Below are 57,671 nucleotides of genomic sequence, written 5' to 3'. Positions count from 1 at the left end.
ACGCAAAATTGAAAACCGTGCTTGACAAGCCGCGAAGGCTCGCGCCATAAATTTTACATATGTAAGAATTTTGCTATGCATTCGTAAAGGAGGAGACGAAATGCGGACCAAGTCTTATGTTGCAGGGCTTATCGCGTCTGCCGCAGGTGTCGCGCTTATTGCTGGAGCTGCGTGGGCGGAGGAGCTCACTGTAGCAACGGTCAATAATGGCGACATGATCATCATGCAGAAACTGTCGCCGGAGTGGGAGAAAGCGACCGGTAACAAAATCAACTGGGTTGTGCTCGAGGAAAACGTGCTGCGCCAGCGCGTCACGACCGATATCGCCACCAAGAGCGGCCAGTTTGATATCCTGACCATTGGCGGTTACGAGACGCCAATCTGGGGCAAGGCCGGATGGCTTCTGCCGGTCGACGACCTTGGTGATGATTACGGTTATGACGATCTCATCAAGCCGGTTCGCGCTGGTTTGACGGTCGATGGCAAGCTTTACGCCGTTCCGTTCTACGCTGAAAGTTCGTTTACGCTTTACCGCAAGGACCTGTTCGACGCGGCAGGCCTCAAAATGCCTGATGCGCCAACCTATGCGGAAATCAAGGATTTCGCGACCAAGCTCACCGACAAGTCGAAGGAGCAATATGGTCTCTGCCTGCGCGGAAAGCCGGGCTGGGGCGAAAACATGGCCTATCTCGGCACGCTCATCAACACGTTCGGTGGCCGTTGGTTTGACGAAAACTGGAAGCCGCAGATCAATTCCGACGAATGGAAGAAGGCAATCAACTTCTATGTCGATCTGATGAAGGAAGCGGGCCCTCCCGGAATTACCTCGAATGGTTTCAATGAAAACCAGGCGCTTTTCTCGACTGGTCATTGCGCCATGTGGATTGACGCCACTTCGGCGGCGGGTCGTATTTATGATCCAAAACAGAGCCAGGTCGCGGACAAGGTTGCCTTCACCAAGGCGCCGGTAGAGGTAACGCCGAATGGTTCCTCCTGGGCTTGGTCCTGGAATCTCGCAATTCCGGCATCGAGCAAGAAGGTTGAGGCTGCAAAATCGTTCCTGAAATGGGCAACGTCCAAAGAGTATGTGGAGCTTGTAGGCAAGTCTGAGGGCTGGGTTGCGGTTCCTCCGGGTACGCGCCAGTCCACTTATGCCAATGAGGAATACAAGAAGGCAGCTCCCTTCGCTGACACGGTGCTGAAAGCCATTGAGTCAGCCGATCCGACCAAGCCTACCAAGGATCCGGTTCCTTATACAGGCATCCAGTTTGTAGCCATTCCTGAATTCCAGGCAATCGGCACATTGGTCGGTCAGGCGATTTCGTCGGCTGTTGCCGGTCAGCAGAGTGTGGACGCGGCGCTCGACGGCGCGCAGCGTCAGGTCGAACAGATCATGACGCAGGCGGGTTACATCAAGTAACTGCGCAAAGAGCGGTTTTGACCTAACCCGTCGGAACCGCTCTGACTATTTGCCTCGCGCATTTCCCGCATGCAAAAACGTTCACACTTTGCTGGAAATGCTCTGGCGGCCTGTCGTCTTCGGAGGAGGAGGGCGGCTGGCCTGATTTCGTAGACGTTCGCTGTGGCGAATCCGAAACGGGAAGGGAGGGTAGGTCCGAATGCCAGCAAACCAGGCGTTGGCCTCAGGCACAAGATCACGATTCGCCGCCAAGTCGCGTCGCAGTGTCCGCACGGGGCCGCTGCTCGCTCCGGCAGTCATACTACTTCTGCTTTGGATGATCGTTCCGCTGTCGATGACGCTGTGGTTCTCATTCCAGTACTACAATCTGATCAATCCGTTCATTACTGGCTTCGCCGGTTTCTCGAATTATTCTTTCCTCTTGTCCGATCCCACGCTTTGGTCGGCGATCGCCAAGACGCTTATTCTCGTTGTTTCTGTTCTGGTTATATCTGTGGTCTGCGGCGTACTCTTTGCCGTGCTCTTCGATCAGGAGTATTGGGGCAAAAACATCGCGCGGCTTCTGGTAATAGCGCCGTTCTTCGTTATGCCGACTGTGTCGGCGCTAATCTGGAAAAACCTTTTGATGCATCCGGTGAACGGGCTGTTCGCCTTCATCTCGCGCAGTTTCGGATTGCCGGTCATCGACTGGTTTTCACAGTTTCCAATGGCCTCCATCATCATGATCGTTTCGTGGCAATGGGTGCCGTTTGCGACGCTGATCCTGATGACAGCCATGCAGTCGCTCGACCGCGAACAGATGGAGGCTGCCCGCCTTGATGGCGCCAAAGGGCCGGTCATGTTTTTTTATATCGTGCTGCCGCACCTGCTGCGCCCGATTTCGGTCGTCATCATGATCCAGACGATTTTCCTTCTTTCCGTCTTTGCGGAAATCCTCGTTACGACTTCGGGTGGGCCGGGCATCGCAACGACGACGCTCACCTATTTCATCTATCTGAAAGCGCTCCTGCAATGGGATATTGGCGGCGCTTCCGCAGCCGGCGTTATCGCCATCATCCTGGCCAACATTGTTGCGGCGTTCCTGATCCGGACCGTCGCACGAAATCTGGATAGTTAGGAGGGCTGACCCATGACTGCAAAACGCAGGATCAACGGGGCCGCAGTCACGGCCGGGATTATCGGCTGGATCGTGGCGCTGCTGATGTTTTTCCCGATCCTCTGGATGCTGCTTGCAGCATTCAAGACGGAAATCGATGCGGTAGCGCCGCCAAAACTGTTCTTTGAGCCGACGCTGGAGAATTTTGTCGCGGTCAATCAGCGCGCCGATTATTTCCGCTATGCGATGAACAGTATCGTTGAAAGTTTGGGCGCGACCATACTCTCGCTTGTCATTGCGGTGCCCGCTGCATATGCCGCGGCGTTCTTCCCGGGCAATCGCACCAAAGACCTTCTCTTGTGGATGCTGTCTACCAAGATGCTGCCCGCCGTTGGCGTACTGGTGCCGATCTATCTTTTAGCGCGTGATAGCGGCCTCCTTGATACACGCACGGGCCTTATCATCATCTTCACCCTGTCCAATCTGCCCATTGTAGTCTGGATGCTCTATTCCTTTTTCAAGGAAGTGCCGGGCGAAATCCTAGAAGCAAGCCGTATGGATGGTGCGAAAGTCGGCCAGCAGATACGCTATCTGCTTTTGCCGCTAAGCCTTCCGGGCATCGCGTCGACCGCGCTTCTTTCCATCATCCTGTGCTGGAACGAAGCGTTCTGGAGCCTCAATCTTACAGCTTCGCAAGCGGGTCCTCTCACCGCCTTCATCGCTTCCTTCTCATCACCTGAAGGATTGTTCTGGGCAAAACTCTCGGCGGCGTCCACGCTGGCCATTGCGCCGATCCTTGTCTTCGGATGGGTCACGCAGCGCCAGCTCGTGCGCGGTCTCACCTTCGGCGCCGTGAAATAAAGGGAACGAAATGGCTACACTTTCATTGAAAAACGCCACCAAGTCCTTCGGCAACATTGATGTCATCAAAGGTGTCGATCTGGATATTGCCGACCGCGAGTTTGTGGTTTTCGTCGGTCCGTCCGGCTCCGGCAAGTCAACGCTACTGCGCATGATCGCTGGACTTGAGGAAATTACCAGCGGGGACCTCGCCATTGACGGAGAGCGTATCAACGATACGCCGCCGGATGAGCGCGGTCTTGCCATGGTTTTCCAGACCTACGCGCTCTATCCGCATATGAACGTACGCGACAATATGGGTTTTGCGCTGAAACTCGCTGGCGTCGCCAAGGCTGAACGGGACCGCAAGGTGGAAGAAGTTGCAAAAACGCTGCAACTCGATCAGCTACTCGACCGCAAGCCGAAGCAGCTTTCGGGCGGGCAGCGCCAGCGCGTTGCCATTGGGCGCGCCATGGTGCGCGAACCGAAGATTTTCCTGTTCGATGAACCGCTTTCCAATCTTGATGCCGCATTGCGTGTACAAATGCGCATCGAACTGGCACGTCTGCACGACCGCCTCAATGCGACAATGATCTATGTCACGCATGATCAGGTGGAGGCCATGACGCTTGCGCACAAGATCGTGGTTCTCCGCGATGGCAAGGTGGAGCAGGTGGGGTCGCCGCTGGAGCTTTACCATCATCCGGTCAATCGCTTTGTGGCCGGTTTTATCGGCTCGCCGACCATGAATTTCATCGAAGTCAAAGCAAGCGCCGTTGATGCCGACGGGGTGACAGTCCAACTCGCCAATGGACGTTCCGTCAAAGCACCCATCAAAGGTGAGAGCGTCAGCGCCGGTACGCCGCTGGTTTTGGGTATCCGCCCGGAACACCTTCACCCGGCCTCCAATGGCTTACTCGAAGGCGAAATCATGGTTGTCGAACGCCTTGGCGGTGAAACTTATCTCTATGTGCAAAATGAAAGCGCGTCCGGCCTGATTGTTGCGGAGGCAGGCGGCGGCAGCGCGGCGCGTGCGCATGAAACGGCCAGTCTAGGTTTTGACCCCGGCGACGTGCATTTGTTTACACCTGACGGCAGGGCTTTGGAGCGGTTTGAACGGCATCCTTTATTGCTGACGGAAAAGAAAGCGCACCTTTGAGTGCGGATTGCAACTCCCGGAGTATCCCCATGAGACTGAAAGACAAGGTCGCCCTCATCACCGGTGCGGCGCGCGGTATCGGACTTGGCTTCGCTGAAGCCTACGCGCGTGAGGGCGCGAAGGTCATTATTGCCGATATCAATATCGAGCGGGCAGAACAGGCCGCGCGTAGCATCGGCCATCCGGCCAAGGCGGTGAAACTTGACGTGACTGACCTGGCTCAGATTGACAAGGTCGTCGCGGAGATTGATGCGGAATATGGAGGTATCGACATTCTGGTTAACAATGCGGCGATCTTCGACATGGCTCCCGTAAATGAACTGACAGAACAGAGCTATGAACGTGTGTTGGGCATTAACCTGAAGGGGCCGCTCTTCATGATGAAGGCGGTTTCAAATGTGATGATCCGGCGCGGGCGCGGCGGCAAGATCATCAATATGGCGAGCCAGGCGGGTCGGCGCGGCGAGGCGCTGGTGACGCTCTATTGCGCATCGAAGGCCGCGATCATTTCTGCCACGCAGTCGGCCGCTCTTGCTCTGGTCAAATACGGCATCAACGTCAACGCAATCGCGCCCGGCGTGGTGGACGGCGAGCACTGGGATGTGGTGGATGCGAATTTCGCGAAATGGGAAGGGTTGAAGCCGGGCGAGAAAAAAGCGGCCGTGGCAAAGTCTGTGCCAATCGGTCGCTTCGCGACACCGGACGATATCACCGGCATGGCGGTGTTCCTGGCGTCATCTGATAGCGACTATATCCTGGCCCAGACCTTTGGCGTTGACGGCGGCAACTGGATGGCTTGAGACGAAGCTGGGATATTGCAATGAAAGCGATCTACTTTACCGGCCATGGCGAAGCGTGTCTGGCCGATCTGCCGGAACCGGCATTGCAGCCGGGGCACGCCCTGATCGACGTCAAGGCGTCGGGCCTTTGCCATACCGACATCGATGTCCTGCATGGTCGATATGGGGTCAGCGCATTTCCGCTGGTGCCGGGGCATGAATATGCAGGAACGGTGGTGGCCATTGCCGAAGATGTGACCAATGTGAAAGTTGGCGACCGCGTTGCGGTCGATCCGAATATTCCCTGCGGTCGTTGCCGCGCCTGCCTCAAGGGGCTGACCAACCTCTGTTCGGATTTGAAAGCCTATGGAGTGACGCACAATGGCGGCTTTGCAGGTACGAGCCTCGTTGAGGCCAGCCACCTCCATTCCATCGGAGACCTGCCATATAATGTAGCAGCCCTTGCGGAACCGCTTGCCTGTGTTCTCAACGGACTTGGTGCGGCGGAACTGAAGACTGGCGCAGGCGGAGCCGAAAATGCGCTCGTCTTCGGTGCAGGGCCGATCGGGCTGTTGCTCGCATTGTCCCTGAAAGCGCAGGGCGTAAAGCGCATTGCAGTGGCTGATATCAATGAACATCGTCTGGCCTTTGTCGAGAGCCTGGGTCTCGAGGCAGTCGTTTCGGGTTCGGAGAAGCTGGATAAGCGCAGGCGCAGCTTCGATTTTGTTGCAGATGCGACGGGGATTGCCAAGGTCGTTGAAAGCATGGTTGGCTTTGCGGCTGACGGAGGTACGGTTCTGGTGTTCGGCGTTTGCGCACCGGATGCCCGGATTTCGGTTGCACCTTTCGAAATTTTCCGTCGCCAGATCCGTATTGTCGGTTCACATTCGCTCAATCGCAACATTCCGCAGGCTTTGGAAACCCTCAAACAGGACAAGGGCGAAATGGCGCGCCTCGTTTCGCACCAATTGCCCCTCCGTGAGATGCTGCCTTACTTCACCAAGAAGGGCGGCGATCCAGCCACGATGAAAGTCCAGTTCGTACCCGATTGAATTGAAGGAAATCGTCATGACCAAGCTGTCGCGCGCCACGCTCCAGAGCTTCGACAAGGTGCATAAACCAGGTTACGACCCTTCCGGTTTGAAACCCGGAATCGTGCATTTCGGCGTCGGCAATTTTCACCGGGCTCATCAGGCTGTCTATCTGGACGATCTGTTCGGAATGGGTGATGGGCACGATTGGGCGCTGGTGGGTGCCGGCGTGCGCGACAGCGACGATGCCATGCGCGACACGCTGAAAACGCAGGACTGGCTGACCACCGTTGTGGAACAGGAGGCCGACTACGCGGAGGCCAGGATCACCGCTTCGATGGTTGATTATGTGACCATATCGACGGAGCAAGGGCGATCGGCACTGATGGCCTATCTCACATCGCCCGATACTCGCATAGTTTCCATGACCATTACGGAAGGCGGCTATTATATCGACCCGGCAAGTCAGGCCTTCGATCCCGCGCATCCGGATATCGTGGCCGACGGGACCCATCCAGATCGGCCGAAAACTGTGTTCGGCCTGATCGTGCAGGCCCTGAAGCTGCGCAAGGAGGCTGGCGTACAACCTTTCACCGTGATGTCGTGCGACAACATTCCAGGCAATGGGCATGTGACGGAAGATGCTGTCGTAGGGCTGGCAAAACTGGCTGATCCCGTCTTTGCTGACTGGATTTCAGCCAATGTCGCTTTTCCGAACTCCATGGTGGATCGCATTACTCCGGCCACTGGCGCGCGAGAACGCGAGATCGCAGCGAAGGATTTCGGGGTCGAAGATGGCTGGCCGGTTTTCTGCGAAGGTTTCAAACAGTGGGTGGTGGAAGACAATTTTCCGGCGGGACGGCCGGCGCTGGAAAAGGTTGGAGTCACGTTCACCGATCAGGTCGCTGCTTTTGAATTGATGAAAATTCGTATTCTGAATGGCGGCCATGCGGCTATCGCCTATCCGGGCGGCTTGCTCGATATTCATTTCGTGCATGAGGCAATGGAGCATCCATTGATCCGACGCTATCTGGAAAAGCTCACAAGGGAGGAGATCATCCCGGAAGTCCCGCCAGTGCCGGATACCGATCTTGAAGCCTATCGCGTGTTGATCGACAAGCGCTTCGCCAATCCAAGCATCGGGGATACTGTCCGCCGGCTGTGCCTCGATGGTTCCAACCGCCAGCCGAAATTCATTCTGCCTACCGCGTCTGACCGGGTGGCTGAAGGCAAGTCTGTGACAGGACTGGCGCTCGTTTCCGCCTTCTGGTGCCGTTATTGCTATGGCTCCACCGATAGCGGAGCGATAATCGAGCCCAATGATCCGTCATGGGATCGCCTGGCTCGACAGGCGGCTCTTGCCAGGAGCAATCCCTCGGCCTGGCTTGCAATGGAAGATATTTTCGGATCGCTTGCATCAAATCCAGCCTATGTCACGGCATTCTCATCCGCGCTCCTGCGTATCTGGCAAGATGGCACTGTAAAAACGCTTGAGCGTTATCTGGCCGGTGAGCCACTATAACGAAATTACAATGCGCCCGGATAAACCCTTACCGGGCGGTTATCCTTGACCGACTCCATAACCACAAACGTCGATGTGCTTGCCACATTGGGCAGGCTCGAAATCTTCTCGCCCAGCACCTCGCGGTAACGCCGGATATTGGGCGTTCGAACTTTTAGCAGATAGTCGAAAGAGCTTGCGATCATGTGGCATTCTTCGACTTCGCGAATTTTGCGCACCGCCGTGTTGAAGGCTTCCAGCGCGGCTTCGCGTGTATCGGACAGTTTAACTGTCGTGAAGGCGATATGATCGAGACCAAGCTTTTCGGGATCAATGGCCGCACGGAAGCCGACAATATAACCTTCGTCGACCAATCTTTTCAGTCTGGCCTGACACGGCGTCTTGGATAGACCGACTTTTTTAGAGAGTTCCGTGACCGGAATACGTCCATCTTCGCTCAAGACCTCCAGAATGCGCCGATCGAACTGATCCAGATCGTCTAAAGAATCTATCTTTCGCATTCTTTTTGCCTTTCAGAAAGCCAATAATAAGATCGATAATCCTTCATATGGAGCAAATGAAGGCAGAAGGCAATTTGGACAAATGTTAGTGTGCGCCCACATAAAGCAGAGCTAAACTGGGCAGAGACGCTCGGGGCTGTTTTCATTTGCGAGCATTGCACCATGACCGATACACTACCCGCTCCCACCAATCCGGTTTTCCAGAATTTTGCGCCGCCGATCCGCGAGCAAAACGCGCTAAGACAGGCGATCACCGCCGCTTATCGTCGTCCCGAAGCCGAATGCGTTGCCGCACTGGTCGCACAGGCAACCTTACCGGAAGAAACAGTCAAGCAAATCCGTGCTACCGCCCGCAAGCTGATCGAAGCGCTGCGCGCCAAGCATAAGGGCACCGGCGTCGAAGGTCTGGTGCATGAATATTCGCTGTCGAGCCAGGAAGGCGTGGCGCTAATGTGCCTTGCCGAAGCTCTGCTGCGCATTCCGGACATGGCGACGCGTGACGCGCTGATCCGCGACAAGATTTCGAATGGCGACTGGAAGTCCCATATTGGGGGCGGGCGTTCGCTTTTCGTCAATGCTGCGACCTGGGGTCTGGTCGTCACAGGCAAGCTGACGAACACGGTCAATGATCGTGGCCTGTCGGCAGCTCTCACTCGCCTCATCGCCCGCTGCGGTGAACCAGTAATTCGTCGCGGCGTGGATATGGCCATGCGCATGATGGGCGAACAGTTTGTCACCGGCGAAACTATCGAAGAAGCGTTGAAACGCGCCAAGCCGCTGGAAGAACGCGGTTTCCGCTATTCCTACGACATGCTGGGTGAAGCCGCGACGACTGCCGCCGACGCCGAGCGCTATTACAAGGATTACGAGACCGCAATTCACGCCATTGGCCGTGCATCGGCTGGCCGAGGCATTTATGACGGTCCCGGCATTTCCATAAAGCTGTCGGCTCTGCACCCGCGTTATGTCCGCTCCCAGAGCGAGCGCGTGATGGGCGAACTTCTGCCCAAGGTGAAGGCGCTCGCTGTCATCGCCAAGTCCTATAATATCGGCCTTAATATCGATGCCGAAGAAGCTGACCGCCTGGAGCTGTCGCTTGACCTGTTGCAGAGCCTGATCGAAGACCCGGAACTGGCAGATTGGGAAGGTATCGGCTTCGTGGTGCAGGCCTATGGCAAGCGTTGCCCGTTCGTGCTCGATTTCATCATCGATCTGGCGCGACAGAACAAGCGCCGCGTCATGGTTCGTCTGGTCAAGGGCGCTTATTGGGATGCCGAGATCAAACGCGCGCAAGTGGATGGGCTGGAAGATTTCCCGGTTTATACCCGCAAGGTGCATACCGATGTTTCCTACATCGCCTGTGCCCGCAAGCTCCTTGCCGCGACCGATGCCGTTTTCCCGCAGTTTGCAACCCACAATGCGCAGACGTTGGCTACCATCTATCATCTGGCTGGCCCGGATTTCAAAACCGGCAAGTTCGAGTTCCAGTGCCTGCACGGCATGGGTGAGCCGCTTTATGATGAAGTCGTCGGCGCCGATAAGCTTGGCCGTCCGGCTCGCATTTACGCGCCAGTCGGCACGCACGAGACGCTGCTGGCCTATCTGGTTCGCCGTCTTCTGGAAAACGGCGCGAATTCCTCCTTCGTCAACCGCATCGGTGATGCAAGTGTTTCCGTCAATGAGCTGATCGCCGATCCGGCTGAGGTCGTTCGCTCCATGGCTGTTGTCGGCGCACGCCACGACCAGATTGCCCTGCCGGAAAATCTCTATGGCGTTCGTAAGAATTCCGATGGTTTCGACCTGTCGAACGAGACCACGCTTGCCGAACTGAGCAAAATTCTGAAAGACAGCACCAATCGCGCATGGACGTCGGAGCCGCAAGTTGCTGGCGCCAAGGTGAAGGGAACCAGCCGTCCTGTTCTCAATCCAGGTGATCGTAATGATGTTGTAGGCCAGGTGACTGAGATCGCCGAAGCAGACGTAGCCAAAGCCATGAAGTCGGCAAAGAAGGCGACGGCAAGCTGGTCGGCGATTCTACCTGCTGAACGTGCGGGCTGTCTTGAACGCGCAGCCGACATTATGCAGCGTGATATGCCGGTTCTGCTCGGTCTCATCATGCGCGAAGCGGGCAAATCCATGCCAAACGCGATTGCCGAAGTGCGCGAAGCCATCGACTTCCTGCGCTATTATGCCGAACAGGCCCGCCGCACCTTGGGCGTTGCTCATAAGGCGCTGGGACCAATTGTCTGCATCAGCCCGTGGAATTTCCCGCTGGCGATCTTCACGGGCCAGATTGCCGCCGCTCTCGTCGCGGGCAATCCGGTGCTGGCGAAGCCGGCCGAAGAAACTCCGCTCATTGCAGCACAGGGCGTTCGCATTCTGCATGAGGCTGGCATTCCAGACGATGCCTTGCAGCTTTTGCCGGGCGATGGCCGCATCGGGGCAGCGTTGGTTGCTGCCGAAGAAACATGCGGTGTGATGTTCACTGGTTCGACGGAGGTGGCGCGTCTCATTCAGGCGCAGCTGGCATCGCGCCTGCTGCCAAATGGCAAGCCGATCCCGCTGATTGCCGAAACCGGCGGTCAGAACGCCATGATCGTGGATTCATCTGCCTTGGCAGAGCAGGTCGTCTTCGACGTGATTGCATCCGCCTTCGACAGCGCCGGTCAGCGTTGTTCGGCGCTGCGCGTCCTCTGCCTCCAGGAGGATGTGGCTGACCGCATCCTCACCATGCTCAAAGGCGCACTGAAGGAACTCTCCATCGGCCGAACCGACAGGCTCAAGGTCGATATAGGGCCGGTTATTACTGATGAAGCGAAGACCATCATTGAAAAGCACATTCAAGGTATGCGGGATCTCGGTCGCAAGGTGGAACAGCTTCCACTTGGCTCGGATGCGCAGCACGGCACTTTCGTTGCGCCGACCATCATCGAGATCAACTCGCTTCGCGATCTGAAGCGGGAAGTCTTCGGTCCGGTTTTGCATGTGGTGCGTTACAAGCGCGACGACATGGAACGCCTGATCGATGACATCAATGCAACCGGTTATGGGCTTACTTTCGGTCTGCATACCCGCCTTGACGAAACTATCGCCAATGTGGCGGATCGCATCCGCGTCGGTAATATTTATATCAACCGCAATGTCATCGGCGCCATTGTCGGCGTGCAGCCTTTCGGCGGACGCGGCCTGTCCGGCACCGGCCCGAAAGCGGGCGGTCCGCTCTATCTCGGACGTCTCGTGGAAACGGCCCCGATCCCGCCGCGTCATAGTTCGGTTCACACCGATCCGGCGCTCAAGGATTTCGCCAAGTGGCTTGGCCAGCGCGGCATGAACGATCTGGCGCAGGCCGCGCGCGAAACCGGAAGCAATTCGGCGCTCGGTCTCGATATCGAGTTGCCGGGTCCGGTCGGCGAGCGCAACCTATATGCGCTGCACCCGCGCGGGCGTATCCTGCTGGTGCCGCAGACCGAAACCGGCCTTTATCGCCAGCTCACAGCAGCGCTTTCCACCGGCAATACGGCAGTCATTGATGCAGCTTCCGGCCTGCAGGACAAGGTGAAGGATCTTCCGCCCAGCGTTGCCGCCCGTATCGCTTGGAGCAAGGACTGGCAGGCGGATGCACCGTTTGCCGGTGCTTTGATCGAAGGCGACAGCGCGCGCATTCTGGAGGTAAACCAGAAGATAGCTGCCCTGCCAGGGCCATTGGTGCTGACGCAGGCCGCTTCCTCGGAAGAATTGGCTTCGAAGGACGATGCCTATTGCCTTAATTGGCTTCTGGAAGAAGTCTCAACTTCTATTAATACGACCGCTGCCGGCGGAAATGCCAGCCTGATGGCAATTGGCTGATCGCATAGGCATCAGAAAAGCAGAAAGGCGGCTTCGGTCGCCTTTTTCTTTTGTCCGTAAAAATTTGCATGGCTGTGCAAATGATGGCTCAAAACAGAATGATTGAATTATTTTTTATAATTTCAGAATAAAATTTACAAAGGCATTGACAGGCTTTCATAAAAGGCAAAGACTGTGCACACGCTTGCAAAAGCGTCGGCGTGGAGGCGCCGTATAAAGGGAGGAAAACAATGCGTTCGGCATTTCTGGTTGCGGCGCTGTCCGCTGGCGTATCTTCATTTGCTTTTTCTGCGCAGGCCGCAGGCAATCTCAATCTCATTTGTTCGGCGGATGTGGTGATCTGCGAGCAGATGAAGAACATGTTTGAGAAGGATACCGGCATCAAGGTCAACATGGTGCGGCTTTCTTCTGGCGAAACCTACGCCAAGGTAAGGGCCGAAGCGCGTAATCCAAAGACCGATATCTGGTGGGCTGGCACCGGCGATCCACATCTTCAGGCCGCGGCTGAGGGACTTACGCTCGAATATAAATCGCCCATGCTCGAACAGTTGAATGATTGGGCCAAGAAGCAGGCCGAAAGCTCCGGATTCCGCACGGTTGGTGTTTATGCCGGTGCGCTCGGTTGGGGTTACAACACTGATATTCTGGCCAAGAAAAACCTGAAAGAGCCAAAATGCTGGGCTGATCTGCTCGACGCGTCCTACAAGGGCGAAATCCAGATGGCCAATCCGAATTCTTCGGGCACGGCCTATACGGCACTGGCTACGCTGGTACAGATCATGGGTGAAGATAAAGCTTATGAATATTTGAAGAAGCTCAACGAGAACGTATCGCAGTACACCAAATCCGGCTCGGCCCCGGTCAAATCCGCGGCGCGCGGCGAAACAGGCATCGGCATCGTCTTCATGCACGATGCGGTCTCGATGACGGCCGAAGGCTTTCCAGTAAAATCGGTCGCACCGTGCGAAGGTACGGGTTACGAGATCGGCTCCATGTCGATCGTCAAGGGCGCCAAGAATCTGGAGAATGCCAAGAAATGGTACGACTGGGCGCTGACCGCAGAAGTGCAGTCGCACATGAAGGATGCGAAGTCCTTCCAGTTGCCATCGAACAAGTCGGCTGAAGTTCCAAAGGAATCTCCGCGCTTTGAGGATATCAAACTCATTGATTATGACTTCAAGACCTACGGCGAACCGGCCAAGCGCAAGGAATTGCTCGAGCGCTGGGACAAGGAAATCGGCGCGCACGCCAACTGATCTTTCGCTCGCTTGAAATCCGGGTGCGCCGCTTCTGTTGTGCGACGCACCATTTCCAAATAGCGGAGCTGCCAGCGGTATTCCTGAAGAATGCAGGAGCCGAGCGCTGGTCATTCCTTGGAATCTCCATGGGGGAGGACGCGGACATTCATGAAACAGCATAATCGCAGACTGGATATTGTTCTTATGCTGGCGTTGGCAGCATTTGTCTTGCTGCCTTGGTACCGCATTGAAGATGGCTTTCTGAGTTTCGGTTGGCTGGACGGAATGTATGGCGACGGTGCAACAGCACCGGGCTTCTGGCAAATGGCCTTCTTCGGGCGTCCGTGGCTTGGCGCTATCGCCGTGTTCATGCTTCTCTGCGCCTCTGCCCGTTTCATATTGCCTGTAGAGCGTCGTAGCGGCATTCTGGTCTGGGCAAGTCTCCTTGGTGTTATATTTCTGGTGCTGCAAGGGCTGGCTATCGGCTTTTCTGGCTGGAACTGGACGATCAGCGAAAATCTGTTCGGCACGCTCGCAGACGGCCAGCCGGCCTTCGGCGCAGGAGCAATCCTGACAGGCCTGTGCTTTCTGCTTATTTTTTCGTTTGGTGTGGCGGAACGCGGCGTTATGAAAGGGGACGCTTTTGTCGTCTCTTCCATCACTCTGCTTGTCGCGTTGGTGGCTGTATTTGTCTTCTATCCCGTCATCAGCATGTTCGCAGGCGCAGTGCAGGATTTCGACGGCTCGTTCAAGCCGGAGGGGTTCATTGGCAATATTCAGGATTCCTCGATCTGGAGTCTCGCCTGTGTTGTCGGTGACGGGCGATGTGGCGTTGCGTGGCGCACATTGTGGTTGGCGCTGATGACAGCGACAGGGTCGACTGTGCTGGGGCTTGCCTTTGCCCTTGTCGCAACCCGCACAGGTTTTCCTTTCAAGAAAGGTCTCCGGCTTCTCACCATATTGCCGATCATCACGCCGCCTTTCGTTGTAGGGCTTGCGCTGACATTGCTTTTTGGCCGCGCAGGCGTCGTGACGGAGCAGTTGTCCAATATATTCGGCGTCGAACCCGGACGGTGGCTTTACGGACTCATCGGCATATGGATCGCTCAGGTCCTGTCGTTTACCCCCATTTCCTTCCTCGTGCTTATCGGCGTTGTGGAAGGGGTGTCGCCGTCAATGGAAGAGGCATCGCAAACTTTGCGCGCCGATCGCTGGCGGACTTTTCGTAGGGTTTCTCTGCCGCTGATGGCGCCAGGCCTTGCCAACGCATTTCTCATCGCCTTCATCGAAAGTATGGCGGATTTCGGCAATCCAATGGTGCTCGGGGGAAGCAATGGCGTGCTGTCGACCGAAATATTCTTTGCTGTGGTGGGCGCGCAAAACGATCCGTCGCGCGCTGCGGTTCTCGCTATCGTGCTCCTGTGTTTTACATTGACCGCGTTTCTCATCCAGCGTGTCTGGCTTTCGGGCAAGAATTTCGCAACCGTGACGGGCAAGGGCGATTCCGGCATGCATGTCGGCTTGCCCCGCGGGCTAAAGATTGGCGTTTATGCTCTTGTCATCCCGTGGATGATTTTCACTGTCGTTGTTTATGCGATGATCCTTATTGGCGGTTTCGTACGGCAGTGGGGGCTCGATAATACGCTGACTGTCGAACATTACGCGCGTGCATTCTCCGTCGATTGGACCGAAAACGGCATTGCATGGAGCGGCGTGGCGTGGAACTCGTTTTGGACCACCATGGAAATTTCAATGCTCTCGGCACCACTGACTGCGGCGGTCGGTTTGCTGACAGCCTATCTGATCGTTCGCCAGCGTTTTGTCGGACGCAATATCTTCGAATTTGCTCTTATGCTGAGCTTTGCCATTCCCGGTACGGTTATCGGCGTCAGCTACATCATGGCTTTCAATTTGCCACCGCTTGAAATGACCGGAACCGCGCTGATCCTGATCGCATGTTTCGTATTCCGCAATATGCCCGTTGGCGTGCGTGGCGGCATCGCAGCCATGAGCCAGCTTGACAAAAGCCTCGATGAAGCTTCCCTGACGTTGCGGGCAAACAGCTTCCGCACGATCCGCAAGGTCATTCTGCCGCTCCTGCGCCCGGCAATCACCGCGGCATTGGTCTATTCCTTCGTACGTGCCATCACCTCCATCAGCGCGGTCATTTTCCTTGTCTCCGCGCAATACAACATGGCGACATCCTACATCGTCGGTCTGGTCGAAAACGGCCAATTCGGTGTGGCCATCGCATATTCATCGATGCTGATTGTCGTGATGATCGTCGTCATTACAGGCTTTCAGCTTCTTGTGGGTGAACGCAAGCTCAGGCGCGAAAACCGCATTGCCGCTATCGTTCCCGTCAAATCCGTTCGACAGGAGAAAACCGCATGACTGCGATCCGTCCCGGCTCCGTTACATTTGAAAACGTCACCAAGAAGTTCGGTAATTTCACCGCCTTGCCCGATCTGTCCCTGACTGTCGAGCCGGGAACTCTGGTAACGCTTCTTGGACCATCCGGTTGCGGCAAGACGACGACTTTGCGGCTGCTGGCTGGGCTCGAACACCCAACGTCGGGTCGTATTCTGATTGGTGGGAAGGATGTGACCAACCTGCCAGCTAATGAGCGTGATGTTTCGATGGTCTTCCAGTCCTACGCGCTCTTTCCGCATATGAGTTCGCTCGACAATGTAGCCTACGGCCTGGAATCTTCAGGCATGAAGAAGGCGGAAGCGCGCGAACGTGCGGAAGAGGGGCTGAAGCTCGTCGGTCTGGCAGGAATGGGGCACCGCCTGCCTGCCGAACTCTCGGGTGGGCAGCAGCAGCGCGTTGCGGTCGCCCGCGCTCTCGTGCTGGAGCCACAGGTTCTGCTTCTGGATGAACCGCTTTCAAATCTCGATGCTCGCTTGCGTCGCCGGGTGCGTACTGAAATTCGCGAGTTGCAGCAGCGGCTCGGCTTCACTGCCGTTTATGTGACACATGATCAGGACGAGGCGCTTGCCGTTTCCGATACGATCATCGTCATGAAAGAAGGCAACATCGCCCAGAAAGGAAGCCCGCGTGATCTCTATGAAACACCAGCCTCCGCTTTCATTGCGGACTTCATGGGGGAGGCGAATGTGGTACCGTGTGAAGTAGTGACAGCCGATGGAGGCGAAGCTGTCATTCGTGTGGGAAGCCTGACCCACAGGGTCGCTGCCCGCAACGCCCGGCCAGGGCCGGCGCAGCTTGCGATCCGTCCCAATGCGGTGACCCTCCAGCCAAGGACGGGCGGCGGCTTTCCCGGACGGGTCGCGCATTCGGCCTATCTTGGCGATCATATCGAGTATGAAATTGAGACCGAGCACGGCAAGCTTTTCATTGTTGATCCGGCGGTCGAGAAGGCCCTGCCGCCACAAACCGACGTCTCGATTGAGTTCAAAATGCGCGGGCTTGCCATTATCAATCAATAGGCGCAGAAACGTCGCGCCTCTCCTTATCTCTCATCGGAAAACCATCATGACTTCCCATCCCCGACCGGAATTAGAAGCGCGGCTGGCGCTTGCCGAAAAGATCGCGCGCGAAGCGGGCGCTAAAGCTCTCGACTATTTCAAACGACGCGAAACGCTGGTTATCGAAACCAAGCGGGACCCGCAGGACGTGGTGTCGATTGCCGATAGGGACGTCGAGCAGCTCATCCGCACCCGTGTGTCGGAAATTTTTCCGCACGACGGCTTTCTCGGAGAGGAATACGGGCTGAATGAGGGTGCATCAGGCTACACCTGGGTCGTCGATCCGATTGATGGCACCAGTCCTTTCGTCAACGGCATGCCGAACTGGTGCGTTTCCATTGCCGTTCTGAAAGACGGAGAGCCTGTCATCGGCGTAATTCAGGCTCCTTGTTTCGATGAACTCTATGCCTCGGCAAACGGCTTGGGCGCAACGCTCAATGGCAAGAAGCTGGTTCTCGATCCAACCCGCACGATCCGCAATTCGGTGACAGGTATCGGTGCCAACAACTATGTGACGCCGCAACTCGTGGCCAAAATCGTGGAAGATCTGCTTGAGGCGGGCGGCACGTTTATTCGCAACGGGTCCGGTGCGCTGATGATTGCCTATGTCGCGGCTGGCAGGCTGGTGGGATATTATGAGCCCTATATGCATGCGTGGGATTGCATGGCTGGCTTTTGCCTTGTGCGCGAGGCGGGTGGTTATGCGCACCCTTTCCCTGTCGATGGAGAAAAACTTACCAAGGGTAACAGGGTTTTCGTGGCTGCACCCGGTGCGATTGACGATCTCAAGAGGGTTGCCGGTCTCTGACGGATAGTTCCAGTTTCGGAGCTTATTCCCAACCGTACTCTGAATAAGGTTCATTGCGGGCGATGCAGACAAGTGCCTGCCTCACATAGGGAATGGTATTTCCAGGAAGATTGTCCAGTTTTCTCCATTGCAGATTGTCGTGCTTGTCCGGCTCGCATAGGGTGGGGGTGCCAGTCCATTCCTCGGTGCGGAAGAAATGGCCTATCCAGGGGCTGTCGGCCGTCAGGCTATGCAAGGTGTGGACTGATTTCAGAGCTTCCGGCGCGATGACCACGCCCGTCTCTTCAAACGCTTCCCGTGCGGCTGCGGCGCGGATCGTTTCGCCCGCATCAAGCCCTCCTGCAGGGAGGCTGAACGAACCATCCATCCATCCAGTTGCTTTCCGTCGCAACATGCAGATTTCCGCTCCGCGCGCCAGAATGACAAAGACTGCGGACGAAAGCTGAAAACGGACGCGCTCGTTCAATCGAAACTCCCCAAAATGCAATCGGCAAGTCTTCCACGGACTTGCCGAAAGCTTACACGAGTCGGTCTGTTTCTTAAGGAGGATCAGGAGTTGTCCCGTTGGAAAATCCAGTCGTGATCGGGATGATTCTTGAACCGCCATTTGCGCAAGGGACCGGCCATCACATTGAGATAATACATCTCATAGCCATAGGGCGCGCCACATGGATGATGGCCTTTGGGCACAAGCACGACATCTCCATCTGCGACTGCCATGGTTTCATCAAGGCTTCCGTCCTCGGTGAAAACACGCTGGAAGCCAAACCCCTGCGCCGGATTGAGACGGTGATAATAGGTCTCTTCCAGATAGGTCATATCCGGAAAATTGTCTTCGTCATGCCTGTGCGGTGGATAGGACGACCAGTTACCCTGTGGGGTGAATACCTCGGTGACAAGAAGGCTGTCGGCAACATCGCGGCCTTCCATTGCTATATTATGGATGAAGCGGGTATTGGCGCCTGTTCCGCGTTGTTCCAGCGACAGGCCTTTCGGTCCAAGCTTCTGTGCCTTGCGGCCCGGTTTACCCGGCGCGGTACATACGGCCAGGACACAATCTGTTGTAGCAGTCGCTTGCCAGTCGCTTTCAGCAGGCACATAGAGGCAGTGCGGCGGCAGTTTCTCGAACACGTTCATACGTTCGCCCATCTCGCCGAAATCCTCGCCGGAAGCCGAAATCTCCGCTTTGCCTTCCACAAGAACGAGGATCACCTCGGTCGGCCCCGTCTTTTCTGAAGCGCTTTCACCAGCCTTTAGACGATAAAGTCCGAATCCGACATAGCCCCATCCGGCGCTTTCCGGTGTAATGTCGTGAACCTTGCCATGCGTGCCCACGGGCTTGCGCAACAGATTGTCCATGTCTCAGTCTCCTTTATCGAGTCCTGCTTCACGCGCGAATGATTTCAGCGACTTCAGCCCAAGTGACTGATATTGATATGGATTGCGAACATCTGGATCTTGCTCGGCTTCGATCACCAGCCAGCCTTGATAAGCTTTCTCGGCTGCAACTTTCAGTACAGGTACGAAGTCGACGCCGCCGTCCGGATCGCCCGGAACAGTGAAAACGCCGCGACGGACTCCCTCCAGAAAAGACAGGCCTTGGTCGCCTACTTCGGTGGCTATCGCCGGGCGTACGTTCTTGGCATGGATATGTCCGACACGGCCCATATGCTTTTTGGCAACCCGTTCGGGGTCCCCGCCGCCAAACAGGCAATGGCCGGTATCGAGAAGAAGCTTTGTATACGGTCCCGTATGTTGCATAAGAAGATCAATCTCGTCCTCGCTCTGCACTACCGTTCCCATGTGATGATGGTAGACAAGCGCGATATCTTGAGCTGCGGCATATTCGGCCAGTGCTTCCACGCCCGCGCTAAATTCTTCCCAACGCGCTTCTTCAAGGACCGGACGTTCGGATAATGGCTTGTCATTATCGCCGTGAATCGCGTTGGAGGTTTCGCAAACGATGATGACCTTGGAGCCCATCGCTTTCAGAAGATCGAGCGCCGGCTGCATTGCCTTCTTTTCTTCTTCAACCGGGTTGATCAGCAGATTGAGTGAATGCCAGCCCGATACATAGCGCAGCTTGCGGGGTTCAAGAACGGCCTTGAGCAACGCGGCTTCCTGCGGAAACTTGTGACCTTTCTCGATTCCGTCGAAGCCGATTTCGGCGGTTTCATCGAGACATTGATCCAAGCTGATGTGCGCGCCGAGGCTGCGATCATCGTCGTTCGACCAGGCAATGGGATTGGTGCCATAGAGGATCATTGGTCAGTTTCTTTCTTTGAGCTTGGCTTCATAATCTTTGCGTGCAGCACGTACCTGCTCACGTTCCGAGACTTCCGGCACAGCGACATCCCACCACCATCCGCCGGTTTCGGGCGTCGGGTAAGGATCGGTGTCGATAATGATGACAGTCGTGCGCGAACTGTTGCGGGCTTCAGCCAGGGCATCTTCCAACTCGTGGATCGACCCTGCTTTCTTTGTATCAGCGCCCATTGCTCCGGCGTGGGCAGCAAAATCTATTTTCGATGGGTTCACATGGGCAGCATGATCGAGCAGGTTGTTGAACTCGGCGCCGCCGGTCGCCATTTGCAGCCGGTTGATGCAGCCGAAACCACGATTGTCGGTAACAACGACCGTAATCTTCTGTCCCATCATGACGGCGGTGGCGAGTTCAGAATTGGCCATCATGTAGGAACCGTCGCCGACCATCACGATGACGTCCCGATCCGGTTCGGCCATCTTGATGCCGAGACCACCGGCGATTTCGTAGCCCATGCAGGAAAAGCCGTATTCCATGTGGTAGGACATGGGGCGACCGGCCTTCCAGAGTTGATGCAATTCTCCGGGCATCGTTCCGGCCGCGCACATGACGACGGTGTTCTCTCGCGCCTGGCGCTGCACCGCGCCAATCACCTGCATATCGGTCGGCAAGGCGTTGCTATCGTTGGGAGCGGCTGTGAAACGGTCTGCCGCCGCAAACCATTTCTCTTTCAATGCTGCATTGATTGGTTGGCGCTGGTAGCTGCCGATTGTTTTGGAGAGCATTTCAAGCCCGATCTTTGCATCGGCAACCAATGGAAGCGAACCATGCTTGGAACCGTCATAGGGCTGGACATTTAGCGAGAGAAGCTTGCGCCCGGGATGTCTGAAGAGCGCCCAAGATCCGGTTGTAAAGTCCTGAAAGCGCGTGCCGACGCCGACCACGAGATCAGCTTCCGCAGCGATAGCATTGGCGCTATCTGCCCCAGTTACGCCCACCGGACCGAAATTGAGCGGATGATCCCACGGCAGGGCCGATTTACCTGCCTGCGTTTCGATTACCGGAATGCCGTGCGCTTCGGCAAAATTGCGCAACGCTTCCTGTGCGCCGGAATAATGCACACCACCGCCTGCGACGATAACAGGTTTGAGCGCTGCCCGAATTGCTGCGGCTGCGCTATTCAGTTCATTTTCATCCGGCGGCGGGCGGCGCCAGTGCCAGACTTTCTGTTCAAAGAACGTTTCCGGCCAGTCATAGGCCTCCGTCTGTACGTCCTGACAAAAGGCGAGTGTCACCGGCCCGCAATCGGCTGGATCTGTCATGGTGCGGAAGGCGCGAGGCAGGGCGGTGAGAAGCTGTTCGGGTCGGGTGATCCTGTCGAAATAGCGGCTGACCGGACGAAAACAGTCATTTACGGTCATGGTGCCGTCATTGAAGTCTTCGATTTGCTGTAAAACGGGGTCAGGTCCACGATTGGCAAAGACGTCACCCGGGATGAGAAGGACAGGCAGGCGGTTTACATGGGCGAGGGCAGCTGCCGTAACCATATTTGTTGCACCGGGGCCGATGGAGGAGGTGACGGCACAAGCGCGCTTGCGGCCAAGCTGCTTGGCATAGGCAATGGCTGCATGAGCCATGGTCTGCTCATTGTGACCGCGCCATGTCGACAATTCTTCGCGAATGCCGTGGAGCGCCTCGCCAAGTCCGGCCACATTCCCATGGCCGAAAATAGCCCAGACGCCTGCGATAAAAGTTTCCCCGTCCGGCGTCAGCTGATTTGCGAGATAGCGCACCAAAGCTTGCGCGGCGGTCAATCGAATTGTTTTCATAGCTCCTCCAGCGTCCTCCCGGCAGAACGAACTCAGTATTTACGTACGCTGTCCCAGACATTGCAAAGGCTGCGATAGCGCGCAGCCATCTCGGCGACTGCTTCTTCGTCGCTGATCAAACCGTTCAGCCATTTGCGTGCTGCGTCACCAAAGATGGTGCGCCCTACCGCAAAACCTTTGACGAGATCGAACCCGGCAGCGATTGCAAGGCTGGCTTCCAGTTCTTCGGCGGGTGCATCCAGTCCCAGGACGACGATGCCGCGCGTGTGTGCATCGTTGCGAGTAATCGCGTCACAGGCATTGGCCCAGGCCGCCGTGGTTTTCATAGGCTCGAGCTTCCACCAGTCGGGATAGACGCCGATCTCATAGAACCGCTCGATCACACGCGCTGTCGTGTCGTCATCGACCGGCCCCGCTTTGGAAGGGATAATTTCTAACAGGAATTCCAAACGGTTACGCCGGGCGGCTGCGAAAAGACGTAAAACCGTTTCTTCCTGCTGTGCCTTGAATTCAGCTGTGTCATCCGGATGATAGAAGCATAGCAACTTCACGACGTTCCCAACGGACCACTCCACAAGTCCACCACAGTCCGGTCCGAGTTCCGGCTCCAGTTTCAGCGGGCGTGAACCGGGCCACTCAGCAGGACGCCCGATCCACAAGTTTGTGCCCGCGGCCCGGTAAAGAGCATCGCGGCCCAGCCGCCCATCGCACAATATGCCGTAGCCTTTGGCGCCGTTTGCCACCTGCAAGGCAGCATTCAGGCAAAGATGTTTGAATTCACCTATCTTTTCCGTCGAAACGCCCGCTTCGGCGGCCATTTCTTCAAGCTGGATACGGTGGTCGAACGCGAAGACGCGCATGTGAGGCCAGTCGCCGTTGCGGTTGGTGGACCAATGTATCTGCTCCAGGGCCGCATCCTTGCGCAAAGCCTTGTTGCGAATGCCAGTGCGGAAAAAATACTGAAGCTCTTCCCAACTCGGATAGGCTGGCGTGCATCCATGCCGGGACACTGCAAAAGCACCGCAGGCGTTGGCGAATTTGAGGCTGGTTGGCCAGTCTTCGCCCTTGAGCCAGCCACGCAAAAGTCCGGACATGAACCCGTCGCCTGCGCCGAGCACATTGAAAACCTCAATCGGGAAGCCCTCGCCGCTCTGTCCCTCGTCAAGATTGTCAGGAATTGGACCTTCGAAAACCACCGCTCCCATGGGACCGCGTTTGCAGACGAGTGCAGCGTTCGTCACATGGCGTACGGATTTCAACGCTTGCAGCGTATCAGTCGAGCCGCCTGCGATATGGAACTCCTCTTCCGTTCCAACGACAAGATCAAACAGATGAAGCGTCGATTGAAGCTTGGCTGTGACGGCTGTGGATTCGATGAAACGATTTTCTCCGTCACCATGGCCGGAAAGCCCCCAGAGATTAGGGCGGTAATCAATGTCGAGCACTGTGCGGCTGCCATTGCCGCGCGCGAGGCGAAGTGCTTTCAGGACAGCCGCTTCCGTTCTTGGATGCGATAGATGCGTGCCGGTCGCCAATACACAGCCTGCTTCGGCGATAAAGTCTGGATCGATGTCATCCTCGCACAAAGCCATGTCGGCACAATTTTCGCGATAGAAGATCAAGGGAAAATGGTGCTGGTCGCGAATGCCGAGAATAACCAGGGCGGTCAGGCGCTCTGGATCGGTAACGATGCCCCGAGTGTCCACGCCCTCCCGCTCCAGTTCCCGCAGCAGAAAGCGCCCCATATGCTCATCGCCGACACGCGTGATCAACGCCGATTTCAGGCCCAGCCGCGCAGTCCCGGTTGCAATGTTGGTCGGGGAGCCACCGACATACTTGTTGAAGGATGCCATGTCTTCGAGAAGGCCGCCAACCTGCGCGCCATACAGGTCCACCGAAGATCGGCCAATCGTTATCAAGTCGAGCCGCTTCACTGCTGTCCTCCTCGGTATTTTTTTATTGCTGCATGGCTGCGCATGAAACACGACACATAGCAGTTATTCCATTTTTGATTAAAATGGATTTATTATTCTATTTCAACCGAAAAATGGAATGCGCAAAGAAAGGTCAGTCACTTTGCCGTAGTGTGCCCACGGCGACGGCAAGTGCTATAGCCAGGCAAAGCGTTGCTGAGAGCGACCGGAATGCACCGAAATCCACTTCTGAAACCAGAAGCGTCTGCTTGGCGGACTTGCTCATGGGGCTGACAAAAGTGTCTGTGATACCGACGACATCGATACCCCGCGCGGCAACGGCTTCGGCCATGGCGACCGTTTCCGGCGAATAGGGGGAGAAGGTAATCGCCAGAAGCACGTCGCCTTCGCGAATAGCATGCAGGTTTTCCAGTTTGCCAACGGCGCTGTGCAGCATTGCGGGAACGTGCATTTTCTCCAGCGCGTAAGCTAGATAGCTTGCGACTGGAAAAGCGCGACGGATTCCGACAATGTGGATTGTATGCGCGCCAGCCAGAAGCTGAACGGCCTTTTCGAGCGCTTCAGAATCAATGGTCTTGAGCAAACCTTCGAGGGAGGTGCGCCCGGCCTCGGCAAACTCGGCAAGAAGGGCGGGAGCGCTGCCCGTCGCCGTTTCGCGCAAGTGCTGCAACCGGGTTGAATAATCCGGCCAGCCGCCAGCATAGGAATCCCGGAACAGCTTCTGCATTTCGGAAAAGCCGGAGAAGCCCATGATTTGGCAGAAGCGCATGAAGGCGGAACTCTGCACACCTGCGCCTTCAGCCATTTCCGCGACTGTCGACACAGCGATACGATCCTGATTGGCCGCGACGAAGTCAGCACACTGCTTGAGCCTTTTCGGCAGGCGGTCGGAGACCTGAAGCAGCTTCGCTTCGAATTCCTTGATATTTGCCGGAACGCTGATCGGTGACGGGGCAGGCGAATCCATCATTGGCCTTTCAATTATGGTCTCTTGACAATCTTTATGTCACATTCTAGCAAAATAGAATAAATATTCTACAGCGTATCTTCAGGTGGATGAAGATCGCCGTTTCCTGGGAGGATGAGGCAATGGTGGCACGTCTGGCGCTGCTCGGTGCGGGCCGTATCGGCAAGGTGCATGCAGGTGCAATCGCTGCGGACAAGCGGGCCAAACTGGTCGCCGTTGCGGATGCCAACGAAGCGGCAGCACTCGCAATTGCCGACCCTGCAGGGGCTGAAGTTCGCAGCATCGACGCTATCGAAAAGGCAGACGACATTGATGCTGTGCTGATCTGCACGCCAACGAATACCCACGCCGATCTTATTGAACGGTTTTCGCGCGTCGGCAAGGCCGTTTTCTGTGAAAAGCCCATTGATCTTGATATTGCACGCGTCCGAGCCTGCCTGGCAGTTATTCGCGAAACTGGCGCGAAGGTGATGCTTGGTTTCAATCGCCGATTCGATCCGCATTTTGCGGCAGTACGCAAGACCATTGAAGACGGGCGCATCGGCAATGTTGAAATGGTAACGATCACCAGCCGCGATCCCGGCGCGCCACCGGCGGAATATATCAAGGTATCGGGCGGCATTTTTCGCGACATGACGATCCACGATTTCGATATGGCGCGTTTTCTGCTTGGAGAGGAAATCGAGAGCGTATCGGCGTCGGCCTCGGTTCTTGTCGATCCAAAAATCGGAGAACTCGGCGATTTTGATAGTGCGAGCGTCATCCTGACGACCGCTTCTGGCCGACAATGTGTGATTTCCAATTCGCGGCGCGCTTCCTACGGTTACGATCAGCGCATTGAGGTCCATGGATCGCTCGGCGCTGTTTCGGCGGAAAACCAGCGCCCCGTTTCGATAGAAATCGCTTCCAGAGATGGCTATAATCGCCCGCCTCTCCACGATTTTTTCATGACGCGCTACACGGCTGCTTATGCAGCGGAAATCGCCTCGTTTATCGATGCGCTTGATACAGGAAAAGCGCCTCATCCTTCAGCAGAAGATGGACTACAGGCCTTGGCCTTGGCTGAAGCTGCTCTCCGTTCGGTCAGGGAAGGACGCACTGTCAAGGTCGCCGAGGTCCTGCGGTAAGGCGGTAATTTCATTTGCCTTTTACCGCATTCGGCTGCGATATGCGGGACATGGCCTACAAGATCGATGATTTGCCGTTTGAAGAGTTTTTTCTGCCCGTGAGCAAAGCTACCGCAGCTCTGGCACGGCTCGACGAGCGGCTTTCGCGTTCGCCCATTCGCAATGGCATGATCGAGCGGATGCATATGCACGATGCTGTCGCTTCGATGTGGCTTGAGGGTGAGCTGGTGCATCTGGAAGACCTGGTCTTGCATGATGCCTTGATGGACAGCCGGGTGCCAAGCCATGCCCTGACGATTGCACATGCGGTTTTGCGCATGCGTCGCCAGATTGCTGGAAAACCAGCAGACTGGGCCCTCGGACCCACCGGTATTCAGCAATTGCTCGGCCGCTCCATCAATCTCGCGCCTTCGGAAATCGAACCGCGCATGACACTGGATGACGATTCCGATCCGTTGCTCAATGACGTCGACACTCTGCTTGCCCGGACTGAAGCTCTTCTCGAAGGTGTGGCTTCCGAGAGGTCCAAGCCGGAAACGACGCAGCGTGATACACTGCTTTACGACAGTGACTGGGATGAGGATGCGCGTTTGGAGGAATGGCGCGATTGTCTTGCCAATACAAGAGATTTGCCGCCGCTTATGCGGGCAGCTTTAATTCATGACGCCTGGTTTTCGCTGGAAGTTGTGCAACGCTCATCTTGGATAGGACGGTTGCTGACGGCCGCGTTCCTGCGCCAGAGCGGTCTTGCGGCGAGCCATCTGCCGACAATCAGTCTCGGCCTGCGTGCGAAACGGCCGGACGAGCGCCGTTCGCCGAACCGCCTGGTCAGGCTCAGAACGTTCTTTGCTAGCATTGAAGATGCCGCCGACCTCACCATGAAGGAGCATGACCGGTTGCTTCTGGCGCGTGAACAAATGCAGCGTAAGCTCAAGGGACGCAGGTCCAATTCGCGACTACCGGACCTGATGGAAATGGTGCTGCGCAGCCCTCTCATTTCCAGCCAGATGGTGGAAAAGGAGCTGCAAGTTACACAGCAAGGGGCCCTGAAACTGATCTCGGAACTCAATTTGAGAGAAATCACCGGGCGCGGGCGGTTTCGGGCCTGGGGAGTTCTCTAACTCTGATTCATGCATTTGTGGCGCAGATGGTCCGCGAAAAGCTCGAACTCATTGCGGCGGGCCGCATTGGAACGCCAGACAAGGACCAGCGATCGGTAATTGTTCTTACCCTCGTAAGGAACGACGCTCAGTTCGGTTCCTCGCGTGACGCCGGATTTGACAGCTATCTCCGGCAGCAGAGTGACGCCCATTCCGAAGTCCACGAGTTGCACAAGCGTGGTGATCGATGTTGCGTGAACATCGCCGCTTGCTTGCGCTGGTGTTGAACCTATCGCAGCCATGACGTGTTCGCGAAGGCAATGCCCCGTTTCCAGCAAGAGAAATGGCTGATCCTGCAAATCGTCAGCATCTATACGGTCGCGATTGGCCAATGCATGGTCGCGCCGCACGGCCAGATAGAACACGTCCTGACCAAGCTTTGATACTTCAAATTCATCGAGATCGTATGGATGGGCAACGAGCGCTACGTCGAGGGACCCTGAACGCAAGCTGTCGAGGAGGGAGCGCGTGAGCCCTTCCCGGATTGTAAGCTGCAATTCGGGAAATGCTTTGGTGGTGGCAGGCAGAACTTTAGGCAGGAGAAAAGGCGCTATCGACGGGATAACGCCCATCCGCAATCTGGTCGTCAGCGGGCGTTCCGCCTGCCGAGCATGTTCAGGAAGTTCTTCGATGAGCGCTACGATCATACGAGCTCGCTCCAGAAAATCCTCACCCGCTGGCAGAAGCTGCATTCGTCTGCCCGAGCGATCGATTAGCGTTGCCCCAATTTCTGTCTCAAGCGCCTGAATAGCAGCGCTTAAGGTCGATTGGGTTACGCCTACGATTTCGGCTGCTCGCGAAAAGGAGCCCGCTTTGACGACGGCCATAAAATAGTGGAGTTGACGGACACTGATATTGAGCATCGAATCCCAAGACCTCGCCCCATCGCTAAAATCGATGGAATTTATCGATATAATCGTTTTGACCGATTTGGCAAGAAACCCTATATACGACTCGCAGGATGGAAAATTCTGAAAATTCAGAAATTTCCGCATAACCATTGAATTTTTACAGGCAGGTATAAGATGCTCGGAATCGGCGACAAGCTTCCCTCCTTCAAGGTCACCGGCGTAAAGCCCGGTTTCAACCATCACGAAGAAAATGGCGTTTCGGCATTTGAAGAAATCACCGAAGCAAGCTTCGCAGGCAAGTGGAAAGTTATCTTCTTCTACCCGAAGGATTTCACCTTTGTATGCCCGACCGAAATCGCTGAATTTGCGCGCCTTGCTTCGGATTTCGAAGACCGTGACGCAGTCGTTCTGGGCGGTTCGACCGACAATGAATTCGTGAAGCTTGCATGGCGCCGCGACCACAAGGATCTCGACAAGCTGCCGATCTGGTCGTTTGCTGACACCAACGGCTCGCTGGTCGATGGCCTGGGCGTTCGTTCGCCGGATGGCGTTGCATATCGCTACACCTTCGTTGTCGATCCGGACAACACAATCCAGCACGTTTATGCAACCAACCTCAACGTTGGCCGTGCGCCCAAGGACACGCTTCGCGTTCTCGACGCGCTGCAGACCGATGAGCTCTGCCCGTGCAACCGCGAAGTCGGTGGCGAAACGCTCAAGGCTGCCTGACCGGCGCTTGCTTGTTGCAGAAAGGCGGGTCGAGACCCGCCTTTCTTTTATCTTATATCTAAAAGACTGATAGAGGTTTCCATGTCCATTGATGATCTGAAATCAAAGATCCCGGATTTTGCCAAGGACGTTCGTCTTAATCTTTCGTCGATGGCAAGCGATGAAACACTGACGCCACAGCAGAAGTATGGTCTGTTCGTCGCCTGCGGCATCGCCTCCCGCAATGCCGATGTGCGCAAGTCGCTTGTTGCCGAGGCCGCAGCAAAAGTCGATGCGTCCGTTATTCAGGCAGCAAAGTCGGCTGCATCGATCATGGGCATGAACAATGTCTATTACCGGTTCGTGCATCTTGCGACCAATAAGGATTATCGCACCATGCCGGCGAAACTCCGGATGAATGTGATCGGTAATCCGGGTGTCGATAAGGTCGATTTCGAACTCTGGTCGCTGGCTGTGTCCGCCATCAATGGCTGCGGCATGTGCATCGATGCGCATGAGGATGTTCTGCGCAAGGCCAACGTGTCATCGGAAGCAATCCAGACGGCCGTCCGGTTTGCTTCGATCATCCAGTCGGTCGCAATCGCACTGGAAGCTGCCGACACCGAATAAGGGCCGTGCCCTCTTTCAAAGAAAAGCCCGCGCGGATCGCTCCACGCGGGCTTTTTTGCTTCGTGAGATTTGTTACTCGCCGCGCTTGAACGAGATGAATGCAAAACCGATCAACGAAATGACCGCGGCGGCAGACATGTAATAGCCGACATAGTCGAAGCTATAATGCGTTGCGAGCCAGGTGGCGATATAAGGTGCAACCGAAGCGCCCAGAATGCCTGCCAGATTAAAGGTCAGCGAAGCGCCGGTGTAGCGGACCGACGTTGGAAACGGTTCGGCAAGCGCTGCACCGATAGGGCCATAGGTAAGACCCATCAGGCCGAAGCCTATGATGAGGAATGCGAGAACACCAGCCGTACCAGCCATGAACAGGGGCGCCATGATGAAACCATAGAGGCCGATCAGGACCGTGACTATGATCATGACCGGGCGCATACCGAAGCGGTCAGAAAGCAGCGCAGCTACCGGGATCATCAGGCCGAAAAAGACCACGCCGGTCATTTGAAGAACAAGGAATTCTTCACGGCTGTAGCCAAGCGCGCGTGTGCCCCAACCCAGTGAAAAGACCGTCATGAGATAGAACAGGACGAAGGTTGCAACTGCACCGATGGTGCCAAGGAGAAGGCTCATCTTGTGCTGCTTGAACAAGGTTGCGACCGGCACTTCAACGCGTTCGGCCTTGTCGATTGCTTTCTGGAATTCCGGCGTTTCGGCAATCTTGAGGCGGATGAACAGGCCTACGCCGACCAGAAGGGCGCTGGCGATGAAGGGAATGCGCCAGCCGAAAGCAAAAAATTGTTCTTCGGTGAGAGCCTCAGCGAGAACGAGGAAGATGCCCGTCGCCAGAATGAAGCCAACCGGAGCGCCGAGCTGTGGGAACATGCCGTACCATGTCCGCTTGCCTTCGGGCGCGTTTTCAGTTGCAAGCAGCACCGCGCCGCCCCATTCACCACCGAGACCAAGACCCTGGCCCAGGCGGCACAGAGCCAGCAGGAGCGCTGCCCAGATGCCGATGGAGTCGTAGGTTGGAAGGAAGCCGATGGCAACCGTGGAAATCCCCATGGTCATGAGCGCTGCGACCAGTGTCGCCTTGCGTCCTACCTTATCTCCGAAGTGACCGAACAATGCGCCGCCGACAGGGCGGGCAAAAAACGCGATGGCGAAGGTTGCCAACGATTGGAGAAGCGCTGAATTGCCGTCGCTTGCAGGGAAGAAGAGGTGCGGGAATACGATCACCGCGGCGGTCGCATAAATATAGAAGTCAAAAAATTCGATCGTGGTGCCGATCATGCTTGCGGCCAGAACTCGGCGCGCGGAGTTTTTCTGCGGGGCCACCGCTACAGCGACTGTCATTGTTTCAGTTCCAATATTGCGGGCTGTCAAATTAAGGGGGGAGAGGAGCCCAAGATGTGGCTTCTTTAAAACCGCTGAATATAGAATCGCAAGCAGAAAAGGGCTTTTGAGCAATTTTGTGATTTCCAGCACGCTGTTTGGGAAAGAAAAGCGAAGACCGATAAAATTCCCGTCAGCGCTTTGGCTGGCCTTTCAATTACCGCAACGGGTGATTAGATTTCCGCTGTCATCTGTCACGAAAGCAAACATGCATCGAGCAAAGTATGATACCGGCTTGAGGGCGTCAGTGCGAGACCATGCGGTCCTGCGCTTGCCTTCCCGCATGCTCGCGACATTGCTTGCAATGCTGTTTCTTGTTTCCACGCAACTTTGTTACGCGATGGTGCATGACAGTCCCTCTCAGTCGATGCTTTCTGATTGTCACATGAACATGCCGCATGAGATGGACGCCACATCGGGCTCGGCGGATACAGGCAAAAGCGCGCCGATGGATCACGGCGCCAAAACACCGAATGCTTGTCTCATGATGACATGCGGCTGTGTTGTACAACTGGCAACGGATTTGCGCGCTGATGTTCCTTCACAGAATTTCGGATTACCGCCGCTCGTTGCAGCGTTAAGCGGCAAATCTCCGAACAGAGACCTGCGTCCGCCCATATCGCTTCAGGTTTGATCTTGGAATCGCCGCCGAAGTTTGGCGGCTATCATGATTGTTCTCTGGAGACTTACCATGACAGGAATTACACGTCGCCGCTTGTTGGCTCTGGCGGCTGGGGCGGCCTTTGTTACTGCCGTTCGCCCGTTTGACAGCTTTGCGCAAGATGGCCATCAGCATTTGGGTCACGGTGCGGGGGCCGCCTCCAACGCGCCTGCCGGACGGCTTTTACCTTTGCCGCCGCTGGTTGAGCCAGATGCGTCGGGTGTCGTCAAACTCAAGGTGCAGAAAGGGCGTCACAGTTTTGAAAAAGGAAGCGAAGCGGCATCTGCCGGCATCAACGGCGCCTATCTCGGTCCGCTCGTGCGCTTGAAGAATGGGGAAACGGTCACCCTTTCCGTAGAAAACGGCATGGATGAAGAGACCACACTTCATTGGCATGGGCTTTTCGTTCCATCCATGCTCGACGGCGGACCTCATAATGTGATTGCGCCGGGCGCGGTGTGGAGGCCGAAAATCACGGTGGATCAGCCGGCATCTTTCAATTGGTTCCATCCACATCTGCATGGAAACACCGCCCGTCAGGCACATATGGGTATTGCCGGTCTCATGATCGTGACCGACGGCAAAGATGCGGCACGCGGGCTACCCGAAGATTATGGTGTAGATGATATTCCGCTGGTGCTGCAAGATCGTCGGGTGATTGAAGGCGACAAGGTTTATCAGCCTGACATCATGGACCTGATGCATGGCTTCCGTGGCGACAAGCTCATCGTAAATGGCGTCGTTTCACCGGTGGCAAGTGTTCCCGCCTCCATCGTTCGCTTGCGTATCCTGAACGGGGCCAATGCGCGAAACTTTCATGTTCGTCTGGGTGACAAGCGACCTTTGCTTGTCATTGCGTCGGACGGCGGTTTCATCGAAAAGCCTGAGGCGGTCGAAAGACTGTCCATCAGCCCCGGTGAACGCTACGAAGTCCTGGTAGATTTTTCCAAAGACAAAGCGGTCGATTTGCTGACCTATGACAGCGACAGCGGCGGTGACGACCTGCATTTGATGCGATTTGTGGTGGACAATACTGTGCAAGCGAAAATCAGGACGCTTCCAGATCGCCTTGATGGCCCCGATTCCGCGAATGAGAAACTTTCCGTAAAACACCGCTCTTTCTTCTTTGACGAGCGAATGGCGGAAAATATGAAGCTGATGATGGCGAAACCGTCAGCCGACCCTCATGCCGGGCATAATATGGGTAACATGGACATGGGCTCGATGCAGTCTGGTGCTATGGATCATGATATGCACGGAGGCAGAAGTTCTGCCGATACAGGGCCAGTGCTTGAAGCTTTGACATCAGGCGTAAAGATGGCAATCGCAGGCAGACCATTCAATATGGATCGTATCGATGTCGAAGCCAAGCTTGACTCCTGGGAAATATGGGAGCTCACAACGAAGGAGATGCCGCATCCATTCCATATTCATGGGGCGTCGTTTCGCATTCTTTCTCTGAATGGCAAAGCGCCGCCAGCGCATCAATCGGGATGGAAAGATACTGCCTTGATCGACGGCAAGGCCCAGATACTCGTTCATTTCGACCGCGAAGCACCCAAAGGCCATCCATTCATGTTTCATTGCCACGTGCTGGAACACGAAGATGTGGGCATGATGGCTCAGTTCATAACAGTATAGCCGCGTCTGGCCGCGTGGCAGGTGTTTGTCCCGCGGCCACTCCGGCACTTTTTGTCGAACAATTTCGGGCGGCGTGCGTTGTTCTTTGATCACGAATGATCGATCAGGAGGAAACGATGCAGCCGTTATTGATTGCTTCAGCAATGATGCTTCTGACAGTTCCCGCCATTGCCGCGGATGTGAATATCAAACTCTATGAGGCGCTGCCGACTGGCCAGGGAAAGGAACTTGGTTCCGTCACGATTTCGCAGACTGCTGACGGATTGCTGTTCAAGCCCGATCTTAGAGGCATTCCTGCAGGTGAGCACGGCTTTCATGTGCATGAGAAAGGAAGCTGCGCACCGGCTGAACAGGATGGAAAAACTGTTCCCGCGCAAGCTGCCGGTGGACATTACGACCCCTCGCATTCCAAACATCACATGGGGCCGGAAGGCGAGGGACATCTTGGTGACTTGCCTCTGCTTAAAGCGGACGCACAGGGTAATGTGACGCAAAGCGTAACCGCGCCGCGTCTCAAATCGCTGGACGAAATCAAGGGCAGAGCGTTGATGGTCCACGTCGGAGGGGACAATTACTCCGATAAGCCCAAACCGCTTGGGGGTGGCGGCGCGCGTTTCGCCTGCGGTGTCATCCAATAATCGGGGTCGAGATTATCCCCAGTTTTCGATGTGAATTTTGGAACCATCGGAAAAACGGGATATGTGAAATGCCGAAGGATCGACAACCGGCGTTTCACCCGTAACCATATCGGCCACGAGCTTGCCAGCGCCCGGGCCGATACCGAAGCCATGTCCTGAAAAACCTGTTGCTACGATCAGCCCTGCAACATCTGGGAGTGGCGAGATGACCGGGATGACGTCCGGCATCGTATCGATGAGTCCGGCCCATTCCTGCGCTATCGTCGCCGAGGCGAAAGTCGGGATTGCCTGCTTGAGCTTCTTTAATACCTGAGCGTTGGCAGCCTTGTGTGGAGCAGGGTCGAGTGTACGGATTTTCTCGAAAATCGAGACCTGATCCGCTGGCCGGAGCTTCCACTGGAATGCTTCCTCAAAGAAGCGTTCACCAAACCGAAAGCGCAACGACCGCCATTCAGTCGAAAGCGAAGGTATGAAATCGCGGAAGAACCGGAAACTGTCAGGCACGATATCAGCGATAGATCCACCGAGGCTTGCAACCGTATAGCCGCCATCGAGCCTTCTGCGCAGGGCAAAGTCCGAAAACGCAATTGCAGGTTCGACGCCGGCATCAATGGGAGCCGTACGGAATACGGAAGAACGCACTTTCAACTGCGGCAGGTGGGCGCTGAAACTCGAAACGATAAGTCTCGACCAGGCTCCGCCCGCGACAACAACTGCCTCGCAACGCAGACGACCCTTTTCGGTAAGCACAGCTGTAACCCGACCATTGGTCGTCTCGATACCGCGTGCGGCACAGTTTTGCAGAATGACGGCACCGTGTTCTTGTGCTTTTGCCGCAAAAGCTGGAACCGCCTTTTGTGGCTCCGCCCGTCCGTCGAGCGGCGTAATCATACCGCCTGCGAGCCGACGATTGATGCCAGGTGCCAGTGCTCCGACTTGATTGGCGTTGAGAAGTTCCGTTTCAATGCCATGTTCTCGAGCTATCTTGATCCACTCCGCATAAAGAGCCATTTGCTCTTCTTTTTCAGCAGCATAGGCAATTCCGGTCACACGGAAACCGGTTTCGCGCCCCGTCCGCTCGTTCATGCCTTCCCATAGTCGCATGCTTTCGACGATGAGGGGCATTTCGCGGCTGTCGCGCCCGGTCCGGCGACACCATCCCCAATTGCGGCTCGATTGTTCACCCGCGATCTCCCCTTTTTCAAGGAGTGCAACAGGAATGCCGCGTTCGGCCAGAAAAAGGGCTGTTGAAACACCGATGACGCCGCCGCCGATGATGGCAATTTTGGTTTCTTGCGGCAATCTGTCAGCTGTCGCCACCTTATCTGTGACCGGCCCCATTTCGGTATTCTCCTGCAATGCGATTGGGTGATTTGAGCATATGGAAGGACTGTGAACATGGCTCGCTTTTTGCTCGCTTTCAACCGGCTATCCCGTTCCAGAAATATTTAGTTGCGATATTCCTGAGATAATACGTCCTGTTTTTGTAGCTTTCTGAAGAATGTGTCTCTATATCGGCTTGAACCGCAATCTGGATACGCGATCTTTCTTATGGACGCAGTACGCAACCCGAACGATGAAAGACAGGCTTCCGGTCATCCTGGTCCCATGCTGGTCCTGTCAGCTATTACTCGTCAGTTTGGCGCTGTGCGTGCGCTCAATGATATTTCTCTTGCTGTCGATGTGGGCGAGATAATCTGCCTGGTCGGCCATTCCGGCTGCGGCAAGACTTCCCTGCTGCGCATTATCGCGGGCATTGATGTTCCAGACAGCGGAACTCTCGCCATGGGTGGCCAGATGCTGGTCGGCCCATCCGTCTTTATCGAGCCTGAAAAACGGAACATTGGTGTCGTCTTTCAGGACTATGCTTTGTTTCCCCATCTGACCGTCAAGGAGAATGTCCTGTTCGGCCTGCGCAAAATGCCCCGCGACAAAGCGCATGCGCGGACAAGAGAGCTTCTTGAACTGGTCTCGCTGTCGCACATGGCGGAGCGTTATCCGCACATGCTGTCAGGTGGCGAGCAGCAGCGCGTTGCTCTTATCCGGGCCCTCGCTCCGAAACCGCAGCTTTTGCTGATGGACGAGCCGTTTTCGAACCTTGACAGAGGCCTGCGCGCCCGGGTTCGCCGCGAGACGGTGGCTTTGTTGAGGGCGCTCGGCACAACGGCGATAATCGTAACGCATGAAGCGGAAGAGGCGCTGTCGACCGGAGATCGCGTTATACTGATGCGTTCGGGCGAAATAGTTCAGAATGGCACGGCCCGCGAACTTCACGACCAGCCCGTAAACCGGTATGCAGCGGATTTTTTCTGTGACTTCAATGCGATACCGGGGACAATCCAAGGTAATGAACTGATAACGCCTTTGGGGACGATTGTCGCAAAGGGTGAGTTTAAGCCGGGTATAGAAGCGTTCGCCTATCTACGTCCGCGCGATTTTACGGTCCTGATCAATGGTGAGGCTGGCGAAGCTTCATTGCGTGGCCAAATTGAATCCCGCACGTTCCTCGGTGAGATCGAAGAACTGACCGTGCGGGTAAAAGGTGCAATGCCGCCTCTGCGCGTACGCACCGAACTGCGGCTTCCGGCATCTTCCACAGACATCGTGTTCCGCCCGCACTGGGACAAGGCGCTGATTTTCCCCAAATGATCGAAAATATCCGCTGTTGAAAGCGTTGCGGCAATTGACCGTCGTTGTGCCATCGTATAACTTGATTGCATAACTCATAATTTAATATGAAACAGGTCCATCTGGAGGTAAAATGTCCAAGTTTGCGCGTTCTGGCCTTGCTCTCGCCGCAGTCACGTTCTTTGCAGGAGCCGCCTACGCAGATGAAGTGAACATTTACACGACGCGCGAACCGGGCCTCATTCAGCCCCTGCTCGATGCTTTCAAATCGTCTACTGGAATCGCCGTCAACACGGTTTTCCTGAAGGATGGTCTGGCAGAACGTGTAGCTTCTGAGGGCACCAACTCGCCCGCCGACATTCTTATGACAGTGGACGCGGGTAATCTGGTCGATCTCGTTGACAAGGGGCTTACTCAGCCTGTCGATTCCAAAGTGCTGAAAGAAGCTGTTCCAGAACAGCTTCGCGACGCCAAGGATAACTGGTTCGCACTTTCTATGCGCGCTCGCGTCGTCTATGCCGCCAAGGACCTTGAGCTCGACAAGATCAACTATGAGGACCTGTCCGATCCGAAGTGGAAAGGCAAAATCTGCATCCGCGCCGGCCAGCATCCTTATAATACAGCACTCTTCGCCGACTATATTGCCCATTACGGTCCAGAAAAGACCGAAGAATGGCTGAAGGGGCTCAAAGATAATCTTGCGCGCAAGGCTGCCGGTGGCGATCGTGATGGCGCCAAGGATATCGTAGGCGGCATCTGCGATATTGCAGTCGCCAATTCCTATTATGTCGGCCTGATGCGTTCGGGCAAGGGCGGGGACGAACAGAAGACCTGGGGTGACGGCATCAAGGTTTTGCTGCCGACATTCAAGAATGGCGGAACGCAGGTCAATATCAGCGGCGCAGCCGTGGCAAAGAACGCACCGCACAAGGACGCGGCAGTAAAGCTGCTCGAATATCTGGTGTCCGACGAAGCCCAGCAGATCTACGCCAAGGCCAATTTCGAGTATCCGGTAAAGCCGGGCGCGCCGCTCGATCCAATCGTGGAATCCTTCGGTGAACTGAAGATCGACAGCGTCCCGCTTTCGGAAATCGTGAGCCATCGCAAGCAGGCAAGCGAACTGGTCGACAAAGTCGGTTTTGATAACTAAAAGCCGATTGAATAAGCAGACTAACGCCGGTGCAATCTATGCGCCGGCGTTGCACTAGAGCATTCCGAGCCGAAAGTGTGAACAGTTTTGCGTTCGGAGATGCGGAGAAACAAATAGATAGAGCGGTTCCAACGATTCCGATGTGAACAGGAAGTGCTCTATAGAGAGATCCATGGAAGCTTTTGCAGCCACGCGGAAACGAGTTTTGCAACCCGCAAGGGCAGGGCGCAGCTGGCTAAGGCTCTCGGCACTGGTCGCAATTCTGGTTTTGCTGCCGGTTGTTGCCTTGGCCATTGAAGCCATACAAGGATCGGCGGGGCTTTGGGCGCATCTTCTAGCCACCAATCTTCCAACGGCTTTTCTCGAAACTTTGGTTCTGCTCGCCGGCGTTGGCGTCATCGCTGCCGTTCTTGGAACATCAACAGCATGGTTGGTCACGGCTTATGATTTTCGTGGGCGCGGCGTGCTGGAATGGGCGCTTTTGCTTCCCTTGGCTGTGCCGACCTATATTGTCGCTTACGCCTATCTCGATATCCTGCACCCTATCGGCCCGGTGCAAGGTGCAGTACGCTTCATGCTGGGATATGACAGTCCGCGCCAGTTCCGCTTGCCCGATATTCGGTCGATGACCGGATGTATTATTCTTCTCGGCTTCGTACTCTATCCCTATGTCTACATCCCGACCCGGGCGATGTTTCTCACCCAGTCTGCCAGCCTTATTGAAGCGGCAAGAACTCTGGGGGTTAGCCGCAGCGGCATTTTCTGGCGCGTTGCGTTGCCGCTTGCTCGACCGGCTGTGGCGGTCGGGGTCAGTCTGGCCTTAATGGAAACGCTGAATGATGTGGGCGCTGCCGAATTCCTGGGCGTTCGTACATTGACGGTCTCGATTTACACCACCTGGATAACGCGTTCGGATTTGCCGGGTGCTGCCCAATTGGCGCTCGCTCTCCTGTTTCTGGTCGTTGCCCTTGTTTCAATCGAACGCTGGGGGCGCCGCAAGCAGCGCTTTGCTTCCAATATCCGCCATTCGCGTGGTTTCGAGCCATTGAGGGTCAGGAACGGGCGGGGCGCATGGTTGTTGTGTCTCTGCTCCCTTCCAGTCATCATTGGGTTCGTTTTTCCGGCATTCTACCTGGTTGTGGAAGCGGTCAAACGCGCCCGTTTTGCCGGTGTATCGCCGCGATTGGTTGGCGAAGCTTTCAATACCGTCGCGCTCGCGTCCGTAGCGACGGTGTTGGTGCTGATATGCGGAATTTTTGTCGCATATGCTGTCCGGCTTTTCCCTGGTGGAATTTCGCGCTGGTCTTATCGCTTGTCAACAATGGGATATGCGGCGCCGGGCACGGTGATCGCCATTGGCATTCTGGTAGTAGCCGGTAGCTTTGATCACCTCTTCAATCTGTTTACATCACATTTTTTCGGTTATTCGGCGGGGCTGGTCCTGATCGGAACTGGTGCTGCGGTCATCTATGCCTATGTCGTCCGATTTCTGGCTATCTCCGCGGGGGGGATCGATTCCGGGCTTGAGCGCATACCAGTGTCACTGGATCATGCGTCGCGCACACTCGGGCGTGGCGTTACCCAGACGTTTTATGCAGTTCATCTGCCGCTATCGAGAACAGCCATCGTAGCGGCAGGTCTGCTCGTATTCGTCGACTGCGTGAAAGAACTGCCCGCAACACTTCTGCTGCGTCCGCTCAACGTCGAAACCTTTGCAACGCATCTTTATGGCGAAGCCGCACGCGGAACTTACGAAGAAGCTTCCCTTGCTGCCCTCGCCATCGTGGCGGTTGGAATTTTACCCGTGATATTGCTCGCGCGTGTCGGGAGGCGCTTCGGCAAGCGTGTTTAATTTCCTGCAATTATCAGCAAAACCGGATGCAAAATTCCGTAATTCAGAATTGCTTAAATAGTTATCGATAATTTTATTCAGGGCATCAAGCACAGTTTGGATAGTGCTTTGGGTTGCATTTAACAAGAACTGCACCTTAGGCGGGGCAGGGGGCTGTATGTTCAAAGTTCTGGAATGCGTGACAGTACAGCACGACCAGCCTTTTGTAATTCTGGCTGCATCCATTTCTTTTGCAAGCATGTTTGCGTTTTTCCTGTTGTTGGCCCGTGCACGTGAATGCACCGAGGGCCGTCGTGACAACTGGATGGCGATCAGCGCATTTGCTGGCGGAGTGGGCGTGTGGGCAACCCACTTTGTGGCCATGCTCGCCTATAGCGGCACCGTGGCGATAGAGTTTGATTTCACTGCCACAGTTCTTTCGGCAGCGACAGCCGTTCTCGGCTTCTGGTTGACCCTGCGCCTGCTTAAGGGTGCCGCTTTTCAATACGCGCTGCTAGCTGCCGTGTCGGCTACGCTATCGATAGCCGCGATGCATTTCACAGGCATGAGTGCAATCAAGGCGGCTGCTGACACCCACTATGATCTTCCGCCGATCCTCGTAGGGGGCACAATATCGGTTTTGCTTTTGCTGGCCGCTTTCTGGCTGATGACGAATGCTTTCGGTTGGTTACGTATCCTGCTCCCAACTATAGGTGGAATACTGGCTGTTTGTACCCTCCATTTTACAGCCGTCGCGTCGACTGAACTGATTCCAAACCCGGCTCTACCTGCGGCCGATCCGCTCGGGACCGGACGTCTCTGGTTGGTTGTTACTATTGCCGCAGTGGTGTGTGGCGTGGCGCTGACGACAATTGCTGCTGTATTCGTGGACCGTTACATGACGGACTTAAAGGGTTTTGCGAACGCCACGCTGGATGGTCTGGCTGTTGTACGCGATGGCGGAATAGTCGAGATGAACGTCCGGTTCTCCGATCTCATGCGGAGAAGCGAAAAATCGTTGGCGGGTATTGAGCCGGATACTCTGTTATTGGCGGCCGATGGGCTTCCGGTCTGCGCTCACCGTCCGGAAGCCGTCGAGGCGGCTCCAAGATTCCCGAATGACGAGCGCATTTTTGAACTGGCTGTTCATACGATTGAGTACCAGGGACGACTTTGCGAGGTGCTGGCAGTGCGCGATCTTACCGAAAAGCGCACGGCTCAACGTCAGATTGAGCATATGGCACGGCATGACGCGCTCACAGATTTGCCCAACCGCATGTTTTTTGAAGAAAGGCTTGCGAATGCCGTTGCGCGCCCAAGCCGTGAACCTTTCGCCGTGCTGGCGCTCGATCTGGATCGGTTCAAGGCGGTGAATGACATTTTCGGTCATGCTGAAGGCGACCGGGTACTGAAGACGGTTTCCAGCATTCTGAAACGCTGCGTAAACGGAATAGATACTGCCGCACGCATCGGCGGCGACGAGTTTATTATCCTGCAAGTGGGCGTTCCGCAGCCCAGAGGTGCCCGGAAGCTCAGTGAGAAGATTCTAGAAACCTTCCGCTCGGAGATGAATACAGTGCTCGATCCGACTGCTGTCGGCGTCAGTATTGGCGTTGCCGTTTATCCGAATGACGGCAAGGATGCAGAAGCCATCCGGCATGCGGCGGATATCGCGCTCTATCGAGCGAAGACGGAAGGGCGGGGACGGGTTGCATTCTATTCCCCTGAGATGGACCATGAGATAAGAGAACGGCGCCAGATAGAAGCGGATTTGCGCCATGCGATGGTTCGCGGCCAGATCGGTATTGCCTATCAACCCTTGTTCGCGACGTCGGATGGACGTTGCACGGGTTATGAGGCGCTTGTTCGCTGGAACCATCCGGAACGTGGGCAGATACCTCCGGAAGTGTTCATTCCTATTGCCGAGGAAACAGGAGCGATCGTAGCGCTGGGCGAATGGGTTTTGCGTGAGGCCTGCCGCACGGCTGTCGAGTGGGACAGCCACCTGACCATCGCTGTAAACCTTTCGCCCGTGCAGTTCCGGCTCATCAGCCTGCCCGATACCGTCGGTTCCATTCTTGCGGAGACCGGCCTGGAACCGACGAGGCTGGAACTGGAGGTAACCGAATCCGCTTTGATGAAGGATCGAGCGACGACCCTTGAACTGCTACGCCGCTTGAAGAAACTGGGAGTCCGCATCGTTATGGATGACTTCGGAACCGGCTATTCATCGCTCAGTAATCTTCAAAGTTTCCCATTCGACAAGATCAAGATCGACCGTAGCTTCATCACCAGCATGGAAACGGATGTGAGCGCGAGAGCAATTGTGCGGGCTATAGTCGGTCTCGGGCGCAGCCTCGATCTGCCGGTGGTGGCTGAGGGTATCGAAACTTTTGACCAGCACCGCATGGTGATCGAAGAGGGTTGTGAACAGGTCCAAGGCTTTCTCTTCGGTCGCCCGGCCAATGCGCCTGCTCCAGCCGACCCATCTTCGCGCTATCGCAGCAAAACAGATGGCGGACAAGTAAAGGCCGGCTGATAAGCCCATTCTTGTGAGCAACTGCGAGATTTCGCTGTTTTCGGCACCGCCTTGCTGTGCCGAATTGTTACAAAGCTGTTATCTGGCGCGATGATGAATGAAATATTTACAGTGAAGTGCTGGCAGGCGGGAACCGCAAATTTCTCAAGCGCTGGAAGGGGTTGCGGTACGCCGGAGAGAGCCGGGCACCCAGAATAGAGTAGTGATTTCAACACGATATTTCGCGTGAACGCAATAATAAGTGAATTTATCCGAGGCAGCTTTCCGTGCTTGTAACACGTTGCGGCCACAAAGCGAAAGCTGAATGGGACGAACAGTATGAGTAATCGGATCGCAAGAAACGTTTAAGAATTTCTTCGATGCGAATTTTGGTCAAGTGGATGATGGAAACGATGCTCACTTCGCAACAATGGCTTCCGGTCGAGTTGCTCAATATCGGTCTGGCCGCTGCCCTTTTCTTTGCCTGCCTTGTTCACTCGCTGTGGAAGGCCGTCTTTGACGAGCTCAACCCGGTATTCTGGCGCCGGACGGCAGCTTTGCTCTGGGCTGGTATCTTCATTGTTGCGCTGAGCGGCGGAATTGAAAGCTTCAACTGGCCACAGGCGATTGGCTGGCTTCTCGTTCTCGGCGGCGTTGTTGCGACTGTCACGCGGACAGGCATGAGCTATTATCGCCAGTATTGCGCTCACACATCGCGCGGCGTCCATTCGGGTCGCGCCCGGCTTTCGGGACGGTGATCACCATGTTTGCAAAGACTTTGGAAATGCCTTTGCGGCTCCACCGCCCCTATAGCCTGCGGTCGTTTTTTATCCGCGCTTTTGGCTCTGTACGATCCCGTAAATATTCGTAGAGCGTGCTCCTGATCGGCAGTAGCCAAGAATGGGTCCTTCGGCTTCCTCCAATGCTGCCGCCATCGCATCCACATCGTCTTTGGTCAATTGACCGCCGATGACCGGAATATAGTAGGTTGCAAGACCCGCTTTCTCAGCCACGCGTGCGATTTCGCTGAATTCCGGTTGCTCCGGGCCGCCCTCACCATCGGGCCTATTGCAGATGATCGTGCGAAACCCCTCCGCGGCAATATCGCGAACATCGTCGGGTTCGATTTGCCCTGAAACCCAATAATTGTCGTCTATCTGGCGAATATCCATGTTTTCCTCGCTTGCCGGCCCACTTGCGACGGCTTGTCCGGTGGCAACTTACATTAAAGTCGTTTTCATGCCACATGAAACTGCTGGAAAAACGGGTGCGATGACGGGAGGGAAGGTCAATGACGTTTCACAAAGCTAGCCGGAGTACTCCACATATCGCGCATCGTATATCGGGCTCACGCGAGGATATGCGGGTGGTGCCGGAAGAGGTGCCTGTGGCGGTGAGCTATAACGGTTCAACTCAGGCCGTGATGATGGCCACCCCTCAAAATCTCGAGGACTTCGCCATAGGTTTCACGCTTACCGAGAACATTGTGGACGATATTTCCGAGATAGAAGCAGTCGAGGTCGTGACCTTTGAGAAAGGCATCGATGTGCAGGTTCGATTGGCTGAACGCCCTGAACAGAGGCTCGCCGCGCGACGCCGGTTCATGGCTGGCCCGGTCGGGTGCGGTCTCTGCGGGATAGACTCAATCGATCATGCATTGAGGCCCCTAAGGGGATTGAAGCAAGGTGGGCGATCATTCTCTCCCAGCGATATTTCAATGGCTGTCGCATCTCTTGCGGATGCACAACAGTTGAACTCTGAAACCCATGCAGTTCATGCGGCGGGTTTCTATATTCCGGGCCAGGGACTTATTGCGGTTCGCGAGGATGTGGGTCGCCACAACGCGCTGGACAAACTCGTTGGAGCTATATCGCTTAGTGGTTCTGCGCCGGGTGACGGCATCGTTGCAATTACCAGCCGTGTTTCTGTCGAGATGGTACAGAAAGCAGTTATGTTCGGCGCGTCTGTTCTGGCTGCGATCTCTGCGCCAACGGCGTTGGCCATTCGGACGGCTGATGAAACAAACCTGACGCTCGTTGCATTGGTGCGAGGGGATGACTTTGACGTTTATGCGCACCGGGAACGTATCATCATAGAAGGACCGGCCTTTTAATAAAGGCCGGTCGGTGCATGTTACACAAGCGCAGCAATACGGCTCCGCTCACTCACAAGCTGCAAAGCGGCATTCGCTGCCTCCACGCCCTTGATCTTGAAGTGGGCATGGAAGAAATCATGGTGCTCTTTGCTGTCGTGGAAATGATGTGGCGTCAGGACGACGCTGAGCACTGGGACCTCGGTCTCCAGGCCCACTTGCATCATGCCGTTAATGACGGCGGTCGCCACGAAATCATGCCGATAGATACCGCCATCCACCACCAAAGCCGCACCGACGATAGCAGCGTACTTTCCGGTCTTGGCCAAAGTCTTTGCATGAAGGGGGATTTCGTAAGCGCCAGGAACATCGAAAATTTCGACTTCCACGTTCGCGCCGGCTTTTGCGGAGAGTTCGGCAATAAAGCTCTTGCGGGCCTCATCGACAATATCGGCGTGCCAGCGGGCTTGGATAAATGCAATTTTGAATGAAGTCTTGTTCGGATAGCTCTGGTTCATAGGTTCCTCACGAAACTAGAAACAGGGCGCACAAAAGAACGCTTGGACGGTGTCCGAACGACACGATCCTGACGTTCAATCGCTCTCTTCCATCCGGACTTTAACCGTCGGCTCCGGCATTTCACCGGATCTGCTGACCCTGAACCATTACCGAATCGGCATATTATCCAGGCGCTCGCGGGCTCGAAACTTTCGCTTCATACCGCCGGTGGGGAGTTTCACCCCGCCCCGAGAACAAGCCAGCACACTATTGTGCAAGCGGCACAAAATTATGATTTCCTCATGGTCTTGTCCAGTATGACGAGAGATAATTTCGTACTGTTTTTTTCAATGTGAGATGTGGACAACGGGTGTGGGAGTGGAGCCCGACTACGTGTGGAAGCCCGTATCACGGCGGGGCAGCTAGCTCGGCTGGCCTTAAATCTGGATAGGTCGAACTTCTTTGATCAGGCAGTCAGAGCCGCGTTCTCTGACCACGGGGCTTGAGCGGTTTTTGTTTAACGAATCGTTGGAATGCTCTGTCCCTTTGTTTTCCGCATTCCCGGACACAAAATCGTTTCACACTTTTGCTGGAAATGCTTTCGGACAGCGCAGCCTCGATACTGCGCGTTAAAACTGTTATAAATGAAAAGAGCGCTTCCAACGAAGGAAACGCTCTTTTTCATGAGTGCCTGGAGGGCAAAAATGGGGCGCGTTAACGCAGGAAATCAAGTCCGAGAAGACCGACTGCAAGGGCAGTGTTGAGTGAAATGATCATCATTCCGTAGATGATGGCTGTTCTTGTAATATCGTTCATTTCCTACCTCCTTGAACCGGAGCGGCCCCCCACCCGGTTCGAAGCTTCGTGAAACTGTAACGAAATGTAACAAGCTGTTACGAGAAGCGCAACCCCGTTTTACACAAATGTGAACGGATGAAATCTCCCGTGAGGCGTCAAGTGTTGCGGCAATGCCGAATACGTCCAGCTGATAGCCGCAAAAACTGCTAATTTTGTCGCATATTCACTGCATTGTGAGACCGGTCCGGCTAGCAAAAATCAGTTGGGCGCTACATAGAATTGCGCACTTTCGCGCCCCAGTATTCGGAATATCGCTGTGAATCGCATCGTTCCTCTCGTGTTGGCCATAGCCCTGTTCATGGAACAGATGGATTCCAATGTCATTTCAACGTCGCTTCCCGCTATCGCTGCTGACATTGGCACAAGCCCCATTGCGCTCAAATTGGCATTGACGGCTTACCTTGTTGCATTGGCGGTTTTTATTCCAATCAGTGGCTGGATGGCGGATCGTTTTGGAGCCAAGAATGTATTTCGGACGGCAATAGCAGTATTCGTGGTCGGGTCCGTTGCTTGTGCCGCATCCAACTCGCTTGCCGCTTTCGTCCTTGCGCGATTTTTGCAAGGCATGGGCGGAGCGATGATGACTCCCGTCGGGCGTCTCGTTCTTATTCGGTCGACTCCCCGCAGCGAACTCGTTTCAGCCATGGCCTGGCTGACAATCCCTGCAATGGTTGGGCCACTTGTCGGACCGCCCGTTGGCGGTTTCATCACGACATTCCTGACCTGGCACTGGATTTTCCTCATCAACGTACCGATCGGTTTCTTGGGCATCTGGTTTGCCAGCCGGTTCCTTCCGGATAATGACGAGCGCATCGTAAAGCGTCTCGACTGGACAGGTTTCTTTCTTTCGGGCATCGCGATGTCCGGGGTAGTGTTCGGACTGTCAGTGGTCAGCCTTCCTGCTTTGCCGCCTGCGGTTGGATTTACCACTCTCTCGATTGGTATTGTTTGTACGGTCCTGTATCTGCAGCATGCGAAGAGGGTCGATGACCCTCTGCTGAACCTGAAGCTTTTCGATAATCAGGTGTTCCGCGCAGCGGTTATCGGCGGCAGCATCTTCCGGTTCGGGATTGGCGCCATTCCGTTTCTGTTGCCGTTGATGTTTCAGCTTGGTTTCGGTCTCACCCCGTTTCAGTCGGGTATGATGACTTTCGTTTCGGCAATTGGCGCGATCAGCATGAAATTCGGTGCAAAGCGCATCTTTGTCCGTGTCGGTTTCCGGCGCGCCCTGATGGCAGGTTCTTTGATCTCTGCCTGCTTCATCGCTGTCAATGGGCTGTTTACGCCGGCGACTTCATATTGGGTCATCATCGGTTTTCTGCTGGTCGGAGGCTTTGCGCGCTCATTGTTCTTCACGGGAGTAAACGCGCTGGCTTTTGCGGAAATACCCGATGAAAAGACCAGTCAGGCAACGCCCATCACTGCCGTTGCACAGCAGGTTTCTATCGCTATAGGCGTTGCGCTGGCAGGTGGTATTCTGGAAATCAGTACATCGCTTCGCGGAGCCCATCTCGAACTGGTGGATTTCCACATTGGTTTCTTTGTGGTTGCGGCTGTTTCGGCTGTGGCTTTTTTCTGGTTTGCCCGGCTCGCCCCGGATGCAGGCAAGGAACTCGCCGCGCCGACCGTCACAAAACACCGCAGCAAAGAGCGCGCAGCTATAGAAGCTGCAAATACCTCCACGGGAAAATAAGCTTTGGGTATTTCTAGCTTAAATTAATCTGCAACGCATTATCCTGCACAAAACTGATTCGCGCTTTTGGCCCGGAAATGCTCTAGCCTTTAAAATCGCGGGCCAGCAGATAAAGCTCGACGGATTCAGCACGGGACGCTGGCGGTTTTACATGATGCACGGAACGAAATTTCTGCTTGAGCAGTGCCAGGAGTTCGTTTTCTGTGCCGCCTTGGAATGTCTTCGTGAGAAAATGTCCGCCCGGCTTTAGAACCGAGATGGCAAAATCGGCGGCGACTTCGCACAGATGCACTGTGCGCAGATGGTCGGTTCGGCGGTGGCCGGTTGTCGGAGCGGCCATGTCGGAAATAACGAGATCGGGTTTGTCTCCCAGAGCTTCCATCAGCTTCCGCGGTGCTTCGTCGTCCAGAAAATCCATCTCCAACAGAACAACGCCGGGGAGGGGATCGACGTGGAGATAGTCTATGCCAACGACATGCGGGTCCTCGTCGGTCGAACCGACAAGTTTGGCCGCAATCTGCGACCAGCCGCCCGGCGCAGCGCCAAGATCGATGATCTTTTGGCCCTTTTTGAGCAGGTTATAGCGGTCGTTGATTTCAATAAGCTTGTAGGCCGCGCGTGAACGATATCCGTCCTGCTTGGATTTATGCACATAAGGATCGTTCAGATGGCGTTGAAGCCAACGGCGTGACGATTCCTTGATCGTGCCTGCCTTTTTCTTCACGCGCACCTGCAGATTGCTGGAGCCCGCGCCCCCGCGACCGCCAGTTTTCACTCCGCTTTTGTTGCCGCCTGTCTTGCTCATTTTTAGTGCCTGTTTCTAGCGCTTGCCGCGCGATTGTGCCGCCATGCGCCATCGCGCGACATCAGTTCGGTCAGAATGCCTTCACGCAGACCACGGTCGGCAACGAGTAGCTTTTCGCTGGGCCACACTTTGCGTATTGCGTCAAGAATAGCACAGCCTGCCAATACCAGATCAGCGCGATCCGCGCCAATGCATGGGTTGGCTACGCGGGCTTCAAAATCCCACGACAGCAGGCGGCTGGTCATCTGCGTTACGTCTTCCGCGTCCATCCACATTCCGTCGACCCGCCGGCGATCATAACGTTCAAGACCGAGATGAATGCCTGCCAGGGTGGTCACAGTTCCGGATGTGCCCAGTAGATGGAAGCGCGGGCTGGCCGTGAGGTTTCCAAGGCATTGCCGCTCGGCAAATTGCGTAAGCAGATCGGTTACATGGGAAACCATGGAATCGAAGCTTTCCTGCGTAACATTTCGTCCGCCGAAACGTTCCGCCAGCGTCACGACACCGACAGGAAGGGATGTCCAGGCCATGATATGTTCCGCAAGGCGTGGGGACCGTCGACGGGAAACGTCAATCAGTGCGATTTCAGAAGAGCCGCCGCCTATATCGAACAACACCACGGCATCAGTCTCGCGGGTCACCAGCGTGCCACAGCCGGAAACAGCCAGACGGGCTTCTGTTTGCCGGTCCACGATCTCCAGTTCAAGACCGGTTTCGGCCCGCACTCGCTTTAGAAATTGCTCGCCATTCGATGCCGAACGGCAGGCCTCGGTCGCGATCAGCCTTGACCTTCTGATTTTTTTGCCTGCCAGCTTGTCGCGACAAATCTTCAGCGCTTCCACGGCGCGATCCATTGCATTGTCACTGAGCCGCCCAGTGGTGCTCAAACCTTCTCCAAGCCGCACGATCCGCGAAAACGCGTCCACGACACGGAATTGCCCCGGTCTTGTCGGCGATGCTACCAGCAACCGGCAATTGTTGGTGCCGAGATCCAAAGCCGCGTAAAGCGGAGCGTCACCCTTGTCGTGCTGCACACCGTTGCCGGCCTTGGATGCCTGCCCGTTAATGCCCCTACGCTTGCCTTGAACCGGGACATGCGGGTTCTCCGTACGCACAGCATTGTGCGAAGTCTTGACTGTTGCTTCAGCCGCCAGAGGCGTCTGGGCACCAAGTTGCCGCGATTGCTTCTTTTTACGCGCACGACGGCGGCGATTCGAGATTTTCCCGGAAGGTCGCTGCTGGTTGTTGCCTGCATCTGCAACGACCGGCTTTTGCGACGAGGTTTCAAGGCCCGGTACGGATTTGCCGCGCCGACGCCGACGCGCACGTTTGCGCTGGGCCTGCGAACCCGAGCCGTCGGTTTCGTCCTGTGATTTTGAGCGTCCTGAATCGGATGCACTACGGGCATTGCCGATGTCTGCAACGGCTTTTTTGCGCGGTCTGCGCTTGCCGTTATCGGACGGATTCCGGGTTTGCGAATTGCCCGATTGTCCGCCGGACGCCCCTTGGTGCACCGTTTCGGCGGCGCGCTCGTCGGGGTTCTTCAAGGTTCTTGTCCTTATGGCGCCGCGCGAACCTGTGAGGACGCAAGCAAGGCGCTTCAATTTCTACGTTGTGCATAATGTAACAGTGGTTTTCTGTTTTACCAAGGGGCAGGCTGTCGGGAGCCGCCGGAAAATTTTGAATACACGTATGAAATTTGATTCAACGGCGTGCCGGGGGCTTTCGCTGGTGGCGAAAGCCCTTACGGGATCGACGTGTCTACAGGTTAAATATCGTATGTATGGGCTGCGTTGATTGTCGCGACGAATTGTTTTGTGCGCTCACGCGCGGGCCGGGTGAAAACTTCGTGCGCGGAGCCGGTTTCAACTATGTTGCCCGACTCCAGAAAGACGACATTTTTCGCAATCTTGGACGCAAGCCGCAGATCATGTGTCGCGATGACCATGGTCGTGCCTTCCTTGGCGAGCTTGCTCAAAACATCGACGACTTCCGACGCCAATTCAGGGTCAAGGGCCGAGGTGGGTTCGTCGCAAAGCAACACACGCGGCGAAGGTGCCAGTGCGCGCGCAATGGCGACGCGTTGCTGCTGCCCTCCCGAAAGGGTCGAGGGCCAAGCGTCTGCCTTGTGCGCCATGCCCACTTTGGTAAGCAGCTCCATCGCACGTTCCTTTGCCTTGTCCTTCGGCCATTTCAGGACTGTGACGAGCCCTTCCATCACATTCTGGATCGCGGTCTGGTGCGGAAAGAGCTGGAAGTTCTGAAAAACCATGCCAGTCTGACGACGGATAGACTGGATCGCTTGCCAGTTGGGCTTGCGGTCAGGCTCGAAACTTAGGCTCTGTCCGCCCAGAACGAGAGTGCCAGACGTCGGCACTTCCAGCAGATTGATGCAGCGCAGCAGCGTGCTCTTGCCGCCGCCGGACGGCCCAACCAGCGCTGTTACTGTGCCTTCCGCAATTGCAACGTTGATGTCGTTGAGGATGATTGCGTCGTCAAAACGCTTCACGATGTGTTGCAGCTCGATCATGCGTTCGTCTCCAGCGTGCCGCCATAGCGTCCGAATCGTCGTTCCAGCCGCACCTGCAGGGCAGAGAGAACGGAACTCATGACCAGATAGATCAAAGCCGCTTCAATATAGAGGATGAGAGGTTCGTAAGTGGTGGCGACGATCCGTTGTGCGGATTGGAAAAGCTCCGGCACTGTGATTGCTGCGGCGAGCGAGGTGTCCTTCACCAGCGAAATGAAGGAATTGGAAAGCGGCGGCACTGCCGTCCGGGTTGCCTGTGGCAGAACGGTGCGCGCGAGGGCCTGACGCCAACTCATGCCGATGGAATAGGCCGCTTCCCACTGGCCTTTCGGAACGGCTGATATCACAGCCCGGATAATCTCCGAACTATAGGCGCCGACACTGAGCGTGAAGCCGATTACTGCTGCTGGAAAAGCGTCGAGATAAATTCCTGCGCTCGGCAGGCCGTAAAAGATCACGAACAGCTGCACAAGCAACGGTGTGCCGCGAAATATCCATACATAAAAGCGGGCAATTGACGAAAGCCAGAGTGGTGCGAACAACCGTACGAGTGCTGTCAACAGCCCCAATGTCAGGCCAAAAGCAAAGGACAAAAGAGTAAGCGGTATGGTGAAAATCAACCCAGCCCACAGAAGGGTGGGCAGGGATTCCGCCATCAGCTGAAGCCAATCGGGCACGGTTTCGGCTCCTCATTAATACCCAGAAGTCAAACTGAAATGAAGCTTCTCGCTCTTATCTTATACAGTCTGACAACCATGTCTCTGGAATAGTTTTTCGCGATCACAATAAAACGAAGCCGGAAGTGGCTTCCGGCTTCGTGAATTGAACGGGACAACGCTTACTTGGAAACGTCCTGGCCAAAATATTTCTGCGAAATCTTGTCGTAGGTTCCGTCGGCCTTGATTTCATCGAGAGCCTTGTTGATGGCCGCCACCAGTTCGTCGTCGCCCTTACGGACAATGATGCCCGACGCGTCCGCATTTTCCTTCTCTGCAACCACCTTGACCGGAGCGTTCGGCTGGTGCTTCTTGAAATCGAGGAACGACAGGCTGTCATTAAGCGTCGCGTCGGCGCGCCCCGTCAAAACCAGCTGGATCGACTGGTCGAAACCGTCAGTAGCAACGAGTTCGGCACCTGCTTCCTTCGCAAGCTTTCCATAATTGCTGGTCAGGGACTGAGCCGATTTCTTGCCCTTGAGGTCCGCGAAGTCCTTGATCGTGTCATTCTTGTCGTTGACGATCAGAACGACTTTCGAAACGATATAGGGATTGGAGAAGTTGAACTTCTTTTGGCGTTCTTCGGTAATGCCTACCTGATTGATAACGGCGTCATAGCGTTTAGCATCAAGACCTGCGATGAGGCCGTCCCATTTGCCTTCAACAAACTCAGGCTTTACGCCGAGTTTGGCGGCGACTGCTTCACCGATTTCCACGTCGAAACCAACAAGCTTGTTGTCCTTGTCGTGATAGGTGAATGGAGCATAGGTGCCTTCAGTCCCAATTTTCAAAACACCGGCCGACTTGATGGCATCGAGATTTTCTCCAGCCAAAGCGCCAGTGAAGAGAACGGCCAGAATGATGCCTGCGGTAGCGAGAATCTGAGCGAATTTCATAGTGGTATCCGTGATCTGGTTGATTGCCTATTGATCGCAGAAATTTAATTCTAATGATGCGTCAAAACCGGGTCGCAATGCCCGTCAATTGAGAGTTTGTTTCTAATTATAGACGCTGTTATGGAATTGTATTCTATCTAGGGTATTTGTCCAGATAGGGAAGAGGAAGGCGCTTCCATTTGCGTGCGAGATTCTGGCTTGTGGAGCAAGCCTGAAAATGAAAACGCCGCCTGGACGGCGGCGAAATCCTTAAAATGATCATTCCGGTTTGCCATACCCGCCGCCGGTCGGTGTGACGACAGTGAAGGCTTCGCCTGCCTCGAGAACAGTCTGGTCGCAATTGCCTAGGATTTCAACCGAACCGTCCTTGCGGCGCACCTCATTGCGGCCGATTTGTCCGGCTTCCCCGCCGTCAAGGCCGAAAGGTGCTACACGACGGTGACCGGAGAGAATGGCGAATTCCAGCGTCTTCAATGCGCGGATAGTTCGCTCGGTGCCGTCGCCAGCGTTCCATTTGCCCTTGCCGCCCGATCCTTCACGGATGTGGAAATCTTCCAGCAATACGGGGAAGCGAGTTTCAAGAATTTCCGGATCGGTCAGGCGTGAATTGGTCATATGCGTATGCACCGCATCTGCGCCATTGAAACCGGGACCGGCCGGCGCGCCCGAGCAGATGGTTTCGTAATATTGATACTCGTCATCGCCAAAGGTCAGATTATTCATCGTGCCTTGCGCTGCTGCCATGGCCTTGGTCGCGCCAAAGAGGCAGTTGGTAACGGCCTGACTGACCTCGACATTGCCAGCCACGACTGCCGCCGGATAGCGTGGCGAAAGCATGGAGCCTTCAGGTACGATAATCTTGATCGGGCGCAGGCAGCCCGCATTCATCGGAATATCGCCTTCGACCAGCACGCGGAACACATAGAGCACGGCTGCACGGGCAACTGGCTGCGGTGCGTTGAAATTGTCGGAGCGCTGCTCGGATGTGCCCGCGAAATCGACCGTGGCTTCACGCTTTTCCCTGTCGATCGTAATCCGCACTTGGATCTTGCAACCCTGATCCATTTCATAGGAGAAATGGCCATCCGGCAGCTTGTCCAGCACTCGGCGCACGCTCTCGGCCGCGTTATCCTGAACATGGCCCATGTAAGCCTTCACGACATCCTCGCCGAAAAGACCGATCATCTTTTTCAACTCGGCAACGCCCTTTTCGTTGGCTGCTATCTGCGCCTTCAGGTCGTTGACGTTCTGCGTCAGGTTGCGGACCGGATAGGTGGCCCCGGTAAGCAGATCGGCCAGCGCATCTTCTCGGAACGTGCCACGTTCCACTAGCTTGAAATTGTCGATATAGACGCCTTCCTGCTCGATATTCACCGCAAGCGGCGACATGGACCCCGGTGCGATGCCGCCAATGTCCGCGTGATGTCCGCGACTCGCGACCCAAAACCGGATTTCACGATTGTCATCATCGAATACGGGGGTGCAAACAGTGAGGTCGGGCAGGTGGGTGCCGCCATTATAAGGCGCGTTGATGAGGAACACATCGCCCGGCTTGATATCGCTGTTTTCGCGGATGGCGGTGGCGACCGATGCATCCATGGAGCCGAGATGCACGGGCATGTGAGGTGCATTGGCAACGAGATTGCCCGCAGCATCAAAAACAGCGCAGGAAAAGTCGAGACGCTCCTTGATATTGACCGAATAGGCGGTGTTCTGAAGCGTCACGCCCATCTGTTCGGCGATGGACATGAAGAGATTGTTGAAAATTTCCAGCATGACCGGATCGGCTTCGGTGCCGATGGCCGTGCGCGCGGGAAGCGCCTTGATACGCGTCAGCACCACATGGTCATGAGCGGTCAGACGCGCCTGCCAGCCGTCTTCGATAACGATCGTCTGGTTCTTCTCGATAATGATCGCCGGGCCGGTAACAGTCTGGCCGCGCTGCATCTGTTCGCGCAAGACAACGCCCGCATCGTGCAATTCGCCTTGCGAGAAAAAGCAGGTTCGCTTGGCGGTCGGAGCTTCCTGATCGCTGTCAAGCGACTGTGCGCTTTCGGTTTCACCCGCGCCGCCGCCAACGGCTTCCACCTCTACGGCGTCGATAACGAGAGCCTTGTTTTCGGCAACGAAGCCGAAACGGCGCTTATGAGCGGCCTCGAATTCGGCGCGAAGACGGTCGGCATTGTCTTCGGCGGGGAAAGTGGCTTCGACGGAGAGGACCGTATCGGTGCCAGCATAGCGGATGTGGGCACGCAGGTGCCGCTCAACAGCATCTGCTTCGATGCCTTGTATTGTGAGTTCGGCGACACATTCCTGCGCCAGTTCCTCACCCAATTCCTTCAACGCCTTTGGAGCGCTGATATCGAGTGGGACGCCGAGCGCTTTCTGGCGCGTGGCGCGAATATCAGCAAGGCCCATGCCATAGGCTGACAGGAGGCCCGACATTGGATGAAGAAGAATATTTTTCATGCCAAGCGCGTCAGCCACAAGACATGCGTGCTGGCCTCCAGCGCCGCCAAAGCAATTTAGGGCATAGCGCGTCACATCGTAACCGCGCTGGACGGAGATTTTCTTGATTGCCTCGACCATATTGGCAACCGCAATCCGGATGAAGCCGTCGGCCACCGCTTCAGGCGAACGACCGTCACCGATTTCGGCGGCGAGCGCGGTAAAGAGTTGGCGCACCCGCTCAACGTCCAGCGGCTGGTTCTGTTCGGGACCGAAGATTGCCGGGAAAAATTCCGGCAACAGCTTGCCCAGCATGACATTGGCGTCGGTAACGGCAAGCGGTCCGCCATTGCGATAACAGGCCGGTCCCGGATTGGCGCCTGCTGAGTCAGGACCGACACGGAACCGCCCGGCTTCATAATGCAGGATCGAGCCGCCGCCTGCGGCAACAGTATGGATCAGCATCATAGGCGCACGCACGCGCACACCAGCCACTTCGGTTTCGAAAGCGCGTTCATACTCGCCATCGAAATGGGCCACGTCTGTGGAAGTGCCGCCCATGTCGAAGCCGATGACTTTCGGGAAGCCGGCCGTTTCGCCGGTCCGGGCGAGACCCACAACGCCGCCTGCCGGACCGGATAGGATGGCGTCTTTCCCCTGAAACAGATCTGCTGCTGTAAGGCCGCCCGACGACATCATGAACATGACGCGCGCGCCGGTGCGCTCGACATCCAGCTCGTTTGATACCTGCGCAACGTAGCGGCGGAGAACGGGTGACAGATATGCATCAACGACAGTGGTGTCGCCCCGTCCGACCAGCTTGATCAGCGGCGAAACTTCATGGCTGACAGAGACCTGCTCAAAGCCAAGGTCGCGCGCAATGCGAGCAATTTCAGCCTCATGCGCCGGATACTTATAAGCATGCATGAGGGCAATCGCGACCGATCTGTAGCCCTGTTCCTTCAGTGAGGCCAGCGCGCTTTCGGCTTCCGCGAGATCAAGGGGCATCTCTATCGTGCCGTCAGCCTGTATACGCTCGTTCAGCTCGATGACCGTTGAGTACAAAGCGTCCGGCTTGAGGATTTCGGTCGCGAAGATGTTCTTGCGCTCCTGGTAGCCAATGCGCAGCGCATCGCGAAAACCCTTGGTGGTGATGAGCGCCAAGCGTTCGCCTTTACGTTCCAAAAGCGCGTTGGTGGCAACGGTGGTTCCCATGCGAACTTCGCCGATGACGCCGACGGGAACCGGTTCGCCGGTTTTCAGGCCGAGATGCAGGCGAATGCCATGAACGGCAGCATCCTTATAGGCGGATGGATTTTCGGAGAGAACCTTGCGTGCATGAAGCTGGCACTGTGGATCGCGCCCGATAACGTCGGTAAATGTGCCGCCGCGGTCGATCCAGAAATCCCATACTCCACGTCCCGTTCCGCTCATTATCGGCTCCCTCATCCAATGCAACCGGTGCATTTTGAAATCTTTTCAGAATTTCATAGTCCCACTTTATTGACAAAATGTCGATAAGATGGTGACATAAAATACACATAAATAAGGGAGCAGCAAGAATGGGGAAAAAAAGGGACAGTGAGGTAACTGCAGCGTTCTCTTCTGAGATTCGGGATGCGAGTTTCGAGGAGGTTGCGTTGCCGAAGCATCTGCGTCCTGTTGCTTCGATTGGCCCTATCGTTTCATCTGCTCACCTTGCTGATGGCGGTTCACCCGGAATGTCCGAGGTCGAATACGGCCTCATTCTCGCATCTCATGCCTTTTCCCGCTGGATGGTGCGTTGCATGGCTGCCGCAGGCTTGCCCGGCCTTTCCCCTATTGAAGTGCTTATTCTCCACTCGATCCGCCATCGTGATCGCGAGAAGAAGCTGGCCGATATCTGCCTCGTTCTCGATATTGAAGACACGCACATTGCCACTTATGCCATACGCAAGCTCGAAAGCGCCGGCTTGCTGACGACCGGCAAGGCAGCCAAGGAAAAAACGGTAAAAATCACCGCCAAAGGTGCCGAAGCTTGTGCGCGTTATGCGCAGATTCGGGAGCGTCTTCTGGTGCATTCCACAGCCAACGCACGCCCCTCGGAGGAAACGCTGTCGGAAGTGGCCGCACTTTTGCGTTTTATGTCCGGCGCATTCAATCAGGCCACGCGGTCTGCCATCACACTTTAAAAGGGTTGAAAGTTTGAGCGGAACCGAATTGAGCGAGCCAATTTCAAAACCTCTGCTGACTGTTGATGGTCTCAGTGTCGAATTTGGCGCGAGCCGCGTTGTTGATGACCTGAGTTTCTCGGTGTATCCGGGTCGCACGCTGGCCGTGGTGGGGGAATCCGGTTCGGGCAAGTCGATTACGTCGCTTTCCATCATGCGCCTTGCCGATATGAGCGGCGCAAAATTCCCCTCCGGTCGCATTTTGTTGGGCGGACGCGATCTGCTCAAAGCCGACCAGAAGACAATGCGGAGCATTCGCGGCAAGGAGATCGCCATGATCTTCCAGGAGCCCATGACTTCGCTCAACCCGGTCTTCACCATCGGCAATCAAATCTCTGAAGTTCTCATGCTGCACGAAGGAATGACGCAGCAGGCGGCGTTTGCGGAGGGTAAGCGTCTTCTGGAAATGGTGCGACTGCCGGATGCGGAAGGGCTGTTGAAGCGCTATCCGCACCAGCTATCCGGCGGCATGCGCCAGCGTGTCATGATCGCGATGGCGCTTGCATGCCGTCCGAAATTGCTGATCGCGGATGAACCGACGACTGCTCTCGATGTGACCATTCAGGCCCAGATACTGCACATTATCAGGGAATTGCAGCAAGAGCTTGAAATGGCGGTTATTTTCATCACGCACGATATGGGCGTGGTGGCAGAAATGGCTGACGATGTCGTCGTGATGTGGAAAGGCAAAAAGGTGGAGGAAGGGTCGGTCGGACAGATTTTCTCGAAGCCTGAACATGCCTATACCAAAACGCTTTTGTCAGCGGTGCCGAAGCTTGGCAGCATGACGGGTGAAGCCTTCCCTAAGCGAATGCCGGTCATGACCATGCGCGACGGCGTACCGATTTTAGCAGGTGAGGAGCGCATTCAGGATACTGCGCGCTACGATAGCAAGCCGTTGCTGTCCGTGGACGATCTCTATGTGCGCTTTCCAATCAAGAAGAACCTGTTCGGTAAGATCACGCATGTCTGCAACGCGGTATCGAATGTCGCTTTCGATATTTATCCGGGCGAGACCTTGGCGCTGGTGGGTGAATCCGGTTCGGGCAAGTCGACCATAGGGCGCACGATCCAGCAACTTCAGGCGCCACTGTCCGGAGACATTCACTTCAACGGTAAGGCTTATTCGGCAATGAGCGCCGCCGAACGCTACGCTATGCGCCGCGAAGTCCAATATATCTTTCAGGACCCCTTTGCATCGCTCGACCCGCGCAAGACGATAGGTTTTTCCATTGCCGAGCCTATCCGTACCCATGGTCTTCTCGAC

The 57,671-nt window shown here is 55.7% G+C and carries 46 protein-coding genes and 1 riboswitch (1 of these 47 only partly in view); of the genes, 28 read left to right on the top strand and 18 right to left on the bottom strand.

Annotated features, from left to right (window positions below):
* Positions 1-100 precede the first annotated feature (100 nt).
* The 7 genes from F9K78_RS03335 to F9K78_RS03305 all read left to right on the top strand — a co-directional run bounded on the left by F9K78_RS03335 (position 101) and on the right by F9K78_RS03305 (position 7,847).
* Complete coding sequence (locus F9K78_RS03335; protein ID WP_121981930.1) at positions 101-1,420, top strand: ABC transporter substrate-binding protein; 1,320 nt, start codon at positions 101-103, stop codon at positions 1,418-1,420.
* Between the two features lie 199 nt (positions 1,421-1,619).
* Positions 1,620-2,537, top strand: coding sequence for a carbohydrate ABC transporter permease (locus F9K78_RS03330; protein WP_121981929.1), 918 nt, complete (start codon positions 1,620-1,622; stop codon positions 2,535-2,537).
* A gap of 12 nt (positions 2,538-2,549) precedes the next feature.
* Complete coding sequence (locus F9K78_RS03325) at positions 2,550-3,377, top strand: carbohydrate ABC transporter permease (protein ID WP_121981928.1); 828 nt, start codon at positions 2,550-2,552, stop codon at positions 3,375-3,377.
* A 10-nt stretch (positions 3,378-3,387) separates the two neighbouring features.
* Positions 3,388-4,515, top strand: a complete 1,128-nt coding sequence (locus F9K78_RS03320) for an ABC transporter ATP-binding protein (RefSeq protein WP_121981927.1) — start codon at positions 3,388-3,390, stop codon at positions 4,513-4,515.
* A gap of 29 nt (positions 4,516-4,544) precedes the next feature.
* Positions 4,545-5,315 (top strand): L-iditol 2-dehydrogenase, encoded by a 771-nt coding sequence (locus F9K78_RS03315; protein WP_121981926.1) that lies wholly within the window; start codon positions 4,545-4,547, stop codon positions 5,313-5,315.
* Positions 5,316-5,335: 20 nt separating this feature from the next.
* Positions 5,336-6,346: a zinc-dependent alcohol dehydrogenase family protein gene (locus F9K78_RS03310; RefSeq protein WP_121985278.1), complete on the top strand. Its 1,011-nt coding sequence runs from the start codon at positions 5,336-5,338 to the stop codon at positions 6,344-6,346.
* 16 nt (positions 6,347-6,362) lie between these two features.
* The gene (locus tag F9K78_RS03305) at positions 6,363-7,847 is read left to right on the top strand and encodes a mannitol dehydrogenase family protein (RefSeq protein ID WP_121982044.1); all 1,485 of its coding nucleotides are present in this window, start codon (positions 6,363-6,365) and stop codon (positions 7,845-7,847) included.
* Positions 7,848-7,852: 5 nt separating this feature from the next.
* Here the strand turns inward: F9K78_RS03305 and F9K78_RS03300 are convergent, their stop codons facing one another.
* Entirely contained in the window at positions 7,853-8,347 is a 495-nt protein-coding gene (locus F9K78_RS03300) for an Lrp/AsnC family transcriptional regulator (protein WP_025090034.1), read from the bottom strand.
* A 162-nt stretch (positions 8,348-8,509) separates the two neighbouring features.
* On the opposite strand from F9K78_RS03300, the gene putA reads away from it, so the two are divergent.
* From putA to F9K78_RS03275, 5 genes are all read left to right on the top strand, one after another.
* Entirely contained in the window at positions 8,510-12,193 is a 3,684-nt protein-coding gene (putA, locus tag F9K78_RS03295; protein ID WP_121981924.1) for a trifunctional transcriptional regulator/proline dehydrogenase/L-glutamate gamma-semialdehyde dehydrogenase, read from the top strand.
* Positions 12,194-12,423: 230 nt separating this feature from the next.
* Positions 12,424-13,449, top strand: a complete 1,026-nt coding sequence (locus F9K78_RS03290) for an ABC transporter substrate-binding protein (protein ID WP_121985279.1) — start codon at positions 12,424-12,426, stop codon at positions 13,447-13,449.
* 150 nt (positions 13,450-13,599) lie between these two features.
* Positions 13,600-15,825, top strand: coding sequence for an ABC transporter permease (locus tag F9K78_RS03285; RefSeq protein ID WP_121985280.1), 2,226 nt, complete (start codon positions 13,600-13,602; stop codon positions 15,823-15,825).
* Positions 15,822-16,883: an ABC transporter ATP-binding protein gene (locus F9K78_RS03280; RefSeq protein ID WP_121985281.1), complete on the top strand. Its 1,062-nt coding sequence runs from the start codon at positions 15,822-15,824 to the stop codon at positions 16,881-16,883. The genes F9K78_RS03285 and F9K78_RS03280 overlap by 4 nt, the downstream gene beginning before the upstream one ends.
* 46 nt (positions 16,884-16,929) lie before the next feature.
* Positions 16,930-17,730 carry an inositol monophosphatase family protein gene (locus F9K78_RS03275; RefSeq protein ID WP_121985282.1) on the top strand — a complete coding sequence of 267 codons (801 nt, stop codon included), beginning with the start codon at positions 16,930-16,932 and terminating at the stop codon, positions 17,728-17,730.
* A 22-nt stretch (positions 17,731-17,752) separates the two neighbouring features.
* On the opposite strand, the gene F9K78_RS03270 is transcribed toward F9K78_RS03275, so the two are convergent.
* From F9K78_RS03270 to F9K78_RS03245, 6 genes are all read right to left on the bottom strand, one after another.
* Positions 17,753-18,196, bottom strand: coding sequence for an NUDIX hydrolase (locus F9K78_RS03270; protein WP_121985283.1), 444 nt, complete (start codon positions 18,194-18,196; stop codon positions 17,753-17,755).
* 83 nt (positions 18,197-18,279) lie between these two features.
* Complete coding sequence (iolB, locus tag F9K78_RS03265) at positions 18,280-19,089, bottom strand: 5-deoxy-glucuronate isomerase (RefSeq protein ID WP_121985284.1); 810 nt, start codon at positions 19,087-19,089, stop codon at positions 18,280-18,282.
* 3 nt (positions 19,090-19,092) lie between these two features.
* Positions 19,093-19,995, bottom strand: a complete 903-nt coding sequence (gene iolE, locus F9K78_RS03260) for a myo-inosose-2 dehydratase (protein ID WP_121985285.1) — start codon at positions 19,993-19,995, stop codon at positions 19,093-19,095.
* A 3-nt stretch (positions 19,996-19,998) separates the two neighbouring features.
* Positions 19,999-21,822, bottom strand: coding sequence for a 3D-(3,5/4)-trihydroxycyclohexane-1,2-dione acylhydrolase (decyclizing) (gene iolD / locus F9K78_RS03255; RefSeq protein WP_121981916.1), 1,824 nt, complete (start codon positions 21,820-21,822; stop codon positions 19,999-20,001).
* Between the two features lie 32 nt (positions 21,823-21,854).
* Positions 21,855-23,756, bottom strand: a complete 1,902-nt coding sequence (locus F9K78_RS03250) for a bifunctional 5-dehydro-2-deoxygluconokinase/5-dehydro-2-deoxyphosphogluconate aldolase (protein ID WP_121985286.1) — start codon at positions 23,754-23,756, stop codon at positions 21,855-21,857.
* A gap of 133 nt (positions 23,757-23,889) precedes the next feature.
* Complete coding sequence (locus F9K78_RS03245; RefSeq protein ID WP_121985394.1) at positions 23,890-24,723, bottom strand: MurR/RpiR family transcriptional regulator; 834 nt, start codon at positions 24,721-24,723, stop codon at positions 23,890-23,892.
* 122 nt (positions 24,724-24,845) lie between these two features.
* On the opposite strand from F9K78_RS03245, the gene iolG reads away from it, so the two are divergent.
* Positions 24,846-25,850 (top strand): inositol 2-dehydrogenase, encoded by a 1,005-nt coding sequence (gene iolG, locus F9K78_RS03240; protein WP_121985395.1) that lies wholly within the window; start codon positions 24,846-24,848, stop codon positions 25,848-25,850.
* 50 nt (positions 25,851-25,900) lie between these two features.
* Positions 25,901-26,971, top strand: a complete 1,071-nt coding sequence (locus F9K78_RS03235; protein WP_122066805.1) for an RHE_PE00001 family protein — start codon at positions 25,901-25,903, stop codon at positions 26,969-26,971.
* On the opposite strand, the gene F9K78_RS03230 is transcribed toward F9K78_RS03235, so the two are convergent.
* Positions 26,968-27,873: a hydrogen peroxide-inducible genes activator gene (locus tag F9K78_RS03230; protein ID WP_121985287.1), complete on the bottom strand. Its 906-nt coding sequence runs from the start codon at positions 27,871-27,873 to the stop codon at positions 26,968-26,970. The two genes, F9K78_RS03235 and F9K78_RS03230, sit on opposite strands and share 4 nt — an antisense overlap.
* Positions 27,874-28,035: 162 nt before the next feature.
* Here F9K78_RS03230 and F9K78_RS03225 point away from each other — a divergent pair, with 162 nt between their 5' ends.
* Positions 28,036-28,590, top strand: coding sequence for a peroxiredoxin (locus F9K78_RS03225; RefSeq protein WP_006469087.1), 555 nt, complete (start codon positions 28,036-28,038; stop codon positions 28,588-28,590).
* 81 nt (positions 28,591-28,671) lie between these two features.
* Entirely contained in the window at positions 28,672-29,199 is a 528-nt protein-coding gene (locus F9K78_RS03220) for a carboxymuconolactone decarboxylase family protein (protein WP_121981914.1), read from the top strand.
* 72 nt (positions 29,200-29,271) lie between these two features.
* On the opposite strand, the gene F9K78_RS03215 is transcribed toward F9K78_RS03220, so the two are convergent.
* Positions 29,272-30,552 (bottom strand): MFS transporter, encoded by a 1,281-nt coding sequence (locus F9K78_RS03215; RefSeq protein ID WP_121985288.1) that lies wholly within the window; start codon positions 30,550-30,552, stop codon positions 29,272-29,274.
* Between the two features lie 247 nt (positions 30,553-30,799).
* On the opposite strand from F9K78_RS03215, the gene F9K78_RS03210 reads away from it, so the two are divergent.
* The 3 genes from F9K78_RS03210 (at position 30,800) to sodC (ending at position 33,531) form a co-directional block, all read left to right on the top strand.
* Positions 30,800-31,225, top strand: a complete 426-nt coding sequence (locus tag F9K78_RS03210; RefSeq protein WP_121985289.1) for a hypothetical protein — start codon at positions 30,800-30,802, stop codon at positions 31,223-31,225.
* Positions 31,226-31,282: 57 nt separating this feature from the next.
* The gene (gene cueO, locus F9K78_RS03205) at positions 31,283-32,893 is read left to right on the top strand and encodes a multicopper oxidase CueO (protein ID WP_121985290.1); all 1,611 of its coding nucleotides are present in this window, start codon (positions 31,283-31,285) and stop codon (positions 32,891-32,893) included.
* 116 nt (positions 32,894-33,009) lie between these two features.
* Positions 33,010-33,531, top strand: coding sequence for a superoxide dismutase family protein (gene sodC / locus F9K78_RS03200; protein ID WP_121985397.1), 522 nt, complete (start codon positions 33,010-33,012; stop codon positions 33,529-33,531).
* Between the two features lie 12 nt (positions 33,532-33,543).
* Here sodC and F9K78_RS03195 read toward each other — a convergent pair whose 3' ends face one another.
* Positions 33,544-34,872, bottom strand: a complete 1,329-nt coding sequence (locus F9K78_RS03195) for an NAD(P)/FAD-dependent oxidoreductase (protein ID WP_121985291.1) — start codon at positions 34,870-34,872, stop codon at positions 33,544-33,546.
* A gap of 210 nt (positions 34,873-35,082) precedes the next feature.
* On the opposite strand from F9K78_RS03195, the gene F9K78_RS03190 reads away from it, so the two are divergent.
* The 5 genes from F9K78_RS03190 (at position 35,083) to F9K78_RS03170 (ending at position 42,416) form a co-directional block, all read left to right on the top strand.
* Positions 35,083-36,180: an ABC transporter ATP-binding protein gene (locus tag F9K78_RS03190; protein WP_121985292.1), complete on the top strand. Its 1,098-nt coding sequence runs from the start codon at positions 35,083-35,085 to the stop codon at positions 36,178-36,180.
* Positions 36,181-36,292: 112 nt separating this feature from the next.
* Positions 36,293-37,309, top strand: coding sequence for a Fe(3+) ABC transporter substrate-binding protein (locus tag F9K78_RS03185; protein WP_121985293.1), 1,017 nt, complete (start codon positions 36,293-36,295; stop codon positions 37,307-37,309).
* 172 nt (positions 37,310-37,481) lie between these two features.
* The gene (locus F9K78_RS03180; RefSeq protein ID WP_121985294.1) at positions 37,482-39,161 is read left to right on the top strand and encodes an ABC transporter permease; all 1,680 of its coding nucleotides are present in this window, start codon (positions 37,482-37,484) and stop codon (positions 39,159-39,161) included.
* Between the two features lie 157 nt (positions 39,162-39,318).
* Positions 39,319-41,679 carry a bifunctional diguanylate cyclase/phosphodiesterase gene (locus F9K78_RS03175; protein ID WP_151682090.1) on the top strand — a complete coding sequence of 787 codons (2,361 nt, stop codon included), beginning with the start codon at positions 39,319-39,321 and terminating at the stop codon, positions 41,677-41,679.
* A 359-nt stretch (positions 41,680-42,038) separates the two neighbouring features.
* Positions 42,039-42,416, top strand: a complete 378-nt coding sequence (locus F9K78_RS03170) for a hypothetical protein (protein ID WP_174813346.1) — start codon at positions 42,039-42,041, stop codon at positions 42,414-42,416.
* A gap of 69 nt (positions 42,417-42,485) precedes the next feature.
* On the opposite strand, the gene F9K78_RS03165 is transcribed toward F9K78_RS03170, so the two are convergent.
* Positions 42,486-42,830, bottom strand: a complete 345-nt coding sequence (locus F9K78_RS03165; protein ID WP_121985296.1) for a protein tyrosine phosphatase family protein — start codon at positions 42,828-42,830, stop codon at positions 42,486-42,488.
* 119 nt (positions 42,831-42,949) lie between these two features.
* On the opposite strand from F9K78_RS03165, the gene fdhD reads away from it, so the two are divergent.
* Positions 42,950-43,771 carry a formate dehydrogenase accessory sulfurtransferase FdhD gene (gene fdhD, locus F9K78_RS03160; protein ID WP_121985297.1) on the top strand — a complete coding sequence of 274 codons (822 nt, stop codon included), beginning with the start codon at positions 42,950-42,952 and terminating at the stop codon, positions 43,769-43,771.
* Positions 43,772-43,791: 20 nt separating this feature from the next.
* Here the strand turns inward: fdhD and F9K78_RS03155 are convergent, their stop codons facing one another.
* Positions 43,792-44,268: a 6,7-dimethyl-8-ribityllumazine synthase gene (locus F9K78_RS03155; protein WP_121983042.1), complete on the bottom strand. Its 477-nt coding sequence runs from the start codon at positions 44,266-44,268 to the stop codon at positions 43,792-43,794.
* A 77-nt stretch (positions 44,269-44,345) separates the two neighbouring features.
* Positions 44,346-44,508: riboswitch (FMN riboswitch) on the bottom strand.
* A gap of 854 nt (positions 44,509-45,362) precedes the next feature.
* On the opposite strand from F9K78_RS03155, the gene F9K78_RS03150 reads away from it, so the two are divergent.
* The gene (locus tag F9K78_RS03150; RefSeq protein WP_121985298.1) at positions 45,363-46,799 is read left to right on the top strand and encodes a DHA2 family efflux MFS transporter permease subunit; all 1,437 of its coding nucleotides are present in this window, start codon (positions 45,363-45,365) and stop codon (positions 46,797-46,799) included.
* Positions 46,800-46,881: 82 nt separating this feature from the next.
* On the opposite strand, the gene F9K78_RS03145 is transcribed toward F9K78_RS03150, so the two are convergent.
* The 6 genes from F9K78_RS03145 to F9K78_RS03120 all read right to left on the bottom strand — a co-directional run bounded on the left by F9K78_RS03145 (position 46,882) and on the right by F9K78_RS03120 (position 55,643).
* Positions 46,882-47,604 carry an RlmE family RNA methyltransferase gene (locus F9K78_RS03145; protein ID WP_121983040.1) on the bottom strand — a complete coding sequence of 241 codons (723 nt, stop codon included), beginning with the start codon at positions 47,602-47,604 and terminating at the stop codon, positions 46,882-46,884.
* Positions 47,605-47,606: 2 nt separating this feature from the next.
* Entirely contained in the window at positions 47,607-49,151 is a 1,545-nt protein-coding gene (locus F9K78_RS03140) for a Ppx/GppA phosphatase family protein (protein ID WP_151682047.1), read from the bottom strand.
* Positions 49,152-49,372: 221 nt separating this feature from the next.
* Positions 49,373-50,134, bottom strand: a complete 762-nt coding sequence (locus F9K78_RS03135; RefSeq protein ID WP_121983038.1) for an amino acid ABC transporter ATP-binding protein — start codon at positions 50,132-50,134, stop codon at positions 49,373-49,375.
* Entirely contained in the window at positions 50,131-50,811 is a 681-nt protein-coding gene (locus F9K78_RS03130) for an ABC transporter permease subunit (RefSeq protein WP_121985300.1), read from the bottom strand. Before F9K78_RS03130 ends, F9K78_RS03135 begins: the two co-directional genes overlap by 4 nt.
* Positions 50,812-50,972: 161 nt before the next feature.
* Positions 50,973-51,746 (bottom strand): amino acid ABC transporter substrate-binding protein, encoded by a 774-nt coding sequence (locus F9K78_RS03125; protein ID WP_121985301.1) that lies wholly within the window; start codon positions 51,744-51,746, stop codon positions 50,973-50,975.
* Positions 51,747-52,004: 258 nt separating this feature from the next.
* Positions 52,005-55,643, bottom strand: coding sequence for a hydantoinase B/oxoprolinase family protein (locus F9K78_RS03120; RefSeq protein ID WP_174813347.1), 3,639 nt, complete (start codon positions 55,641-55,643; stop codon positions 52,005-52,007).
* A gap of 113 nt (positions 55,644-55,756) precedes the next feature.
* On the opposite strand from F9K78_RS03120, the gene F9K78_RS03115 reads away from it, so the two are divergent.
* Together F9K78_RS03115 and F9K78_RS03110 are read left to right on the top strand one after the other, a co-directional pair.
* The gene (locus F9K78_RS03115) at positions 55,757-56,365 is read left to right on the top strand and encodes a winged helix DNA-binding protein (RefSeq protein ID WP_162995366.1); all 609 of its coding nucleotides are present in this window, start codon (positions 55,757-55,759) and stop codon (positions 56,363-56,365) included.
* 13 nt (positions 56,366-56,378) lie between these two features.
* On the top strand, positions 56,379-57,671 hold the 5' portion of the coding sequence (locus F9K78_RS03110; RefSeq protein WP_121985303.1) for an ABC transporter ATP-binding protein. It continues 543 nt past the right edge of the window; only the first 1,293 of its 1,836 coding nucleotides appear in the window; its start codon is at positions 56,379-56,381; its stop codon lies beyond the right edge, outside the window.

It is taken from the genome of Brucella pseudintermedia, from assembly GCF_008932435.1.
GTDB classification, from domain to species: Bacteria; Pseudomonadota; Alphaproteobacteria; order Rhizobiales; family Rhizobiaceae; genus Brucella; species Brucella pseudintermedia.
The sequence above is the reverse complement of the archived record's forward strand: the minus strand, read 5'-3'. Positions and strand labels throughout refer to the sequence as shown.

Excerpts from the sequence above, each read along its gene's own strand:
- F9K78_RS03335 (WP_121981930.1), top strand. The coding sequence starts at position 101 with ATGCGGACCAAGTCTTATGTTGCAGGGCTTATCGCGTCTGCCGCAGGT.
- F9K78_RS03330 (WP_121981929.1), top strand. The coding sequence starts at position 1,620 with ATGCCAGCAAACCAGGCGTTGGCCTCAGGCACAAGATCACGATTCGCC.
- F9K78_RS03325 (WP_121981928.1), top strand. The coding sequence starts at position 2,550 with ATGACTGCAAAACGCAGGATCAACGGGGCCGCAGTCACGGCCGGGATT.
- F9K78_RS03320 (WP_121981927.1), top strand. The coding sequence starts at position 3,388 with ATGGCTACACTTTCATTGAAAAACGCCACCAAGTCCTTCGGCAACATT.
- F9K78_RS03315 (WP_121981926.1), top strand. The coding sequence starts at position 4,545 with ATGAGACTGAAAGACAAGGTCGCCCTCATCACCGGTGCGGCGCGCGGT.
- F9K78_RS03310 (WP_121985278.1), top strand. The coding sequence starts at position 5,336 with ATGAAAGCGATCTACTTTACCGGCCATGGCGAAGCGTGTCTGGCCGAT.
- F9K78_RS03305 (WP_121982044.1), top strand. The coding sequence starts at position 6,363 with ATGACCAAGCTGTCGCGCGCCACGCTCCAGAGCTTCGACAAGGTGCAT.
- F9K78_RS03300 (WP_025090034.1), bottom strand. The coding sequence starts at position 8,347 with ATGCGAAAGATAGATTCTTTAGACGATCTGGATCAGTTCGATCGGCGC.
- putA (WP_121981924.1), top strand. The coding sequence starts at position 8,510 with ATGACCGATACACTACCCGCTCCCACCAATCCGGTTTTCCAGAATTTT.
- F9K78_RS03290 (WP_121985279.1), top strand. The coding sequence starts at position 12,424 with ATGCGTTCGGCATTTCTGGTTGCGGCGCTGTCCGCTGGCGTATCTTCA.
- F9K78_RS03285 (WP_121985280.1), top strand. The coding sequence starts at position 13,600 with ATGAAACAGCATAATCGCAGACTGGATATTGTTCTTATGCTGGCGTTG.
- F9K78_RS03280 (WP_121985281.1), top strand. The coding sequence starts at position 15,822 with ATGACTGCGATCCGTCCCGGCTCCGTTACATTTGAAAACGTCACCAAG.
- F9K78_RS03275 (WP_121985282.1), top strand. The coding sequence starts at position 16,930 with ATGACTTCCCATCCCCGACCGGAATTAGAAGCGCGGCTGGCGCTTGCC.
- iolB (WP_121985284.1), bottom strand. The coding sequence starts at position 19,089 with ATGGACAATCTGTTGCGCAAGCCCGTGGGCACGCATGGCAAGGTTCAC.
- iolE (WP_121985285.1), bottom strand. The coding sequence starts at position 19,995 with ATGATCCTCTATGGCACCAATCCCATTGCCTGGTCGAACGACGATGAT.
- iolD (WP_121981916.1), bottom strand. The coding sequence starts at position 21,822 with ATGAAAACAATTCGATTGACCGCCGCGCAAGCTTTGGTGCGCTATCTC.
- F9K78_RS03245 (WP_121985394.1), bottom strand. The coding sequence starts at position 24,723 with ATGGATTCGCCTGCCCCGTCACCGATCAGCGTTCCGGCAAATATCAAG.
- iolG (WP_121985395.1), top strand. The coding sequence starts at position 24,846 with ATGGTGGCACGTCTGGCGCTGCTCGGTGCGGGCCGTATCGGCAAGGTG.
- F9K78_RS03235 (WP_122066805.1), top strand. The coding sequence starts at position 25,901 with ATGGCCTACAAGATCGATGATTTGCCGTTTGAAGAGTTTTTTCTGCCC.
- F9K78_RS03230 (WP_121985287.1), bottom strand. The coding sequence starts at position 27,873 with ATGCTCAATATCAGTGTCCGTCAACTCCACTATTTTATGGCCGTCGTC.
- F9K78_RS03225 (WP_006469087.1), top strand. The coding sequence starts at position 28,036 with ATGCTCGGAATCGGCGACAAGCTTCCCTCCTTCAAGGTCACCGGCGTA.
- F9K78_RS03220 (WP_121981914.1), top strand. The coding sequence starts at position 28,672 with ATGTCCATTGATGATCTGAAATCAAAGATCCCGGATTTTGCCAAGGAC.
- F9K78_RS03215 (WP_121985288.1), bottom strand. The coding sequence starts at position 30,552 with ATGACAGTCGCTGTAGCGGTGGCCCCGCAGAAAAACTCCGCGCGCCGA.
- F9K78_RS03210 (WP_121985289.1), top strand. The coding sequence starts at position 30,800 with ATGCATCGAGCAAAGTATGATACCGGCTTGAGGGCGTCAGTGCGAGAC.
- cueO (WP_121985290.1), top strand. The coding sequence starts at position 31,283 with ATGACAGGAATTACACGTCGCCGCTTGTTGGCTCTGGCGGCTGGGGCG.
- sodC (WP_121985397.1), top strand. The coding sequence starts at position 33,010 with ATGCAGCCGTTATTGATTGCTTCAGCAATGATGCTTCTGACAGTTCCC.
- F9K78_RS03195 (WP_121985291.1), bottom strand. The coding sequence starts at position 34,872 with ATGGGGCCGGTCACAGATAAGGTGGCGACAGCTGACAGATTGCCGCAA.
- F9K78_RS03190 (WP_121985292.1), top strand. The coding sequence starts at position 35,083 with ATGGACGCAGTACGCAACCCGAACGATGAAAGACAGGCTTCCGGTCAT.
- F9K78_RS03185 (WP_121985293.1), top strand. The coding sequence starts at position 36,293 with ATGTCCAAGTTTGCGCGTTCTGGCCTTGCTCTCGCCGCAGTCACGTTC.
- F9K78_RS03180 (WP_121985294.1), top strand. The coding sequence starts at position 37,482 with ATGGAAGCTTTTGCAGCCACGCGGAAACGAGTTTTGCAACCCGCAAGG.
- F9K78_RS03175 (WP_151682090.1), top strand. The coding sequence starts at position 39,319 with ATGTTCAAAGTTCTGGAATGCGTGACAGTACAGCACGACCAGCCTTTT.
- F9K78_RS03170 (WP_174813346.1), top strand. The coding sequence starts at position 42,039 with ATGCGAATTTTGGTCAAGTGGATGATGGAAACGATGCTCACTTCGCAA.
- F9K78_RS03165 (WP_121985296.1), bottom strand. The coding sequence starts at position 42,830 with ATGGATATTCGCCAGATAGACGACAATTATTGGGTTTCAGGGCAAATC.
- fdhD (WP_121985297.1), top strand. The coding sequence starts at position 42,950 with ATGACGTTTCACAAAGCTAGCCGGAGTACTCCACATATCGCGCATCGT.
- F9K78_RS03155 (WP_121983042.1), bottom strand. The coding sequence starts at position 44,268 with ATGAACCAGAGCTATCCGAACAAGACTTCATTCAAAATTGCATTTATC.
- F9K78_RS03145 (WP_121983040.1), bottom strand. The coding sequence starts at position 47,604 with ATGAGCAAGACAGGCGGCAACAAAAGCGGAGTGAAAACTGGCGGTCGC.
- F9K78_RS03135 (WP_121983038.1), bottom strand. The coding sequence starts at position 50,134 with ATGATCGAGCTGCAACACATCGTGAAGCGTTTTGACGACGCAATCATC.
- F9K78_RS03125 (WP_121985301.1), bottom strand. The coding sequence starts at position 51,746 with ATGAAATTCGCTCAGATTCTCGCTACCGCAGGCATCATTCTGGCCGTT.
- F9K78_RS03120 (WP_174813347.1), bottom strand. The coding sequence starts at position 55,643 with ATGAGGGAGCCGATAATGAGCGGAACGGGACGTGGAGTATGGGATTTC.
- F9K78_RS03115 (WP_162995366.1), top strand. The coding sequence starts at position 55,757 with ATGGGGAAAAAAAGGGACAGTGAGGTAACTGCAGCGTTCTCTTCTGAG.